Genomic DNA, 57,671 nt, shown 5'->3' on the forward strand with positions numbered 1-57,671 from the left:
GCGGAACAGGTCGCGGACGGTGCGCTCGACGCCGAGGACGCCGCGCATCCGGTTGACCAGGCGGACGCCGAGGAGGGAGTGGCCGCCGAGGGTGAAGAAGTTGTCGTCGATGCCGGCCTCGGGGACGCCGAGGATCTCGGCGAACAAGGCGCACAGGACCTGCTCGCGGGCGTTGCGCGGGGCGCGTCCGGCGGGGTCGGCGGCGGGCCGGTGCGGGGCGGGCAGGGCGGCCCGGTCGGGCTTGCCGTTGACGGTGAGCGGCAGGGCGTCGAGGACGAGGACGGCGGAGGGCACCAGGTGCTCGGGGAGCTGGGCGCGCGCCTCGGCGAGGAGTTCGGCGCCGGTGACCGTGTCGCCCGCGCGGGGGACGGCGTAGCCGACGAGGGTCTTGTCGCCGGGCCGGTCCTCGCGGACGACGGCGAGGGCCTGGCCGACCGCCGGGTGGGCGGCCAGCACCCGCTCGACCTCGCCGGGCTCGATGCGCACGCCACGGAGCTTGATCTGCCCGTCGGCCCGGCCGAGGAAGCGGAGTTCGCCGGCGGGGGTCCACAGCACGCGGTCGCCGGTGCGGTACATGCGGCTGCCGTCGCCCTCGAAGGGGTCGGGGACGAAGCGCTCGGCGGTGAGGCCGGCGCGGCCCACGTAGCCTCGGGCGACGTGGCCGCCGGAGATGTACAGCTCGCCGGGGACGCCGGGCGGCACGGGCCGCAGCCGCTCGTCGAGGACGTGGCTGCGGGTGTTGTCCATGGGGCGCCCGAGGTGGAGTCCGGTGCCGTCGAGGGCGCGCGGCCGGCCGGGCGTGGTGGTGAACCACTGGTTGTGGGAGGCGAAGGTGGTCTCGGTGGGGCCGTAGGAGTGCACGAGGACGGTGTCGGGGCAGTGCGTGAGGACCCGCTGGACGGCGGCCGGGGAGGCCACGTCTCCGCCGGTCCACACCTCGCGCAGCAGGCGCAGCGTGTCGAGTCCCTCGTCGGCCATGACGTGGAAGAGGCCGACGGTGAAGTAGGCGGTGGTGACGGCGTGGCGGCGGACCGCGCGGGCGGTCTCGTCGAGGTCGGTGCCGTCACCGGCGAGCAGGACGAGGCTGCCGCCGCCGAGGAGCGGGGCCCAGATCTCGAAGACGGAGGCGTCGAAGCCGGTCGCGGAGTGGACGAGCATCCGCCGGTCGGCGCCGAGGGAGAGGTCGCGGTCGGCGGCGAGTTCGACGACGTTGCGGTGGGTGACGCCGACGCCCTTGGGGCGGCCGGTGGAGCCCGAGGTGAACATCACGTACATCAGGTCGTCGTCGGAGGCCCCGGACTCCGGGGCGTCGGGCTCCAGGGCGTCGGCGGCGTCCGCCCCGCCCCGGGTGTCCGCCGTGCCGACCGTGTCCACCGCGTCGACGCGCAGGACGGGCGTGCCCTCCGGCGGGGTGTGGGCGCCGTCGGTGGCGACGAGGCGGGCCCCGGAGTCCTCCAGCATGAGCCGGAGGCGGGCCTCGGGGAGCCGGGGGTCGAGCGGGAGGTAGGCGGCGCCCGCCTTGAGGGCGGCGAGGGCGGTCACGATCAGCGGGACGCCCCGGCCGAGGAGCACGCCGACCGTGTCGCCTCGGCGGACCCCGGCGGCGCGCAGCCGGGCGGCGAGCTCGTCGGCGCGGGTGTCGAGGCCGGCGTACGTGACGGTCCCGGCGTCGGTGATCAGGGCGGGCGCGTCGGGGGTGCGGGCGGCGCGGCGGGCGATCAGGCCGTGGACGGTGCCGCGTTCGGGCAGGACGGTGGCGGTGTCGTTGTAGTCGGCGACGAGCCGGAACCGGTCGGCGTCGGTCAGCAGGGGCAGTTCCCCGATCCGTACGCCGGGGTCGGCGGCCGCCGCGCGCAGGGTGCGCTCCAGGTGGGCGGCGAGGAGGGCGGCGGTGGCGGGGTCGAACAGGTCGGTGGCGTACTCGAGGCCGCCGGCGAGTCCGGCGGGCCGGCCCGCGCCGTCGCGCCGCTCGTCGAGGGCGAAGGTGAGGTCGAACTTGGTGCTGACGGTGGTGAGCAGCCCGGCCCCGGCCCCGGTCTCGCGGAAGAGGCGGGCGGCGGCGTCGGCGCCGGGCACGCCGCGGGTGTAGTCGTGGTGGAGCTGGACGACGATCTGGGCGAGCGGGTGGTGGGCGGTGGTGCGGACCGGGTTGAGGTCCTCGACGACCCGGTCGAAGGGGAGTTCCTGGTGGGCGTAGGCGGCCAGGTCGGTGCGCCGGACGCGGTCGAGGAGCTCGGTGAAGGCGGGGTCGCCGGAGGTGTCGGTGCGCAGCACGAGGGTGTTGACGAAGAACCCGACGAGTCCGCCGAGGAGTTCGTCGTCGCGGCCCGCCGTCATGGTGGCCAGCGGCAGGTCGGTGCCGGCGCCGTGCCGGGTGAGGACGGCGGCGAGGGCGGCCTGGAGGACCATGAAGAGGGTGGCGCCGCTGTCGCGGGCGAGGCGCTCCAGGGCCTCGTGAGTGGCGGCGTCGACGGTGACGGGGGCGCGGTCGCCTCGGTGGCTCGCCTCGGCGGGCCGGGGGCGGGCGGCGGCCAGTTCGAGGGCGGCGGGCGCTCCGGCGAGGGCGGTGCGCCAGTGGGCGCGGTGGGCCTCGGCGTCGGGACCGTCGAGGAGCTCGTGCTGCCAGAGGGTGTAGTCGGCGTACTGGACGGGCAGCGGCTCCCAGCCGGGGGCGCGGCCTTCGGCGCGGGCCGTGTAGGCGGCGGCGAGGTCGGCGAGCAGCGGCCCGGTGGACCAGCCGTCGGCGGCGATGTGGTGGACGAGCAGCACCAGCACCTGCCCGGGCCCGTCGGCGGAGGCCGACGCGGGCGTGATCAGGGCGGCCCGCAGCGGGGTCTCCTCGGCGAGGTCGAAGACGTGCCCGGCGGCCTCGGCGACGGCGTCGGCGAGCCGGACGGCGGGGACGGTGCGCAGGTCGAGCGGGGGCCGGACGCCGGTGCGGATGTCCTGGTGCGGTTCGCCGTCGACGGCCCGGTAGCGGGTGCGGAGCACCTCGTGCCGGTCGGACACGTCGGCGAGGGCGTCGGCGAGGGCGGCGGGGTCGAGGGGCGCGGCGGGGTGCAGGACGAGCGGGATGTTGTAGGAGGCGCTGGGGCCTTCGAGGGTGTCGATGAACCAGAGCCTGCGCTGCGCGTACGAGAGGGGGACGCGCTCGGGCCGGTCGGCGCGCGGCGCGGGCCGGGGCCGGGCGGGGGCGACCGGGGAGCCGGCGCCGTCGCCGGCGGCCGGCTCGCCCGCCGCGGCGATGCGGCGGGCCAGGGCGTCGGGGGTGGGGGCGAGCAGCAGGTCGCGGACCTGGATGTCGACGCCGAGTCGGGCGCGGATCCGGTTGGCGAGGCGGACGCCGCTCATGGAGTGCCCGCCGATGGTGAAGAAGCCCTCGGCCGGGCCGACCTGGTCGAGGCCGAGGACCTCGGCGAACATCGCGCACAGGGTGGCGACGAGCTCCGCGTCGGCTTCCGGGCCGGTCCCGCCCTCGGGGCCCGCGCCGTCGGCCGCCCCGGACGCCTCGGCGGCGGCCAGCCGGGCGCGCCGCTCGTCGAGGGCGCGGCGGGCGTCGGCGGGGACGAGGTCCTCGTCCCGTACCGGGGTCGCGGGGTCGGCGGCGGCGGTGCGCAGGGCGGTTTCGAGGGCGGTGAGCAGGAGCCGGGGCACTCGCTCGTCGGCGAAGACGTCCCGGGCGTACTCCAGGCCGAGGCTCAGCCCGGCGGGCTCCCCGGCGGCGTCGCGGGTGTCGACGCAGGCGGCGGTGAGGTCGAACTTGGTGGTGGCGGGGCCGTCCTGGTCGGCGAAGCGGCCGGTGAGCGGGCCGAACGGGAAGGCGCCCTGGCCGGGTCCGGCGGCGTTGAGGGTGAGCATCACCTGGAACAGCGGGTGGACGCCGGGGTGCCGGGGCGGGTTGAGGTGCTCGACGAGCAGGTCGAAGGGGATCCGCTGGTGGGCGAAGGCCCCCAGGTCGGTGTCGCGGACGCGGTCGAGGAGGGTGCCGAAGCCGGGGTCGCCGGAGGTGTCGGTGGGGAGCACGAGGGTGTTGACGAAGAAGCCGACGAGCTCGTCGAGGGCCTCGTCGTCGCGGCCGGCGACGGGGGTGCCGAGGGCGGTGGCCTCTCCGGCGCCCGAGGCGCGCAGGGCGAGCCCGAGGGCTGCCTGGACGACCATGAGGAGGCTGGCGTCGTGCTCTTCGGCGAGCCGGACCAGGCGGGTGTGGACGTCCGCGTCGAGGGCGGTCTCCAGCAGCGCCCCGGCGTGGTCGCGGGCGGCGGGCCGGGGCCGGTCGAGCGGCAGGTCGGTGACGGCGGGCAGCCCGTCGAGGGCGGCGTGCCAGTGGGCGAGGCCGCGGGCGAGGACGGAGTCCGGGTCGGCGGTGTCGCCGAGGACGTCGTGCTGCCAGAGGGTGTAGTCGGCGTACTGGACGGGCAGCGGCTCCCAGTCGGGCGCGCGGCCCGCCACACGGGCCGCGTAGGCGCGGGCCAGGTCGGTCAGCAGGGGCGTGAGGGACCAGCCGTCACCGGCGACGTGGTGGAGCAGCACGCCGAGGGTGACCCCGGCGGTGCCGTCGTCCGGGGTGAACAGGGCCACCCGGAGCGGCAGTTCGCGGGAGAGGTCGAAGGTCTCGGCGGTGAACCGGGCGATCAGCGCGGGCAGTTCGGCGGCCGGGGCCTCGACGGTGCGCAGGCGCACGGCGGAGGGGGCCAGGACGTGCTGGTAGGGCTCGTCGTCGGGCGCGAGGAAGACGGTACGCAGGACCTCGTGGCGTTCGGCGAGGTCGGCGACGGCGGCGGTGAGCGCGGCCCGGTCGGGGGCGGTGTCCAGGTGCAGCACGATCGGCATGTTGTAGGCGCCGGACGGCCCGTCGAGCTGGTCCAGCAGCCACAGTCGCCGCTGGGCGTGCGAGAGCACGATCCGGTCCTCGGGGGGCAGCGGCTCCTCGTGGACGACGGGCAGCCGGGGGTCGGTGGTCCGCAGCACCTTGCGGTTGATCTTGCCGGAGCTGGTGCGGGGCAGGGCGACGACCACGGAGACGGTGGGGACGGCGGCTGCGGGCATCCGGTCCCGCACGTGGGCGCGGAGCTCCTCGGCGCCGGTGCCGCCGTCGGTGACGACGAAGGCGACGAGCCGCTTGACACCGTCGGCGTCCTGCTGGGCGACGACGGCGGCCTCGCGGACGGCGGGGTGGCCGGCGAGCACGGAGTCGACGGCGGCGGGGTCGATGCGCTGGCCGCCGATCTTCACCTCGTCGTCGAGGCGCCCGTGGTAGAGGATCTGGCGGTCCTCGGAGAGGGTGACGAGGTCGCCGGTGCGGTAGGCGCGTTCGCCGTCGAGCTCGGTGAAGCGGCGGGCGTTCAGCTCGGGCCGGTGCAGATAGCCGCGGGTGAGGCCGCCGCCGAGCAGCCACAGCTCGCCGCCCACGATCGCGGCGCGCACGCCGGGCAGCGGGCGGCCGATCGGGACCGGTCCCGCGTCGTGGCGGCTGAGGTCGGCGACGGTGGCGACGACGGTCGTCTCGGTCGGGCCGTACGCGTTGAGGAGGCGGACCGTCTCACCGACGAGCCCGCGCCACTGGGCGATCCGCTCGGGCAGGGCGGCCTCGCCGTAGATGATGACGGTCCGCAGGCAGGCGGGGAGCCGGACGGAGCCGGTGGTGAGGACGTAGACCAGCTCGTGCCAGTAGGCGGCGGGCAGGTCGAGCAGGGTGACGCCGTGCCGGGCGCAGCCGGCGAGGAGTTCGGCGACGTCCAGCATGTCGTCGGTGCGCAGCACCAGGGTGCCGCCCGCGCCGAGGGTCGCGAAGACCTCCTGGACGCTGGCGTCGAAGTGCAGCGGGCTGAACTGGAGGACGACGGAGTCGGCGTCGATGCCGTACGCGGGGGTGGCGCCGGCGATGAAGTGGGCGAGGGAGTCGTGGGCGACGACCACGCCGTTGGGCACGCCGGTGGAGCCGGAGGTGTAGATGACGTAGGCGGCGCCCTCGTCGGCGCCGGGCCCGCCGAGGACGAGTTCGCCGTGCCGGGCGACCTCGGCGGGGGCGGGCGCGGCCGCGCCGCAGGCGTCGCCGAGGATGGCCTCGTTGCGGGCGTCGGGCGCCTGGACGTCGAGCGGCAGGTAGGCGGCGCCGGTGGCGAGGACGGCCAGGAGGCCGACGATCGCGTCGATGCCGCGCGGCCGGTGCAGGGCGACGAGCCGGCCGGGGCCCGCGCCGTCGGCGGCGAGCCGGGCGGCCCGCTCGCGGACCGCCGCGCCGAGCTCCGCGTACGTCAGGCTCGCGTCGGCGTGGACGAGGGCGACCGCGTCGGGGCGGGTGCGCTCCTGCCGGGCGATCAGGTCGAGCACGGGCGGGGCGTGGGCGGGAGAGGGTCCGCCGTCGAGCAGGTCTTCCGTTCTGCTGGGGGCCATGCTGACTTCCTCCGGTGACTGGGGCCGAGAGACCGGGGCGAACGGTTCCTCTCGCCTCCGTGCCGTCCACGCTAGGTGCGCGGAAAGGGCTCCCGGGGCAGTAGACGCGGCAGCTCCGGGCGGCAGAAGTGCCGCCCGGAGCTGCCGGTGCGCGGGGGTGGAGCGCGGGGTGATGCGCGGAGGTGGGGCGCGGGGTGATGCGCGGGGGTCGTGCGCGGAGGTCGTGCGCAGGGTCGTGCGCGGGGGTCGTGCGCGGAGGTGGTGCGCAGGGGTCGTGCGCGGAGGTGCGGCGCGGGGTGATGCGCGGAGGGGTCAGCCGCTCTGGCGGGTGCCCGCGCGGGTGCGGCGCTTGAGCGCCGGGGTGGGCGGGACCGGCGGCACGGGGGCGCCGGGGGCCGGCGGGCGCGGGCCGGGGCGGGAGGGCGCGGCGCCGGGTGCGGCACCGGGGGCGTCGGCGAGACGGCGGGCGAGGGAGGCTGCCGTCGGGTTGCGGAAGACGTCCCGGAGGGTGAGGTCGCGCCCGAACTCGGCGCGGATGCGGTTGAGGAGGCGGACCGCGAGGAGCGAGTGCCCGCCGTTCTTGAAGAAGTTGTCGTGGGCGGCGAGCGGGCGCCCGCCGAGCACGTCCCGGAACAGCCCGAGCAGCTTCTCCTCCGCGGCGGACGCGGCGGACCCGCCGGACCCGCCGGGCGTGCCCGCTTCGGCCGGTGCGTCGGGCGCGGGCCCGGCCGCCGGGCGGCCCTGCACGGCGACCCCGGCGGGCGCGAGGTACTCGGGCAGCCGCTCGGCGGCCCAGTCGCGCAGCTCCTCCCCGGTGGCGCGGGCCCCGGCGGCCGGGGTGACGGTGGCGTACAGGCGCCCGTCGCGCACCTCCACGGCGGCGCCGGTCACGTCCGGGTGGCCGCTCAGGACGCCCTCGACCCGGCCGGGTTCGACGGGGTAGCCGGCGACGGTGAGGACGGCGACCGGGCGCAGGGAGCCGTCGGCGGTGGCGTACGCCCGGCGTCCGGTGGCGCGCGGCGTGCCGCCCGGCTCCGTCTCGTACACCTCGCCGGGGACCCGTACCGGCGCCGGGCGGCCGAGCTCGTCGACGACGGTGGCGGTGGCGGAGGCCCCGGTCGTGCCCGTCGCGGTGTCCGTGTACCGCGGTGCGGAGAGGGCGAGTCCGGGGTCGGCGGCGAAGGCGTCGAGGGTCTCGGCCAGGCGCCGGGCCAGCAGCCGGGCGGTGTCCGCGTCGTAGAGGGCGGTGGCGTATTCGAGGGCGCCGACCAGTCCGGCGGGGGTGCCGTCGGGCTCGGCGCGCTCGGTCAGCGCGAAGGTGAGGTCGCTCTTGGCGCCGGTCCCCCGGAAGCCGACCGGCTCGCCGTCCAGGGCCGAGGGGCCTGTGTCCTTCGCGGGGCCGGCGGCACCGGCGGCGGCGTGGACCTGGAGCATGACCTGGACCAGCGGCGCGTGCGCGGCGGACCGCTGCGGGCTCAGGTCCTCGACGAGCCGGTCGAAGGGCAGGTCCTGGTTGCCGTAGGCGGCGAGCCCGGATTCGCGGACGCGGCGGACGAGTTCGGCGAAGGCGGGGTCACCGGAGGTGTCGGTGCGCAGCACGAGGGTGTTGACGAAGAAGCCGACGAGGGGGTGGAGGGCGTCGTCGGCGCGTCCGGCGACGGTGGTGCCGAGGGCGACGTCGGTCCCGGCGCCGTGCCGGGCGAGGAGGGCGGCGAGGGCGGCCTGGACCACCATGAAGAGGGTGGCGCCCTGGGCGCGGGCGACGCGGAGCAGGGCCCGGTGGGTGGCGGCGGAGACCTCGAAGCCGGTGAGGGCGCCCGCGCCGTCGCTCTCCAGCGGGCGGGGCCGGTCGGTGGGCAGGGCGATGAGCGGCGGCAGTCCGGCGAGGGCGGTGCGCCAGTGGGCGAGCTGGGCCCCGGCGAGGCCGTCGGGGCCGTCGAGGAGTTCGCGCTGCCAGAGGGTGTAGTCGGTGTACTGGACGGGCAGCGGCTCCCACTCCGGCGCCCGGCCCCCGGCGCGGGCCGTGTAGGCGGTGCCGAGGTCGGCGAGCAGGTGGGGGGTGGACCAGCCGTCGCCGGCGATGTGGTGGGTCAGCAGCACCAGGGTCTGCCGCCCGCCGGAGCCGGAGCCGCGTTCGGCACCGGAATCCGCACCGGAATCCGCACCGGAATCGGCCTCCGCGTCGGTGATGAGCGTGGCACGGAAGGGCAGTTCGGCGGCGAGGTCGAAGACGTACCCGACGGCCGTGTCCACGGCGGTCCGGACCTCCGCGTCCCCGGTGGCGCCGATCCGGTCGAGGGCGGGGCGGGCGTCGGCGAGCACCAGCTGGTACGGCTCGCCGTCGGCGACCCGGTAGACGGTGCGGAGCACCTCGTGGCGGGCGGCGACGTCGGCGAGGGCGGCGGCGAGGTGCGCGGGGTCTACGGGGCGGGCGAGCCGGGTGACGACGGGGATGTTGTAGGTGGCGGAGGGGCCTTCGAGCCGGTTGACGAACCAGAGGCGGCGCTGGGCGTACGAGAGCGGGATCCGGGCCGGGCGCAGGGCCGCCGGTACGGGCCGGAGCGCGGGCCTGGCGGGGCCGCCGCCGTGTTCGTCGAGGCGGCGCAGGAGCTGCCCGGGGCTGGGGGCGAGGAACACGTCCTTGATGGCGGCCTGGAGGCCGAGGGCGGCGCGGATCCGGTTGGTGAGCTTGCCCGCGAGCAGCGAATGGCCGCCCAGCTTGAAGAAGTTGTCCCCCTCCTGGACCTCGTCCCGGCCCAGGACCTCGGCGAACAGGCCGCGCAGGATCTCCTCCCGGGGGTCGGCGGTCCGGGGGCCCTTCGCCCGCTCGCCGGCCGGGGGCGCGGCCGAGGCGGCGGCGCGGGCGAGCTCCTCGTGGCGGGCGTCGAGGGCGCGGCGCTCCTCGTCGGTGGCCCAGGCGACGGCGCTGAGCGGGGTGGCGCCGTCCTCGGCGGCCAGGGCGGCCAGGGCGCGGCGGAAGAGGCCGAGGAGGAGCCGGGCGGTGGTCTCGTCGTAGAGGTCGGTGGCGTAGCAGACGCCGATGAGCAGGGGTCCGGCCTCGCCGTCGGCGTCCTGGGTGCCGCCGCAGTGGAAGGCGAGGTCGAACTTGGCGCTGCCGAGGTCGGCGCCGTCGAGCGTGCCGGTGACGCCGCCGAGGGCGACGGCGCTGTCGTCCTCGCCGGTCTGGGCGCTGACCATCACCTGGAAGAAGGGGTGGCGGCCGAGGGAGCGTTCGGGGTTGAGGTCCTCGACGAGCAGGTCGAAGGGCAGGTCGTCGTGGGCGAAGGCGGCGAGGTCGGCGTCCCTGACCCGGCGCACCAGCTCGGCGAGGGTCGGGTCGCCGGAGAGGTCGGTGCGCAGGGCGAGGGTGTTGACGAAGAAGCCGACGAGGTCGTGCAGGGCCTCTTCGGCGCGTCCGGCGACGGGGGTGCCGAGGACGATGTCGGCGCCGGCTCCGGCGGCGCGCAGGGCGAGCGCGAGGGCGGCCCGCACCACCATGAAGAACGTGGCGCGCTGCTCCTTCGCGACTCCGGCGAGCGCCCGGTGGGCGGCGGCGTCGAGTTCGTCGGTGACCACGGCACCCCGGCCGCTCGGCTCGGTCGGCCGGGGCCGGTCGGCGGGCAGCCGGGTCTCGCCGGGGATCCCGTCGAGCGCGGCGCGCCAGTGGGCCGACTGGGCTTCCCGTACGCCCTGTTCGCCGTCGAGGAGTTCGCGCTGCCAGAGGGTGTAGTCGGTGTACTGCACGGGCAGCGGCTCCCACTCCGGCGCCCGGCCCCCGGCGCGGGCCGTGTAGGCGGCGTCGAGGTCGGCGAGGAGGGCGGCGACGGACCAGCCGTCGGTGGCGACGTGGTGGACGGAGAGCACCAGGACGGACCCCTCGTCCCGGGCGGGCTCGAAGAGCCGGGCGCGCAGGGGAAGTTCCCGGGTGATGTCGATCGGCAGCCGGGCGAACGCGGTCACCGACGCGTCCACCTCCCCGGCCGCCACCGGCACGACCTCCACCGGCACCGGGACGGCGGCCCGCACCTCCTGGTACGGCTCCCCGTCCACCGCCGGATACACCGTCCGCAGCACCTCGTGCCGCTCCACCACGTCCGTCAGCGCCGCCTCCAGCACCGCCACCGCCGGACGCCCGGCCAGCCGCAGCACCACCGGCGCGTTGTACGCCGCCGAGGAACCCTCCAGACGGTTCAGGAACCACAGCCGACGCTGGGCGTACGAGAGCGGGATCCGGTCCGGGCGCGCGTCCGCCGGTACGGGCCGGAGCGCGGGCCGCGCCGGCGCCCCGCCCTGCGCGTCGAGGCGCCGCAGGAGCTGCCCGGGGCTGGGCGCCAGGAACACGTCCTTGATGGCCGCCTGGAGGCCGAGCGCGCCTCGGATCCGGTTGGTGAGCTTGCCCGCGAGCAGCGAATGGCCGCCCAGCTTGAAGAAGTTGTCCCCCTCCTGGACCTCGTCCCGGCCCAGGATCTCCGCGAACAGGCCGCGCAGGATCTCCTCGCGGGGGTCGGCGGTCCGGGCGCCGTGGCCCTTCGCCCGGCCGCCGTCGCCCCTCGGGCGGGCCTCTTCGGCCGCCCTGGCCTCGGCCGCGGTGGCGGCCTCGGCCAGGGACCGGTGGCGCCGGTCGAGTCCGGCGCGCTCCTCGTCCGTCGGCAGGGTGATGCCGCTGAGACGCGTGTGCCCGGGCCGCTCGGCGAGCGCGGTGAGCGCGCGCCCGAACAGGCCGAGGAGGAGGCGAGCGGTGCTCTCGTCGTACCGCTCGGTGGCGTACTGGAGCAGGAGCGTGAGGCCGCCGGGGTCCCCGGTGGCGTCGCCGCGCTCCATGCAGTGGAAGCCGAGGTCGAACTTGGCGGTGGCCAGGTCCGTCTCCGCGAGGGTGGCGGGGATGCCGCCGAGGGCGAGGTCGCGCTCCTGCCGGTTCTGGGCGCTGACCATGACCTGGAAGAAGGGGTGGCGGCCGAGGGAGCGCTCCGGGTTGAGGTCCTCGACCAGCAGGTCAAAGGGCAGGTCCTCGTGGGCGAAGGCGGCGAGGTCGGTGTCCCGGACCCGGCCGAGGAGCTCGCCGAGCGTGGGGTCGCCGGAGAGGTCGGCACGCAGGGCGAGGGTGTTGACGAAGAAGCCGACCAGGTCGTGCAGGTCCTCCTCGGGGCGGCCCGCGACGGGGGTGCCGAGGACGAGGTCGGCGCCGGCTCCGGCGGCGCGCAGGGCGAGCGCGAGGGCGGCCCGCACCACCATGAAGAAGCTGGCCCGGTGCTCCTTCGCCACCTCGGTCAGGGCCCGGTGGACCCGGGCGTCGAGCTCGGCCGTCACCACGGCGCCGGCGTGAGTGGGTTCGGCGGTGCGGGGGCGGTCGGCGGGCAGCCGGGTCTCGTCGGGGATGCCGGCGAGCGCGGTGCGCCAGTGGGCGAGCTGCTCGTGGGCGGTGCTCTCGGGGTCGGCCGGGTCGCCGAGCATGTCGTGCTGCCACAGGGCGTAGTCGGCGTACTGGACGGGCAGCGGCGCGAACTCCGGCGCCCGGCCCCCGGCGCGGGCCGTGTAGGCGGCGTCGAGGTCGCGGAGCAGGCAGCCGACGGACCAGCCGTCGGTGGCGATGTGGTGGACCGACAGGACCAGGACCGCCCCCTCCCCCTCGGTCTCCTCGAAGAGGCGTACGCGCAGCGGCGGTTCACCGGTGATGTCGATCGGCAGCCGGGCGAAGGCGGTCACCGACGCGTCCACCTCCCCGGCCGCCACCGGCACGACCTCCACCGGCACCGGGACGGCGGCCCGCACCTCCTGGTACGGCTCCCCGTCCACCGCCGGATACACCGTCCGCAGCACCTCGTGCCGCTCCACCACGTCCGTCAGCGCCGCCTCCAGCACCGCCACCGCCGGACGCCCGGCCAGCCGCAGCACCACCGGCGCGTTGTACGCCGCCGAGGAACCCTCCAGGCGGTTCAGGAACCACAGCCGACGCTGCGCATAGGACAGGGGGATCACGGTGCTGCTCCTCGTGGGTGGCGGAACGGGTGGGGATGGGCGGGGCGTGCGGCGGTCAGGCGTCCCGCGCGGCCGTCAGTTCCTCGATGCGGGCGGCCAGGTCCCGCAGCCGCGGGTTGGCGTAGACGGCCTTGACGGGCAGGGCGACGGAGAGTTCGGCGCGGACCCGGGAGACCAGCTTGATGGCGAGCAGGGAGTGGCCGCCCAGCTTGAAGAAGTTGTCCTCGGGGCCGATCGAGGCGGCGCCGAGCACCTCCTTCCACACCCGTCCGATGAGCTCCTCGGCGCGCCCCTCCAGGCCGCTGTCGGCGGTGTCCCCGGCCGGGACGGCGGCGGTCTCGACGCGGGACGGGAGGGCGGCGCGGTCGAGCTTGCCGCTGGGGGTGGTGGCGAAGCGCTCGACCGGGACGAAGGCGGCCGGGAGCATGTACGCGGGGAGGGTGGCCGCGAGGCCGGCGCGGAGGGCCTCGGGGTCGCCGCCCCGGTGGTAGGCGAGCAGGGCGGGGCTGCCCGAGGCGTCCTCGCCGAGGATGACGGCGGCCTCGGCGACGCCGTCCTGGCGCCCAAGGGCCGCCTCGATCTCGGGGAGTTCGATGCGGTGGCCGCGCAGCTTGATCTGGCCGTCGACGCGGCCGAGGTAGACCAGGCGGCCGTCGGCGAGGAGGCGGCAGCGGTCGCCGGTGCGGTACATGCGGTCGCCGTGGGCCGCGTCGGCGGAGGGGTCGGCGAGGAAGCGTTCGGCGGTGAGGCCGGGCCGGTTGCGGTAGCCGCGGGCGACGCGGGCTCCGGCCAGGTACAGCTCACCGGTCCCGCCGGGGGCGACCGGGTTCAGGTGCTCGTCGAGGAGGCGCATCCGCAGGCCGGGCAGGACGCTGCCGATGTGCGGCTCGCCGGGCCGGTCGATCCAGCCGGCGGTGGCGTCGACGGTGGTCTCGGTCGGACCGTAGACGTTGAGGGCGCGCAGCAGTCCGGCGGTGTGGGCGGCGGCCAGCCGGTCCCAGAGCGCGGGGCCGATGGCCTCGCCGCCGACGAGCAGGGTCAGCGGGCGGGGGCCGCCGTCGGGGGTGAGCAGGTCGAGCAGCGGGTCGGCGTGGGAGGGGGTGATGTCGAGGTCGGTGAGGCCCTGGGCGTCGATGAAGGCGGCGAGGAGGGCGGGGTCGCGGCGGGTCTCCTCGTCGATCATGACGAGGGTGTCGCCCCGGCAGAGCCGTACCCACTGCTGGACGGAGGCGTCGAAGGACGGGGAGGCGTTCCAGCCGACGCGGCGGGCCTCGCCGCCGGCGGCGCCGACGCCCTCCAGCTCGGCGAGGAGCAGCGAGGCGGCGGCGCGGCCGATCTCGACGCCCTTGGGGCGGCCGGTGGAACCGGAGGTGTAGATGACGTAGGCGAGGCTGTCGGCGGTCACGGGCGCGGGGCGGTAGGGGGTCGCGGCGCCGGGCGCGGCGGTCAGTTCGGCGACGGTGACGGAGCGGGCGCCCGGGGCGGGCGACGCGCCCGGCGTGTCGAGGACGACGAGGTCGGCGCCGGAGTCCTCCAGGAGGTAGCGGCGGCGGTCGGCCGGGAGCGCGGGGTCCACGGGCAGGTAGGCGGCGCCCGCGGTGAGGGTGCCGATGATGGCGGTGACGAGCGCGGCGCCGCGCGGCAGGCAGAGGGCGACGACGCTCTCGGGGCCGGTGCCGAGGGCGGTGAGGCGGGCGGCGAAGGCGGCGGCGTCGGCGCGCAGTTCGTCGAAGCTGAGGTCGCGGTCGGCGGCGACGACGGCGGTACGGGCGCCGGGGGCGGTCGCGAGGCGGGCCAGCAGGTCGGCGTGGCCGGTGCCGGCGGCGCAGTCGGCGCAGGTGTCGGCGTGGGCCCCGGTGGGGGCGGTGCGGGTGGCGGGCTCGGGGAGGACGGCGGTCATGGCGGGGCTCACATTCCGTACGGGGTGGCGGAGGGGGCGACGGTCGGGGCGCAGTCGGCCAGCGGGACGGGCTCGCCCATGGCGACGAGGATCTTGCGGGCGCCGGTGTAGGCCTCGCGGCCGTGCGCGCAGAGGATGTTGTCGACGAGCATCAGGTCGCCGTCCTGCCAGGTCTCGCGGACGGTGACGGCCTGGTAGGCGTCGATGATGGCGTCGACCTCGGCGTCGGTGAGGGCGGTGCCGTCGCCGAGGCGGGTGTCGAAGGGCAGGCCGTCGGCGCCGAAGGTCTCGGTGAGGACCTCGCGGACGTCCTCGTCGAGGCCCCGGGCGTTCCAGAAGGCGAAGTGGTTGAACCAGACGCGCTCGCCGGTGGCCGGGTGGGTGATGATCGCGGAGCGGAGCTGTCGGGTGCGCAGGGTGTCCTCGTCGAGCCATTCGTAGCCGATGGCGTGCTCGTCGCAGTACGCCTCGGCGCCGGCCGGGTCCTCCGAGGAGAAGGCCTTGCGCCAGGGCATCCCGGCGAGGTCGGAGTAGTTGCGGACGAGGAGCCAGCCCGCCTCGGCGAAGCGGGCGACGAGCTCGTCCGGGAGCAGGGCGAGGGCGCGGCGCATGTCGCCGACGGTGGTGGCGCCGCCGGTCTCGGGGGCGGTGACGCAGCCGAAGAGGAGCACGCCCGGGAAGTCGAGGGTGTAGCTGTTCTCGTTGTGCAGGCGGATCGGCTGGATGGCCGGGAGGTCGGTGGAGGAGAACACGCCCTCGCCGAAGTCGGTGCGCGGGGTCGCCTTCTCCTTGTAGCCGGCGCGGGTGGCGATGAGCGCGTCGCGGGCCTCGGCGAAGGCGGCGGCGTCGGTGACGGGCAGGCCGCGGAGCATGACGGCGCCGGAGCGGTGCAGTTCGGCCTGGATGTCGGCGCGGCGGGCGGTGAGCCAGGCGGCGGCCTCGGCCATGGTCGCGTGGCGGGGCACCTGCACGAGGGCGGGCTTGCCGGGCTCGCGGACGACGGTGATGGCGTCCTCGGTGGTGGCCGGGTTCGGGGCGAAGGTGGTCATGGCGGGTTCCTCTGCGGGTGCGGGGTACGGGCGGGGGCGCGCGGGTCCGCTGGGAGGCGGGGCGCGGGGGGGGCGGGTCTGCCGCCGGGTGCGGGGCCCGCCGCTGCCGGGGCGGGTTCCCCGCCGGGTCAGGCGGCGGTGACGGGCGCGCCCTGGAGGGCGGTCAGGACCGGGTTGAGGCGGGCGAAGAAGCCGGGCAGGTCCTGCTGGAAGTAGAAGTGGTCGCCGGGCAGCACCACCGGGGCGAGCTCCTCGCCGGCGACGAGCCCCCAGCCGTCGAGCAGGCCGACGGGCACGATCGGGTCTGCGTCGCCGCCGAAGACGGCCACCGGGCAGTCGAGCCGCACGTCGGGGGCGGTGCACTGGTAGGCGTCGTCGATGGCGAAGTCGGCGCGGATGGACGGCAGGACGATCTCGCGGAGCTCCGGGTCGTCGAGGATGCCGTCGTCGGTGCCGCCGCGCTCCTTGATGGAGGCGACCAGCTCGTCGTCGTCGAGTCGCTCGGGGTGGACGGGCGCCTGGTTGGGCAGGACGGGCGCCCGGCAGGCGGAGGCGACGAGCCCGAGCGGGGTGCGGCCGGCGGCCTGGAGGGCCCTGACCACCTCGAAGGCGACGAGGGAGCCCATGCTGTGGCCGAGGACGACCAGCGGTCCGGCGTCGGCGGGCAGGGCGTCCACGACGGGCAGAGCCAGATCGTCGACGGAGCCGGGCAGGTCCTCGCAGTAGCGGGCGCCTCGGCCCGGGTACTGGCCGATGAGCAGCCGCACGTCGGCCGGGAGGTGCTCGCGCCAGACGCTGTAGGCGTGGGCGTTGCCGCCGGCGTGCGGCAGGACCAGCAGGGACAGCCGGTGCGGGGCGGCGCCGGGCAGGTCCCAGACGACGTCCTCGGGCGCGGGGGTGAAGGCGGGGGCGGTGTGGGTGCTCATGAGCTGATCCGTTCCGTTGCGGTACGGCGGCGGAGGGCGGGGCGCGCCTTCCGGGCCGGAGCGGTCTTGAGGGAGTCGATGTGCGCGGCGAGCCGGGCCGGGGTGGGGTGCTGGAAGACGTCGCGGATGGTGAGCCGCACGTCGAGGGTCCCGGCGATGTGGTTGGTGAGGCGGGCTCCGAGGAGGGAGTGGCCGCCGTGATGGAAGAAGTCGTCGTCGATCGTGAGGTCGGCGGGGGTGTCGAGGGTCCGGGCGAAGAGACCGAGGACGGTCGCCTCCAGCTCCGTACGGGGCGCGCGGCCCTTGCTGGAGAGCGCGGCGGGGGCGGGCAGGGCCCGCTTGTCGATCTTCCCGTTCGGGGTGAGCGGCAGCCGCTCCAGGACGGTGACGTGGCTCGGGACCAGGTGCTCGGGCAGCCGCTCGGCCACATGCCGGCGGATGTCCTCGGGCGCCGGGGGCGCGTCGCCTTCGACCACGAGGTAGGCGGCCAGGCGCTCCTGATGCACCGTCACGACCGCCTGGGTGATGCGGGGGTGGGTGAGCAGCGCGGCCTCGGTCTCGCCCGGCTCGACCCGGAAGCCCCGGATCTTCACCTGGTCGTCGGCCCGCCCCTCGTACACCAGCCGGCCCTCGCGGTCGAAGCGCGCCAGGTCACCGGTGCGGTACAGCCGGCCACCGGCGACGGCGCCGAACGGGTCCGGGACGAAACGGGTCGCGGTCAGATCGGGACGGCCCAGATAGCCGTGGGCGAGGCCGTCGCCGCTGAGGTACAGCTCGCCCGTGACGCCGGGCGGGCAGAGGTTGAGGTAGGGGTCCAGGACATACGCGCCCTTGTTGACCAGGGGCGTCCCCACCGGGACGACGGTGTCCTCGGCGTCGTCCTCCGTGCCGAACGGGTGGGTCGTGGTGAAGCCCATCGACTCGGCGGGCCCGTAGCCGTTGGCGATCTCGATGCCGGGCTTGAGCGCCTGGAGCTTGCGCACGTGCGCCGGGGAGGCGGCCTCACCACCGGTGAAGGCGACCGTGACCGTGTCGAAGGCCCCGGGGTGCTCGTCGACGAGGAAGTTGAAGAGGCTGGCGGAGAGCTGGAGCATCGTGACGCCGTGCTTGCGCGACAGCTCCTCGATGAGGACCGGCTCGGGCCGCTGCCCCGGCTGGAGGACACACGTCCCGCCATGCAGCAGCGCACCCCAGAACTCCAGGCTGAACGCGTCCCACGACACCGGCGAGCACTGGAGGAACACCTCCCCCTCACCGAACCGCCCGTACGACTGCCCACTCACCGTCGACACCAGGTTCCGGTGCGAGGACAGGATCCCCTTCGGCCGGCCCGTCGAGCCGGACGTGAACATCACACAGGCGACGTCCTCGCCGGTCGGGGCCGTGCCCAGGTTCTCGCCCGAGCGGTCGGTGAGCTCGCCGGGTGCCCGGACGACGGTCCTCCAGGGCCCGTCGATCCGGCCGGAGGCGGCGTGGTCGGCGTCGGTGACGAGCAGGCCGATGCCCGCGTCGAGGGCGGCTGCGCGGAGCCGCTCGTCGGGGAACTCCGGATCGAGCAGCGTGTATCCGGCGCCCGTCTTGGTGACGGCGAGGACGGCGATCGCGAAGTCGGCGCCCCGGTCGAGCAGCACGCCCGCCATGTCACCGCGTCCCAGGCCCTGTTCACCCAGGTGCCGGGCCAGCCGGTTGGCGGAGGTGTTCAGCTCGGCGTACGAGAGCGTCCGGTCACCGTCCACCAGAGCCGTACGCTCCGGTACCCGGGCCGCCTGCTCCTCGAACCGCCCGACCAGCGAACCCTCCCCCGCACCGGGGGCCTTCGTCCCGGACCAGGCGCCGGTCAGCAGCTCCCGCTCCTCGCCCGACAGGACCTCCAGGGCCGAGAGGGGGAGCGCGGGGTCGGTCAGGGCGTGGCGCAGGACCTGGCCGAGGACCGAGGTGATGCGCAGGACCGTCTCCTCGTCGAAGAGGTCGGCGGCGAAGAGGACGGTGGCGCGCAGGCCGTGGGCGTCCTCGGAGCGCAGGAAGAACTCCAGGTCGAACTTGGCGGAGCCGTTGCCGATCTTCTCCATGGGCGCCGGGGCGAGTCCGGAGAGCGCGAGCGGGGCGGCCGCCCCGGCTCCGTCCTCCAGGGTCAGGCAGATCTGGAAGAGCGGGTGGCGGGACAGCGTCCGGGTCGGGTTGAGCGACTCCAGGACCAGGTCGAACGGCGCCTCCTGATGCGCGAAGGCATCCAGGTCGGCCGCACGGACCCGGGCCAGGAGCTCCCGGAACGCCGGATCGCCCGAACTGTCGGTCCGCAGAACCAGCGTGTTCACGAAGAACCCGACCAGCTCCGCCAACGCCTCGTCGTTACGGCCCGCGACCGGCGAACCGACCGCCAGGTCCGACCCCGCACCGAGCCTCGACAGGGCCGCGACCAGCGCCGCGTGCACCACCATGAACGGCGTGCACCCCTCCGCCCGCGCGAGTTGCCGCACCCGCTGGAAGAGGTCGGCACCGAGGTCGAGCGTGACCTCGCCGCCCCGGTGCGAGGCGCGGACCGGCCGGGGGCGGTCGAGCGTGAGCCCGTGCCCCTCGGGGAGGCCGTCCAAGCGCGAGCGCCAGAAGGAGAGTTCGGTGCCGAGGAGGCTGTCGGTCCGGTCGGCCGGGCCGAGGACCCGGCGCTGCCAGACCGCGTAGTCCGCGTACCGGACGGCGAGCGGTTCGAGCTCCGAAGACCTCCCGCCCGCCGCGCGGGCCGCGTAGGCGCGCTCCAGGTCGGCGAAGAAGATCCCGTTCGAGACCCCGTCGGTCGCGATGTGGTGCTGGACCAGGGCCAGCACCGTGCCGCCGCCGTCGAGCGCGAAGGCCGTGGCGCGGAGCGGGAGTTCGGTGGCGAGGTCGAAGACGTGTCCGGCCGCTTCGGCGAGCCCCGCGTCCAGGCCGGCGGCGTCCACGTGCCAACGCTCGACCGCGAGCCGCGCCCGCTCCGGGTCCAGGACCCGCTGGTACGGCTCGCCGTCGACCGCCTCGAACAGGGTCCGCAGCGGCGCGTGCCGGGCGACGACGTCGTTGAGCGCGTCCTCCAGCACCTCCAGGTCCGGGCCGGGCCCGTCGAAGCGGACGACGGTCGGCACGTTGTACGCGGCGCTCCCCCCGTCCAACTGCCCCAGCAGCCACAGCCGCTTCTGCGCGTAGGAGGCGGGGACCAGCTCGCCGTCGCCCTCGCCCGGCACCGGCGCCGGGAGCACGCCCGGACCGGACGTCCCTTCGCCGCGCTCGATGAGCAGCTCCGCGATCAGCTCGGCGAGCCCGGCGGCCGTCGGGCGGCCGAACACGTCCCGGATCGTGAGGCGCACGCCGAGGGCGTCCGCGACCCGGTTGGTGAGCCGGGCGGCGAGCAGCGAGTGCCCGCCCAGGGAGAAGAAGCTGTCGTCGATGGTGGGAGTGGCGGGGGTGTCGAGGGTCCGGGCGAAGAGGCCGAGGACGGTCGCTTCGAGCTCCGTACGGGGCGCGCGGCCCTTGCTGGAGAGCGCGGCGGGGGCGGGCAGGGCCCGCTTGTCGATCTTCCCGTTCGGGGTGAGCGGCAGCCGCTCCAGGACGGTGACGTGGCTCGGGACCAGGTGCTCGGGCAGCCGCTCGGCCACATGCCGGCGGATGTCCTCGGGCGCGACGGCGTCGGCTCCCGCTGCCTCTTCGGTCACCAGGTAGGCGGCGAGCCGCTCCTGATGAACCGTCACCACGGCCTGGGTGACCTGCGGGTGGGTCAGGAGGGCGGCCTCGGTCTCGCCGGGCTCGACCCGGAAGCCCCGGATCTTGATCTGGTCGTCGGCCCGCCCCTCGTACACCAGCCGCCCCTCGCGGTCGAAGCGCGCCAGGTCACCGGTGCGGTACAGCCGGCCACCGGCGACGGCGCCGAACGGGTCCGGGACGAAACGGGTCGCGGTCAGATCGGGACGGCCCAAGTAGCCGTGGGCCAGGCCGTCACCCGTCAGGTAGAGCTCGCCGGTGACGCCGGGCGGGCACAGCCCGAGGTACGGGTCCAGGACATAGGCGCCCTTGTTCACGAGCGGCGTCCCCACCGGGACCACCGCGTCCTCGGCGTCGTCCTCCGTGCCGAACGGGTGGGTCGTGGTGAAGCCCATGGACTCCGCCGGCCCGTACCCGTTGACGACCTCGATGCCGGGCTTGAGCGCCTGGAGCTTGCGCACGTGCGCCGGGGAGGCGGCCTCACCACCGGTGAAGGCGACCGTGACCGTGTCGAAGGCCCCGGGGTGCTCGTCGACAAGGAAGTTGAAGAGACTGGCCGAGAGCTGGAGCATCGTCACCGCGTGCTTGCGCGACAGCTCCTCGATGAGCACCGGCTCCGGCCGCTGCCCCGGCTGGAGGACACACGTCCCGCCATGCAGCAGCGCACCCCAGAACTCCAGGCTGAACGCGTCCCACGACACCGGCGAGCACTGGAGGAACACCTCCCCCTCACCGAACCGCCCGTACGACTGGCCACTCACCGTCGACACGAGGTTCCGGTGCGAGGACAGGATCCCCTTCGGCCGGCCCGTCGAGCCGGACGTGAACATCACACAGGCGACGTCGTCGGGGCCGATCGGCACGTCCAGGTCGGCCTCGGCGGTGCCGGGGCCCGGGCGGTGTCCCGCGTGGACGACGGTCCAGGGGCCCTCGGCGCGGGCGGCCAGGTCCGGGGTGGTGACGAGGTGGCCGATGCCCGCGTCGGCGGCGGCCGAGCGGAGCCGCTCGTCGGGGAAGTCCGGGTCGAGCAGGACGTGTCCGGCGCCGGTCTTGAGGACGGCGATCAGGGCGGTGGCGAAGGGGACGCCGCGCTCCAGGAGCACCCCGGCGAGGGCGCCCCGGCCGAGCCCCCGGTCGCGGAGCGCGCGGGCGAGGTGGTTGGCGGAGGCGTTCAGCTCCGCGTACGTGACCGGGCCGTCGGCGTCCACGAGGGCGGGGCGGTCGGGGTGGAGCCGTACCCGCTCCTCGAAGCGGGCGACGAGCGTGGTCTCCACCGGCGCCCCGACGGGGCCGGCCCAGGCGCCGGTGAGCAGGGCGCGCTCGTCGGCGTCGAGGAGGGCGAGCCCGGCCACGGTGGCGGTCCCCCTGGTCTCCTCGTCGGTCGCGAGATAGCGGGTGAGGAAGGCGGCGAAGCGGTCCTGGTGGCCGGCGATCAGCTCGGGGTCCACGTCCTGGACCGGGGTGTCGAAGTCGATGCGGAGGCCGTGGGCGGGGCCGAGGTCGAAGACGGCGACGCTGAGGTCGTCGACGGGGCCGTTGCTGATGTTGTGGTTGACGGTGGGGTGCCCGCCGACGGTCAGCTCGGTCTGGAAGCCCATGATGTTGAGGACGGGGGTGGCGAGGCGGCGGCTGCCGTCGATGACGCCCGCCTCGCGGCCGAGGTCCTCGTAGCGGGTGCGCTGGTGCCGCAGGCCGTGCTTGACCTCGGCGGACACCGACCGCACCAGGTCGGCGACGCGGTCCTCGGGGCGGACCCGCAGGCGCAGCGGCACGATGTTCGACATCATGCCGGGGGTGCTGCGGGCGGCGCGGGTGGTGCGGCCGGTGACGGGCAGGGCGATCATCAGTTCCTGGCGGCCGGTGACGCGCTGGACGTACGCGGCGAAGAGCGCGACGAGCAGCACGGACCAGGAGACCCGGGCGGTGCGGGCGGCGGCGCGGAGCCGGTCGGCGTCGTCGGGGGCGACGGGGACGCTGCGCCGGGCGAAGGGCAGCCCGCCGTGGGCGCCCTCGGCCCGGCCCCGGCCGCGTACGAGGCCGGCGGGCGCGTCGGGGGCGTCGGCGAGGTGGGCGCGCCAGGCGGCCCGGTCGGCGGCGGCCTCCTCGGAATCGCGGTAGGCCGCGTCCTCGGCGAGGAGTTCGGGGAGCGTGCCGAAGGGGTTCTCGCCCCAGGGCTCGCCCGCCGCGCCCCGCTCGTACAGCTCGACGAGCCGGGCGAGCGCCATCCCGGCGCCGGCGCCGTCGACGACCACGTGGTGGAAGCCGTAGAAGTAGAAGAAGCGGTCCTCCGCCAGCTTGACGAGGGCGAAGCGGACCGGGGACTCGCCGGTGAGGTCGAAGGGCGTGCTGATCAGGCCGTCGAGCAGCTCCCAGGCGGCGCTCCACGGGTCCTGGGCGCCGCTGAGGTCGGTGTAGGCGAGCGTGCGGGTCCCGGCGTCGGCGTCGAGGAGCTGCCAGACCTGCTCGCCGTCGTCCTCGAAGCCCCTGATCCGCAGGAAGTCGGCCTCGTCGACCAGGCGGCGCCAGGCGGCGCCCATCAGCTCGGGGTCGACCGGGCCCTGGATCTCGCGGCACTCGCCGACGTTGTACGTGATGCCGGTGGGGTCGAGGAGGTGGGCCGTCCAGATGTCCCGCTGGGCGACCGAGAGCGGCAACCGGACGGCGGCCGGTGCGGTGGCGACGGGCTTGTCGAACGGCATGGGGGCTCCTGGTGGTGACCGGGGTCGGTGGCCGGTGCGTCGGCCGGGGCGAGCGGGCTGAACGGGCTGGGCGGGCTGAGCGGCGGGCCACGGGTGCGCGGTGCGGTGGTGCGGTGTCGTACGCCGTGGTGCGGTGGTGCGGTGTCGTACGCCGTGGTGCGGTGGTGCGGTGTGGTAGGCCGTGGTGCGGTGCCTCGGCCGGCCGCCGCGTTCGGCGGCCGGGCAGTGGCCATACAACCCGTGTGCGGGCCCGGTGAGCGGCAGTTGATCCGGCGGTACGGCAGCGGATCGGCGGCGCTGCGGCAGTCAGGCGGCAGGGGCGGGGGCAGCGGCGGCGGCAGGGACCGCGGCAGCGGCGACGGGGGGCTCCGCCGCCGGGGGCAGGGCGGCGCGGACGGCGCACAGGACCCGGAAGCCGGAGCGGCCGTGGTCGGTGCTGGAGCGGATGAAGCCGCCGATGAGCAGGGCGCGGACCATGCGGCCCGCGTCGACCAGCGGCCTGCCGGTGGTCCTGACGACGTCGTCGAGCCCGAAGTCGGGCGCGGTGGCGGCGTCCTGGGCGGCGCAGAGCGCGGCGAGGAGGTGCCGCTGCTCGGGCGGGAGGACGGCGAGGGCGCGGGCGACACGGTCGGTGAGGCCGGTGCCGCCGTGCCCGTCGGCGAGGTGGTCGAGGACGGCGGCGGGGTCGGTCTCGACGATGCCGCGCAGGGTGGGCAGGTCGCAGACGCCGAGCCAGGACGCGGCGGCGGCCATCGCGAGGGGGTGTCCGTCGAGGCGGTGGGCGATCCAGGCGGTGTGGGCCAGGGTCTGCTCGTCGGGGAGGAGTTCGGGGCGCATGCGGCGGAGCCGGCCGAGGAGGAACCGCACGGCGGGCGCGTCGGCCCCGGCGCCGGGGGTGGCGGGGCCGGCCGGGAGGGGGGCCTCCAGGGGGGCGAGGAGGAACAGGCGCTCGCCGGGGACGGACCAGGGGGTGTCGGCGGTCAGGAGGAGGCGCAGGCCCGGGAGTTCGCGGCGGAGCCGGGTGAGGCGGGCGAAGTCGAGGCGGGTGGTGTCGACGCCGTCGAGCACGAGCAGCGCCTCCCGGTCGCCGAGCGCGGCGGCGAGCGCGGCGGGCGGCAGCTCGCCGGGTCCCGGGGCGGAGCCCTGGAGCGCGGGTGAGGAGGAGGGGGCGGAGGCCGGAGGGTAGGCCGGAAGGAAGGCGGGGGTGGGGACGGCGCCCCCGGGTCTGTGCCCGTCGCGGGGGCCGTGCCCGGGGCCGTGCCCGTACGGGTAGTCGGCGGCGCCCGTGCCGTACGCGGCGGGGGCGGAGGCCGTTCCGTACGGGACGGCGGGGGCGCTCGTTCCGTACGGGACGGCGGCCACGGCCGTGCCATACGGGTCGTCGGCGGCGCCCGTGCCGTACGGCGCCTGCGTACCCGCCCCCAGGAGATAGCCGGCGCAGTCGGCGACGAGGGCGGCGGACGGGTCCTCGTCCGCGGCGGGCAGGCAGTCGGCCGCGGAGCCGTGAGCGGTGTGCCACAGGACGGGGAGGCCGTCGGCGTGCAGCCGGGCGGCGGTCTCCAGGGCGAGGCGGGTCTTGCCGACGCCGCTGAGGCCCACGACGGTCACGAGCCGCTCGGCACCGGAGCGCAGCTCCTCGGCGAGGATCGCGGCCTCGGCCTCGCGCCCGATCAGCGGGTGCAGCGGGACGGGCGGGGCACAGCGTTCCGCGAGGAGGTGCCGGCCGCCGCCGTGGTGGTGGCCCCGGGTGACGGACTCCTCCAGGGCGGTGCGGGCCCGCGGGCCGAGGCGGAGGGCGTCGGCTATCAGCCGGACGGTGTCGGCGCGGGGCCGCAGGGCCTTCCCCTTCTCCAGGTCGCGGATGGCGCGGACGCTGATGGTGGAGAGGTCGGCGAGTTCACGCTGGGTCAGGCCGATGCGGAGGCGGTGTCCGCGGATGAGGGTGCCCAGAGCGGCGGTGGCCGTGGGCACACCCTCGGGGGAGTGACCGGTCGTCATGGAGAGCTCCCGCTGGTCAGGTCGGGGCGAGCACCGGAGAACCGCCTGGTCGGGGCGGCTTCCGGGGGGTCTCGCCGGCTGCTGGGAACCATCCTCCGAATCCGCCTATCCGGAGGGCATCCCGCCGCTAACCGGCATCGGGGGCGGACCGGGCACCGGGATGGTCCGCGTGATAGCGCGGCGGGGTCCGCGATAGCGGTCCTGGGGCCGTGATAGGCGGGGTGGTGCGGTGATAGCGGGGTGATAAGGCTGCGGGCGGTGCGGTGAATCCGCTCGTTCCTAAGTTGGTGGTCAGAAGGAAACGCCAGCCAGAAACACGAACGAGACGGAGAATCCGATGTCGAAGACCACCACCGCCGCCCGTACCGCCCTCCGCGCCGCCGTCACCTCCGCGCTGATCGTCCTGGTGACGGGCGCCGGTCTCGGGGTCAGCTGGGCCGACGAGCCGGTCCCGGCCACGGGCACCCCGGGCACCGCCGCCACCTCGAACGCCGTCCCCCCCACCTGCGTCCCGGCCGGCACCCCGGTCACCGCCAACCCCGGCAACCTCCCCACCTGCACGGACAACAACCCCTGGGACTGACGTCCCTGGGCTGACGCCCTCGGGCACTGACGACTCCCCTGAGCCCCTGGGTCTCCTGGGTCTCTTGAGCCCCTGAGCCCCTGAGTCCCCCCAGCACCCCCGGCGCGGCCGTCAGCAGGCGCCGAGGAGCCGCTCCGCCTCGGTGAGTTCCCGGGCCATCCGACGGTCCCGGAAGACCTCGACGGCCGGAGTGAGCAGTTCCCGCGAGCGCCCCGGCTCCTCCGTCAGGAGCCGTGCGAGGTCCAGGCGTGCGAGTGCGCCCCCGCTAAAATCCATGATCTGCTCCCGCGCCGAGACGGCGCGGTCGAAGAAGTCCCGGGCCCGGTCCGGCCGCCCCATGACCGTGAAGGCGTGGCCGAGGTCCCGCAGCAGGTGCCCTTCCCCGATGACGTCGCCGGAGTCCCGGCAGAGTTCCAGCACCTCGGTGAAGGTGAGCACCGCGAGATCGCTCCGGCCCTGTTCGAGGAGGAGCTGGCCGACCCGCCGCAGGGTCCGCGCCCGGCCGCCGGTGTAGCCGATGCCCTCGTAGATGTCGAGCGCTTCGTCGAGCTGCCGCTGGGCGGTGTCGATCTCGCCCTGCCGCATCCGGACGTGGGCGCTCTGGGTGAGGACGATCGCGCGGCCGACGACGTCGCCGGCGCGGTCGAAGTCGGCGAGGGAACGCCCGTACAGTTCCAGCGCCGTGGTGTCGTCGCCGCCGCTGCGCGCGATGAGCGCCATGTCGCGGCGGCACAGCGCCTCGCCCATCGGTTCGTCGAGGGCCTGGAAGACGTCGAGCGCCGACGTGAGGGACTGGCGGGCGGTGTCGTACTGGTTGCGGCTCATGTAGAGCGAGCCGAGGGAGGCGCGGATCGCCGCGGTGCCGCGCAGGTTGCCCGCCTTGCGGACGGCGGCGAGCGCGATGGTGTGGGTCCGCTCCCAGAGGTCGTAGTGGCCGCGCACCTCGAAGAGGGTGACCAGTGACGTGGCCAGGTCCCAGCTGAGGTCGTGCAGTCCCTCTTCGGCGGCGTGCTCGACCATGCCGCACAGCGCGCCCTGTTCGGCGTCGAGCCAGGCGAGCGGGTCGGCGAGGGCCTCGTCGGTGTAGGCGGCGGGGGGCTCCCAGCGGGCCGCGTCGCCGTGCAGGACGGTGAAGTCTCCCCCGTACACCTTGCGGTGGGCCTGCTGGGCGAGGTGCATCCAGCCGCCCGCCATGCGGGCGAAGGCGGCCTTGCGCTCCTCGGGCGGGTGCCGGTCGGCGAGCTGCTCGCGGGCGTAGACGCGGATGATCTCGTGGAAGCGGTAGCGGAAGCCGCCGGACTCCATGCCGGCGACGTCGAGCATCTGTACGTCGACGAGGGGTTCGAGGAGGTCCGAGGGGAAGGGCCTGCGGTCGTCCAGGAGGGCGCCGGCCAGCCAGCTCGGGAGGGTCGGCGCCTGCGCCATGCTGAGCAGCCGGAGCAGGCTCCGGTCGCCGGGCGCCAGCCCCTCGTAGGTGAGGGAGAGACTGGCGCGCATGGTCATCTCACCGTGTGCGAGTTCGTCAAGTCGGTGCCGTTCGTTGGCCAGCCGGTGGACCATGGACGCGAGGGTCCAGTGCGGGCGGGCGGCGAGCCGGGCGGCGACGATGCGCAGGGCGAGCGGGAGGCGGCCGACGGTGCGGACGAGCGCCTCGGCGGCGACGGCCTCACCTGCGACGCGTTCCTGGCCGATGATCCGGGCGAGGAGTTCGAGGGCGCGGTCCTCGTCGAGGACGTCGAGTTCGACGCGGTGGGCGCCGGGCAGCGCGGTGAGGCGGGCGCGGCTGGTGACGAGGACGGCGCAGCCCCGGCTGCCGGGGAGCAGCGGGAGGACCTGGCCCTCCCCGGCGGCGTCGTCGAGGACGACGAGGACGCGCCGGGAGGCGAGCCGGGTGCGGTACATCTCGGCGCGCTCGTCGAGCGACTCGGGGATGAGCTGGCCGGGGATGCCGAGGGCGCGCAGAAAGCGGCCGAGGACCTCGACGGGGGTGGCGGGGGCGCCGGTGGTGCCGCGCAGGTCGCAGTAGAGCTGTCCGTCGGGGAAGCCGGTCTCGGCGAGGGCGTGGGCGACGTGGACGGCGAGGGTGGACTTGCCGGTGCCGGGCTTGCCGGTGATGGCGGCGAGCGGGACGGTGCCGCGTCCGTCGCCGCCGGCCAGTGCCCGCTCCAGGGCGGTGAGGCGCTGTCCGTCGGCGACGAAGTCGGCGATGTCGGCGGGGAGCTGGTGCGGGACGGTCTCCTGGCGAACCGTTTCAGCAGCGGGTGCGGCGGGCGTCTCGGGGGACATCGCGGGCTGCTCGGGGCGTCCGGCGGGGGCCTGGTCCTCGGGTCTGCGCCCGGTTCTCTCCCCCGGTCTCTCCGGCGGTCTTGCCGCGCGTGCGGGCGCCGACGCGGGCCCGTTCGGCGGCGGCAGTTCGCCCGCGAGGATGGCGGCTTCGAGGTCCCGCAGCTCGCGGCTCGGTTCGAGGCCGAGCTCCTCGGCGAGATAGCGGCGCGCGGTGCGGAAGGCTTCGAGGGCCTCCGCCTGGCGGCCGGACCAGTACAGGGCCTGGATGAGCTGTCCGTGCAGCTTCTCCCGGAGCGGGTGCTCATGGGTGAGCCGCTGGAGCTCGCCGACCAGCCGGTCGTGCCTGCCGAGTTCGAGCTCGATGCGGATGCGCAGCTCGACGGCGGCCAGGCGCTCCTCGTTGAGCTGGCGGGCCTTGTTGGCGAGCGGGCCGCTGTCGAGCCCGGTGAGGCAGTCGCCCTGCCAGAGGGTGACGGCGGACCGGAGCAGGCCGACGGCACGCTCGGCGTCCCCGCCCTCACGGCCCTCGCGCAGCGCGCGGGCGCGCTGGACCAGGCTGGTGAAGAGCGCGGCGTCGACGTTGCCCTCGCCGGTGTGCAGGACGTAGCCGGGGGGCCGGGTCACCAGGGTGACCTCGCCCTCGGCCCCGGCGAGCAGCTTGCGCAGCCTGGACACGCAGATCTGCACCTGGGTGCGGGCGGTCTCCGGGGGGTTGTCCTCCCAGATGAGGTCCACGAGGTGGCTCGTGCTGACGACCCGGTTGCTCTCCAGGAGCAGCGCGGCCAGGATCACCTCCTGCCGGCCCGGCGGGACGCGCAGCGGCCCCTCGGTCCCCTGGACCTGGAGCGGTCCGAGCACCCGGAAGGTCAGGTGCGGCCCGCCCTCGACGTCCTCGTCCGTTAACCCGTCGGCGGCAGCAGCCACTGATCCCCCCACCCCACCTACCAAGCAACGAAGAGTCGACACGCCGGGACCAGACCGGGCCACGCCGGGATGTCAGGCTCAAGTGAGGACAGTCTCCACATCTCTTCGCGTCGTGTCCATGCCGTGAAGATCCTCGTCGGGATCCCTTTGGACATGTTGTCGGCACCACCGTCGGCATCACGGTCGGCACAAGGTCGGCGTCACAGTCGGTACCACTGCCGGTGTCCCTGCCGGTGTCCTTGCGGGTGTCCCTGCGACCTCCGCGTCGGGGATAGGACGGCGATAACGCGGAGTTGGGGAGGGCCCGCAGAATCCTGGAGCGAGATGCGAAGGGGGTTGGCACCGTTGAACAGCCATGACGACACGGGGACCGTGTGGGCCGACGGGACGGGCGCGGTGGATCTGGTGACCGCGGCGGGGATCGACCATGTGCGCCTGGTCTACGACTACCTGGACGCGGGCGATCTGGACGGCTGCGCGTCCCTGCTGGACGACGCCGTGGTGTTCGAGCTGCCGGGGCTGCCGCCGGCCCGGGGGCGCAACGCGGCCGTGCGGGCCCACGTGGGGCACGTGCGGGCGACGGCCCGGCACGAGGTGGAGCGGCTGGTGGCGCGCGACCGTACGGTGATCGCGACGGGCCGCCGGGTGACGGCGCCGAACGGGGCGAACGGGACGGACAGGCCAGACCGGATGGACAAGTCAGACGGGATGGACGGGCCAGACAGGGCGGATAGAACGGACAGGACGGACAGGACGGACAGGACGGACCATCGGTTCGTGGACGTGTTCACGATCGCGCCGGACGGGATGGTGCGCGCCTGCGTGCGCTATTACCACGCGGTTCCCTGACCTCTCGGGAGGGGCGCGGCGGGGGGCGGTGGCGGGAGTGGCGGGCGGGGGTCGCGGGGGCCCGGCCGGAACGCGGGATTTTCCTTCCGGTTGACGCCCGTTCATATCCGACAAGCGGTCAGTGCGGGCGATTCCAGGGCCCGATGGCAACGTTTCGGTCACTCCGGATACCGTTCTACGTACCAATCCGATCACCCTGGTTCCTAAACGATCAAGAACGCCTCTATAGTGCGGTCGTTCCCGCACCTCCCCTGCCTGCTCTCGAGAGTCCGGTTGATGTCGGCGTCACCCACCCCGTTCCGCCCTGCCCTGATCGCCTCGCTGCTGACCGCGGCAGCGGGCGGCGCGCTCACCGTCGCCGCGGTCACCGCGGCCCCGGCCGACGTGCGTTCCCCCATCGCCTGGTTCGCCGCCTGCGGCGTCCTGCTCCTCTCCGCCGCCGCGTGCGCCGTCACCTGGTACGCGCGCGCCCTGCGGATCCAGACCAAGCGCGCCGAACGGCTGGCCGCGCAGGTCTCCTCCCAGGACGCCTACGCCTCCCACCGCCAGGCCGCCGCCGAGCGCGAGGCCGAGGCGCTGAAGGAGCGTCACGAAGCCAGTGCCGCGGCCGAGACCGCCGCGCACACCGCCCGCGCCGAGGCCCTCGTGGCCCGGCACCGCGCCGAGGCCGAGGAGCTCGCGCGGGGCCACCGCGCCGAGGCCGAACGCCTCGCCGCCGAACACGCCGCCGGTGCGGCGCGCCTGGAGGAGCGGGTCCGCCGCGCCGAGTCGGCGCGCTCCGCCGCCCTGGCCGCCGCCGCCAACGCGGCCGGCCGGATGCAGGCCCTGGCCACGAGCATGATGGCCGACCTGCGCGAGATGGAGCACCGGCACGCCGACGAGGACGTCCTCGCCGACCTGCTGCACCTCGACCACCGCACCGCCCAGGCGGGCCGGCTCGCCGACTCGGTCGCCGTCCTCACCGGCGCCCGCTCCGGCCGCCGCTGGGCCCGCCCGATCGTCATGGAGTCGATCCTGCGCGGCGCCATGGGCCGCATCGCCGGCTACCAGCGGGTCAGGCTGCACTCCAAGAGCGGGGCCGCCGTCGCCGGGCACGCCGCCGAGGGCGTCATGCACGCGCTCGCGGAGATCCTCGACAACGCCGCCAACTTCTCGCCGCCCAGCGCCGAGGTCCACGTGTACGTGGAGGAGGTCCCCGCCGGTGTCGTCATCACCGTCGAGGACAGCGGCCTGACCATGGGCGACGTCCAGCTCCGGCGCGCCGAGGCCGCCGTCGACGCCACCTCGCGGGACCTCGCCGGCCTCTCCGGCACCCGGCTCGGCCTGCACGTCGTCGGCCGGCTGGCCCGCAAGCACAACCTGTCGGTCTCCTTCCGGCCCTCCGCGCGCGGCGGCACCGGCGTCGTCCTGATGCTGCCCCAGGAGATCATCAGCCAGGGCCCCGAGGCCCCCGTCGCGCCCGCCCGGATGCCCGGCGTCCCGGCCCCGCGCACCGGCGGCGCCACCACCGGGGCCGCGACCCCGGCCGCCGCCCCCACCGCGGCCGCCGCGAGCGCGCCCGCCGCCGAGCCCGAGGCCGACCACGCCTCCCCGGCCGACGGTGCCACCGGCCCCGGCGGCCCCGAGGGTCCCGACGGCCTCGTGCTGCCCCGGCGCAGCCGCGGCAAGACCCTCGCCGCGCACCAGGAGGCCACCCGCCCCGCCGCCCGGCCCGCACCCCGCGCCGCCGACGCGGCCACCGCCTCGACCCGCTTCGGCGGCTTCCACCGGGCCGTGCGCGGCGCGGAGGCCCCCCGCGACGAGGCCGCGGCCCCCGAGGGCGCCGCCCCCGCACCCGTAAGCGACGGCTCCGCGCCCGACGAGGCGGTCGCCCCCGCCACGCCGCCGTCCTCGAACCACCCCCTTCCGGAAGGCGATCCGCGATGACCGGCACCACCACCGACGAGAAGCTGAGCTGGCTCCTGGAGGGGCTCCTCGAGCGGACCCCGGGCACCCGGCACGCCCTCGTGCTCTCCCGCGACGGCCTCAAGCTCTGCCGCACCACCGGGCTCTCCGTCGACCAGGCCGACCAGCTCGCCGCGATCTCCGCGGGCATCCAGAGCCTGTCGCACGGCGCCTCCGTCGAGTTCGGCGACGGCACCGGCGGAGTGCGCTCCGCGATGGCCGAGTTCTACGGCGGCATCCTCTTCATCGTCGAGGCCGGCGAGGGCGCCCACCTCGCGCTCGTCGCCGACGAGGAGGCCGACGCCGGGCTCGTCGGACACAACATGACCGAGCTGGTCGAGCAGCTCGGCGAGCACCTCGTCGCGAGGCCCCGGGGATGAGCCGCGTCAGGCCGGGTCGGGACGACTCTCCCGACCGGCTCTACACCCTCACCGGCGGACGCAGCAGCTCCGGTTCCACCGCCTTCGACGTGGTCACCCTCATCGTCGCCGAGTGCGACCCGGTGCCCGGCATGCAGTCGGAGCACGCGGCGATCCTGCGCCTGTGCCGCTTCCCCACCGCCGTGGTGGAGGTCGCGGCCGGGCTCGGACTGCCCGTGTCGATCACCCGCATCCTGCTGGCGGACCTGCACGACACCGGCCGGATCAGCGCGCGGCACCCCCGCACCTCCACGTACCGCCTTCCCGATCACGACATCCTGGAGCAGGTGCTCGTTGGACTCCGTAACCTCTGAACCGCAGCCGGCCGCTCCCGCCACCCGGGCCCTCGACAGCACCGCCGACAACGGGCTGAAGATCGTCGTCGTCGGCGGCTTCGGGGTCGGCAAGACCACCCTGGTCCGCTCGGTCAGCGAGATCCGTCCGCTGAACACCGAGGAGACGATGTCGCAGGCGGGCGAGGAGATCGACGACACCGACGGGGTGGCGGCGAAGACCGCCACGACGGTGGCCTTCGACTTCGGCCGGATCAGCCTCGACACGCGCAACGTGCTCTACCTGTTCGGCGCCCCCGGCCAGGAGCGGTTCTGGTTCCTGTGGGACCGGCTGTTCTCCGGGACGCTCGGCGCGGTCGTGCTCGTCGACACCCGGCGCATCGCCGACTCCTGGTACGCGGTGGACCGGCTGGAGCACCACGGCACGCCCTTCGTCGTGGCCTGCAACGACTTCGGCGGCACCCCGCACTCCCCCGCCGACATCCGGGCCGCCCTGGACCTGGCCGAGGAGGTGCCGCTGGTCTTCTGCGACGCCCGCTCACGCGAGTCGAGCAAGCAGGTCCTGATCGCCCTCGTCGAGCACCTGAAGGCGATCACCGAGCCCAGCGGGCGCCCGAACGCCGCGCACCCGCAGCCCCACCCCGAACCGATACCGGAGCCCGCCCCGTGACCCCCACCGAGCCCGCGCCCGTCCCGCTGAGCGGACCGCGGTTCCACACCGACCCGACCGAGCTGTACCGCCGGATCCGCCGCGAGCACGGCGCGGTCGCCCCGGTCCTGCTCGACGGCGACGTGCCCGCCTGGCTGGTGCTCGGCTACCGCGAACTCCACCAGGTCACCAGCGACCCGGCGCTGTTCTCCCGCGACTCCGACCTGTGGAACCAGTGGGACGCGATCCCCGCCGACTGGCCGCTGCTGCCGATGATCGGGCGCAAGCAGCCGTCGATCCTCTACACCGTCGGCGAGCGGCACCGCGAGCGGGCCGGGGTCATCTCCGCCGCCCTGGAGGCCGTGGACCCCTTCGAACTGAAGCGGCGGGCCGAGTACTTCGCCGACGAGCTGATCGACGGGCTCTGCGGCAAGGGCTCCTGCGACATCATCGCCGAGTACGCGACGCTGCTGCCGGTCCGCGTCCTCGCCAGCATCTACGGCTTCGCCGACGAGCAGGGCCCCGGTCTTGTCACCGCCATGAACGACATGATCAACGGGCGGGAGAACGCGCTGGCCGGGCAGCAGCACCTCGCCGGCTCCATGGCCGCGCTGCTGGCGGCCAAGCTGGCCGAGCCCGGCGACGACGTCGCCTCCCGGATGCTCGGCAACACACTCGGCTTCACCGTCGAGGAGGTCGCCCAGGACCTCATGGTGATGCTCGCCGCGGGCCACCAGCCGACCGCCGACTGGATCGGCAACTCGCTGCGCCTGATGCTCACCGACGACCGCTTCGCCGCCTCCCTCTCCGGCGGCCGGCACAGCGTCGGCGAGGCCATGAACGAGGTGCTGTGGGAGGACACCCCGACCCAGAACGTGGCCGGGCGCTGGGCCTCCCGCGACACCCACCTCGGCGGGCGCATGATCGGCCGGGGCGACCTGGTGCTCCTCGGGCTCGCCGCCGCCAACGCCGACCCGCACGTACGGGCCGACGCCGGGGCCGCCCTCACCGGCGGCAACAACGCCCACCTCTCCTTCGGCCACGGCGAGCACCGCTGCCCCTTCCCCGCGCAGGAGGTCGCCGAGACCATCGCGCGGACCGGCATCGAGGTACTCCTCGACCGGCTCCCGGACGTGGACCTGGCGGCGCCCGAGGACAGCCTGACCCGCCGTCCGTCCCCGTGGCTGCGGGGACTGACCGCGCTCCCCGTCACGTACACCCCGACCCCCGCCCTTGGAGGCCACGCATGAGCTGCCCCTTCGACCACACCGCCGGTTCGGGTGCCGAGCCGATCGTCCTCGACCCCTTCGTCGGCGACCTCGACGGCGAGGGCGCCCGGCTGCGCGCCGCCGGTCCGCTGGCCCGGGTCGTGCTGCCCGGCGGCGTCCCCGTCTACGCGGTGACCCGGCACGCCGAGGCCCGCGCGCTGCTCACCGACGCGCGCCTGGTCAAGGACATCGGCGTCTGGGGCGCCTGGCAGCGGGGCGAGATCCCGCTGGACTGGCCGCTGATCGGCCTGGCCAACCCCGGCAAGTCGATGCTGACCGTGGACGGCGAGGAGCACCGGCGGCTGCGCACCCTGGTCGCCCAGGCGCTCACCGCCCGCCGGGTGGAGCGGCTGCGGGCCGGGATCGAGGGCCTGACGACGGGTCTGCTCGACCGGCTCGCGGAGCGCCCGGACGGGGAGACCGTCGACCTGAAGGCCGAGTTCGCCTACCCGCTGCCGATGAACGTGATCAGCGAGCTGATGGGCGTGGACGCGGCGGACCACCCGCGGCTGAAGGCGCTGTTCGACAAGTTCTTCTCGACGCAGACGCCGCCGGAGGAGGTCCCGCAGATGATGGCGGACCTCGGCGCGCTGTTCGCCGGGATCGTGGCGGCGAAGAAGGAGACGCCGGGCGACGACCTGACGAGCGCGCTGATCGAGGCCTCCGAGGACGGCGACCGGCTGACCACGGAGGAGATCACCAACACCCTCCAGCTGATGGTGGCGGCCGGCCACGAGACGACGATCAGCCTGATCGTGAACGCCGTGGTGGCGCTGGAGACCCACCCGGAGCAGCGGGAGCTCGTCCTCAAGGGCGAGGTGCCGTGGGAGAACGTGATCGAGGAGACGCTGCGCTGGTCGACGCCGACCTCGCACGTGCTGATCCGGTTCGCCGCCGAGGACATCGAGGTCGGCGGCCAGGTGCTGCCGAAGGGCGAGGGGCTCGTGGTGTCCTTCGGCGCGATCGGCCGCGACGAGGCCCAGCACGGCGAGAGCGCCGGCGCCTTCGACGTGACCCGCACCCCGAACCGGCACATCTCCTTCGGGCACGGCCCGCACGTCTGCCCGGGTGCGGCGCTGTCGCGCCTGGAGGCCGGGGTGGCGCTGCCGGCGCTGTACGCGCGCTTCCCCGGGCTGCGGCTCGCGGTGCCGCGCGAGGAGCTGCGCAACAAGCCGGTCCTGACCCAGAACGACCTGTACGACCTGCCGGTCCACCTGGCCTGACGGGCCGGCAGGGACACGGCATCCGGACACGGCGTCCGGACGGCCCGCGGACACGGCGTCGGACACGGCGGTACGAAGACGGCCCGCGCCCCGGGGAGGGGGCGCGGGCCGTCCGCGTGGGCGCCTCGGCTCCGGCTCAGCCGGCGGCGAGCAGGTTCAGCGTGTCGATCACGCGGTTGGAGAAGCCCCACTCGTTGTCGTACCAGGCGACGACCTTGACGTGCCGTCCGTCGACGCGGGTGAGGGCCGAGTCGAAGATCGAGGAGGCGGGGTTGCCGGTGATGTCGGAGGAGACCAGCGGGTCGTCCGAGTACTCCAGGACGCCGGCCAGCGGGCCCTCGGCGGCGGTGCGGTAGGCCGCCAGGACGTCCTCGCGGGTCACCTCGCGGGCGACGGTCGTGTTGAGCTCGACGATCGAGCCGACCGGGACCGGGACGCGGATCGAGTCGCCGGACAGCTTGCCGTCGAGGTTCGGCAGCACCAGGCCGATCGCCTTGGCGGCGCCGGTCGTGGTGGGCACGATGTTGACGCCGGCGGCGCGGGCGCGGCGGGCGTCGCGGTGCGGCCCGTCCTGGAGGTTCTGCTCCTGGGTGTAGGCGTGCACGGTCGTCATGAAGCCGTGCTCGATGCCCGCGAGTTCGTCGAGGACGGCGGCGAGCGGCGCGAGCGCGTTGGTGGTGCAGGAGGCGTTGGAGACGATCGTGTGCACGTCCGGGTCGTAGGCGTCGTTGTTGACGCCGAAGGCCAGGGTGACGTCGGCGCCGTCCGAGGGGGCGCTGACGAGGACCTTGCGGGCGCCCGCGTCGAGGTGCGCGCGGGCCGCCTTGGCCGAGGTGAAGCGGCCGGTGGCCTCCAGGACGATGTCCACGCCGAGTTCGGCCCACGGCAGGTCGGCCGGCTCGCGCTCGGCGAGCACCTTGATCCGGCGGCCGTCCACGACGAGGACGTCGCCGTCGACGCTCACCGGGCGGCCGAGGCGGCCGGCCGTGCTGTCGAAGGCGAGCAGCCGGGCGAGCGTGGCGGGCTCGGTGAGGTCGTTGACCGCGACGACCTCCAGGGTGCTGTCGCGCTCCAGCAGGGCACGCAGCACGTTGCGTCCGATGCGGCCGAATCCGTTGATGGCGATGCGAGTCATGAGTGGTGTCCCTTCCCTCTTGCCTCCAGGCTCGCGCGCTGGAGGCGTCCATGACAGTGGCGGGATCGCCATGGTTCGCAAGGATCTCGCCACCCCGTGCGCGGACGCCGGAGACGGCTCATTCCCCCCGGGTGAAGGTCCGCCGGTACTCGGCCGGGGAGGTGCCGAGGATCTGCTGGAAGTGCAGCCGGAGGTTGGCGCCGGTGCCGAGGCCGACGTCGGCGGCGATCTGCTCGACGCCGCGCTGGGAGCGTTCGAGGAGCTCGCGGGCGAGGTCCACGCGGGCCCGCATGACCCACTGCATCGGGGTGTAGCCGGTCTCCTCGACGAAGCGCCGGGAGAAGGTGCGCGGCGAGACGCCGGCCTGCCGGGCCAGGGCGTCCAGGGTGAGGGGCTCGCCGAGCCGGTGCAGGGCCCACTCGCGGGTGGTGGCGAAGCGCTCGCCGAGCGGTTCGGGGACGCTGCGGGGGACGTACTGGGCCTGGCCGCCGCTGCGGTAGGGCGCGGCGACCAGCCGCCGGGCCGCGTGGTTGGAGGCGGCGACGCCGAGGTCGCCGCGCAGGATGTGCAGGCACAGGTCGATGCCGGAGGCGGCCCCGGCGGAGGTGAGCAGGGTGCCCTCGTCGACGAAGAGGACGTTCTCGTCGACGAGGACGAGCGGGTGGCGTTCCTTGAGGGCCCGGGCGTAGTGCCAGTGCGTGGTGGCCCGGCGCCCGTCGAGCAGCCCGGTGGCGGCGAGCGCGAAGGCGCCGGTCGAGATGGCGGCGAGCCGCGCGCCCCGGTCGTGGGCGGCGACCAGCGCCGCGACGACCGCCGGCGGCGGGTCGTCGCGGTCGGGGGAGCGGTAGCCGGGGACGAAGACGATGTCGGCCCAGGCGAGCGCGTCGAGCCCGTGGGCGACGTGGTAGGCGAGCCCGTCGCCCCCGGTCACCAGCCCCGGCGCGGCCCCGCAGACCCGCACCTCGTACGGCATGCTCGCCCGGGTCGTGAAGACCTGCGCCGGGATGCCGACGTCCAGCGGCTTCGCCCCGTCGAGCACGAGGACGGCGACACGGTGCAGACGCGAGGAGGACACCCCCCGAGCCTACGCGGCCGGCCCCGGCACCCGGCCGGCCGGACGGCCCGCGGCTCAGCGCACCCGCCCCCGCGCCTTCAGCTGTGTCGGCGGGACGTCCGGGGCGTCGAGGCGGTCGCCGTCGTAGCCCTTGACCTCGCCGAAGCGGGTGGTCGTCATCCAGTCCTCGCGGGCCTGGCGGATCTCCTCGTCGGTGCGGCCGACGAAGTTCCACCACATCACGATCTCCTCCTCGAACGGCTCGCCGCCCAGGAGCATCAGCCCCGCGTCGGACGCGGCCCGCAGCGGGAGTTCGCTGCGTCCGCAGCCGAGGTAGAGCATCGAGCCGGGGAGAACGGGGACCCCGTCGACGTGGGCCTCGCCGGACATCGCGAGGACCGCGTACTCGAAGTCCGGCTCCAGCGGCAGGCGGACCTCGGCACCGGCGGTCAGGGCGAGGTCGGCACCCGTGATCGGGGTGTACGCGGTGCCCGGGGAGACCGCCCCGGCGAGCTCGCCCAGGATCACCGTGGCGGTCAGGCCCGGGGCGGTGACGTGCGGGAGGTCGGCGTGGTGCTGGAAGTGCGGCTCGACGTGGCGGTGGGCGTCGGGGAGGGCGACCCACAGCTGCGCGCCGTGCAGATAGCGGGCGTGTGGGCGGGGGCTCTCCTCGGAGTGGGAGATCGCCCGGCCGGAGGTCATCAGGCCCAGTTCGCGCGGGCCGATGGCCTGGAGGCTGCCGGTGGAGTCGCGGTGCAGCACCTCGCCCTCGTGGAGCCAGCTGACGGTCTGCAGGCCCATGTGCGGATGGGGCGGCACCTGCATCCCGGGTTCGGCGGCGATGTCGTCGGGGCCGTAGTGGTCGACGAAGGCCCAGGCGCCGACCATGCGGCGGCCGAGGTTGGGGAGCAGGCGGCGCACCTCGGTCGATTCGCCGAGCTGGACGTGGCGGGGGCTGAGGAGTTCCCGTACCGGTTCGGCGACGACGAAGCCGCGTCCGCCGCAGACCTGGACGGCGGCCTGGCGATCAAGATTGCTCATGGCGTTCAACCTATTCCTGTCGGGGGTCCGGAGGTCCCCGGTAGGGCGTGGACCCGCGCCGTGAATATCCGTGGAATGTTCAACCACAGGGCGGTGTTGGACGGGCATCAGCATTTCCGCCCACCGGAGAGAGAGCCAGAGCAGTGAGCGAGGAGACGTACTTCGAGTTCGGGACCGCCGGCGAACGGTGGGACCGTGCCCAGCTGTTCTTCGAGGCGAAGGAGTACCCGACGGCCGTCCGCATCCTGCGCGGTCTGGTCGCCGAGCACCCGGACCAGACGGCCCAGCGCCTGCTCCTCGCCCGCGCCTACTACCACTCCGCCCAGCTGTCCCGCGCCGAGGAGGAGCTGCGGGTGGTCCTGGAGCGCGACCCGGTCGAGCACTACGCCCGGCTGATGCTCGGCCGCACCCTGGAGCGGCAGGGCAGGGCGGCGGAGGCCGCCCCGCACCTGCGGCTCGCCGCGGCGATGGCGGGTGAGCCGCCGGAGTGAGCGGGGCCCGGCGCGCGCCGGGCTCATGGCCGGAAGCGGAGGTCGGCGGTGCCCCCCAGCAGGGGGGCGTCGTTGGCCTCCGTCCATTCCCGGTGGCCCAGCAGGTCCTGGAGGCAGGTGTCGTTCGCCGTGGCGATGGTCGTGCCCGGCCGCACCGCCGAGGGGTAGCCGCGGGTGAGCGCCGTGTTGCCGTGCACGGTCCGGCGCACGGCGGCCAGCACCACCTCCACCCGGGGCGCGTCGGGGAAGGTCGCCTGGAGGACGAAGACGCCGCCGCCCTTGGCGAAGCGGGGGCGGGCGAGCGGGACGCGGTGCTCGTCGTAGCCGCAGCCGTTGCCGCTGATCTCGCTGGTCGCGTCGGCGCGGACGGCCACCTCGGTGACGCCGAAGACCTCCCGCAGGATCGCCGTCCACATGTCGGGCACGCCGCCCATGTTCCCCTCGGTGTCGGCGTAGTGGACGATCCCGCCGCCCGGCCGGTCGGAGGTGAGGTTGCCGGTGACCCGGGTGCCGGTGAGGATCAGGTCGGCGTTGCGGGCGGAGATCCCGCCGCCGCCCGGCTTCGCCCGGCGCGGCTCGCCCGGCCGGGGCGGCGCTTCGAGGCCCCGGGAGACGTTGTCCTTGATCAGGCACCGCTCGAAGGCGCCGGCCGAGCCCATGGTGATCCGGACGCCGCCGCCCATGCTGCCCGCCCGGTTGCCGCTGACCTCGGTGGACAGCAGCCGGACCGGGGAGAGCACCGAGGCGTAGAGCCCGCCGCCGTCGTCGGCCGCCGTGTTTCCCGTGACCCGGCACTCGCGCAGGGTCACGGCCTCGCGCCGGGCGTCCGCGATCTCCCGCTCGTTCCACGCCGACCAGCGGTCCAGGCGCAGGGCCGAGGCGGCGATGGCGTAGAAGGCGAGCTGTACGGCCTGGTCGGGCCGGCCGCTGACCAGGTCGGCGAGGATGCGCGGGGTCTTGGCGAGGACCGGGTTCGGTTCGAGGGGGTTCAGGAGCCAGCGCAGGTAGCGGTAGAGCTCGCCGGGGGTGAGGCCGACGACGGTGCCGGGGCTGAGCACGGCGGTGCGGGCGGCGGTGGCCCGGGAGGCGAGGAACGTGATCAGGTCGAGCTCGCTGAGGTCGCGGGTGAGCCGGCCCGGGACGGACACCTCGCAGCCGACGCCGCCGCCGTCGAGCCTGCCCCGGCGGCCGGAGGCGTTGCGGTCGATCCAGCAGCCCTCCAGGGTGGGCCAGCCGTAGCCGACGACGGCGAGGCCGCCGCCGCGGCCCTCGGCCGTGTTGCCCCGGATCAGGCAGTGGCGCAGGGTGGGGCCCGCCCAGACGGTGGCGACCCCGCCGCCGAAGGACTGCCCGGCGAGCCACATGGCGACGGTGCCGGGCGGCACCAGGGCGTCGAAGCGCCGGGACGCCTCGGCGAGCAGCTTGGCCCGGTCGATCCGGGGCAGCGGGGGGATCCCGCCGACCAGCCTCAGCATCCCGTTGACCAGGTCGACCGTGTGGTTGACGGCGCCGACCGCCCCGGCGGGCAGGATGTCGCCGAGCAGGTCGAGCACGGCCGCGCGCAGCGCCGTCCGGTCGCTCTCCGGCCAGGCCCGGAAGGGCGCCGTCTCGGTGCGGTTGCCGCTGATGACGCAGCGCTCGACGAGGACGTCGTCGGCGTCGATGACGGCGATCCCGCCACCCGCGCCGAGCCCCGGGTCGCTCGCGGTGTGCGTGGCGTGGCCGCCGGTGATCCGCAGCCCTCGGACGGTGACCGGGCCGAAGCCGCGCCGCCCGGCGGGGGTGGGCGGTCCGATCCGCAGCACCCGGTGCCGGTCGCCGCCGTGCAGGGCGGGCAGCACGCGCGGGTCGAAGCCGGGGGCGGCGGGGTCGGCGCCGGGGTGCTTGAGGAGGTGGGCGCTGGTGAGGGTGACGGGCCGGTCGAGGACCAGCTCGGCCTCGCGGTAGACGGCGTTGTCGAGGATGACGACCGTGTCGCCGGGGGCGGCGGCGCGCAGCGCGTCGGCGACGGTCCTGGCCGGCTTCGCCTCGCTGTCGAAGCGGCCGGAGCGCACGCCCTTGGTCGCGTGCACATAGCGGGTGGCGGGCATGGCGGGGCCGGGCCTAGAGCTGCTGGCCGGTCTTGGGGTCGTACGCGACCTCCACGGCGACGACCTGGTCGGTGGGCAGGACCTCGATCCACTGGTCGAAGACCTGGTAGGGCTCGGCGGGCCGGAAGCCGCCCGCGAGCGGGTCGAAGCCGGTCTCGAAGACCTGCTCGCCGGCGAGGGTGCGGGCGACGCTGGTGTTGGCCTCGGCGAGCTCGGCGGCGAGCAGGTCGAGCACCTCGCCGATGGTCTTGTCCCGGTACGCGTCGGGGTCGCCGTCCTGCCAGGCGTAGGGGCGTCCCAGCGCCGCCTCGCCCTCGACACCCGCCTTGGCGAGCCAGCCGAGCGCCTCCGGCTCGTGTCCCGGGCGGATGGGCAGGACGGCCTTGACCCAGGCGGAGTTGAGGAACTCGTTGCGCCGCTCGTCGCCGTCGGTCTGGACGAGCCAGCCGAGCGAGCTGCCCATCGGCGCGGGCTGCGAGTCGGCGGTGATCAGGTAGTCGACCCGCCACTCCCGCTCCGGTGTGGGGCCCTTGGCGTCCGGGGCGTTGTGGGAGCTGGTGCGGGAGTAGGCGGTGGGGACGGTCTCCCCGGCGAGCGGGTCGCCGTCGGCGCCCTCCCAGCGGGCGGGCGGCACCGGATAGCGGCCGAGCGAGTCGGGCCCGGCGGGGTCGGCGGTGTCGCCGGGCCGCCAGAACTCGGGCGAGACGAAGTAGAGCATCTCGTCGACGTCGAAGATCTGCCGGATCAGCTCGGCCTCCAGGTGCGCGTCCCTCGGGTCGAACAGGCGGAGCTGTGCGAGGAGATGGGCGAAGACGGAGTGCCGCTCCTCCTTGCGCAGGTCCTCGGCGGGGCGCGGCCGGACCTTGCTGAGCAGGCCGGTCCGGTCCCGTACGGCGGCGGCGTAGGCCTTGCGCTGGAGGGCGGCGACGTCCTTCTCGTACTGGGCGAGCGCCGCCTCGTAGGCGACCTGGGCCGGGTTCACCGGCGGCGGCTCCCAGCGGAGCTGGAGGGTGAAGGTGATGGTGGAGGTGCCGCCGAAGTGCACGTGGTCCGCGCGGACCTGGAACCGGCCGGTGTCGGGGCGCTGGATGACGTACCGGACGAGGAACTTGGCGTCGGTGCCGTGCCCGTTCTTCGCGGAGACGAACTGCACGTAGTCCGGGTTGGTGCTGAGGGTGTAGCCGGGCGCGGGCGGGAGGGCGCCGTAGTCGAAGTCGGCGACGATGTACTCGTCCTCCTCGCCGCGCCACAGGCGGTCGAAGCCGTCCTGGCGGCTCCAGTCGGCGTCGTTGTGCGGGGCGTTGGTGCTGTCCGGGTGCTCCTGGATGGGGAAGGTGCCGGTGAAGGTGGTGAGGACCGGGGTGAGCGGCTCGGGCGGCTCGGGCTTGCGCAGCGAGGTGAGGTCGGGGGCGGGCACGACGTCGACGAACTCGCCGAGGCCGAGCACCCGGCCCGGCGCGTTCACGAAGACCTGCCAGCTCATGCGGGTGCCGATGTGCTGCACCTGGACGCCCACCTTGCGCATCTTGCGGCGCAGTTCGTAGTTGGCGAGCCGGTCGGTGGTGTTCTGCACGACGTAGCGGCGGCTGGAGGTGTCGGTGGTCTCCGTCACCGTCTTGAAGGTGGTGGTGAAGTTGCGCCGGATCTCGCTGCTGACCTTGGAGCTCTGGGTCCGGGTGTGCTTGTGGGTGAGCTCGGAGGACTTCTGGGTGGTCGCCTTGGTGGCGTAGCTGGCGCTGGCGTCGGCGTGGTAGACCCCGGCGAAGGAGCCGCCGGCGGAGACGGTCGCGCCGAGGGAGGTGTCGTTGGCGTTGGACTCCTTGACGGCGTCGGCCACGTCGCTCTGGTCGGTGAGGCTCTCCTCGGACCTGCGGGTGGTCTCCTCCGACTGGCTCGCGGTCCGCTCGACGAGGGTGCGGCGGGTGGTGGTCTCCACGAGCTCCACCATGCCGCCGGGGCTGAGCCACAGGTGCCCGGCGGGCGCGCCGAGGAAGGTGTCGAACTCGAAGAAGTACTGCCGGAAGAGGTTGACGAGGCCGACCGGCGACAGGATGCCCTCGGTCGGCGGGTCCTGGCCGACGAAGGCGGCGAGCGCGGCGAGCCCGGGGCCCTCCAGGGCGCGGGCGGCGGGCCCGGCGAAGGCCGAGGGGCCGGGGCGCGGGGCGAGCCGCGCGGCGAGCCGGCCGGCGCCGGAGTGGCCGAGCCAGCCGGGCAGCGGCTGGTAGACGCCGAAGAGCTCGCTGGCGTACGGGAGGGTGCCCGCGAACTCCATGACGGGCCGGCCGGTGCGCACCGGCCCCGGCACGGGCGCGGTCAGCACCCGGACCGGTCCGGTGGGGCCGCCCGAGGTGGTGGCGAAGGGGGTCACGGTCCACGGCTGGCCGGTGCTCCGGGTGACGAGCAGCAGGTCGCGGTCGGACTCGGTGGGCGGGGCGACGAAGGAGAGGACCAGCGGGCCGGTGGCCGGCACCGTGCGGCCCGCGTACTGCCGCCCGGAGCCGGGGTCCGGCTCGACGAAGGCCCCGTCGAGGGCGGGCACCCCGGGGAAGAGCGCCGGGTCGCGCAGGTCCACGTCGGACGGGAGGGCGAGGGCGATCCGCTGCCCGGGGCGGAGCTCGGCCGGTCCGGAGGGCTGCACCCGGTAGGACCAGATCTGGTACCAGGAGCCCGCGGTGGGGAGCGGGGTCCGGCCGGCGAAGGTGACGACGATCGACATACGGGTGCCTCCCGGGAGGGTCACGGCGGCCCGGCGGGACGCGGGGGCGCCGCGTGATCAGGGTGGGACGGCGGGCCGGGTGCTGTCACCGGCGTGGCGCCGATACGCCAGGGGGCGCGCGGAAGCACGCCGGGGTACCCATGCGGGGTATGGGCTCCGGATTCGGTATCGTCGGGACCGGAGGTGGAAGACGTGCACGTGGGACGGGCTGTTCGCGGCGCCGCACGAGCGGGAGGCGCCCTGGCGCACCTGCTGCTCGTCGTCGTGCTCGCGCTCGGCGTCTTCGTGATGCACTCGGTCGGCCACCCGGAGGGCGCCTCCGGTCCGGCCGCCCAGGCCGAGGGCCACGGCGCCGGGGCGGGCGCTCCGGCGCGCGCGGTGGCCCCGCCGGACCTGACGCGGGTGACCGGCCCCTCGGACCCGGCCGGTGCGTCGGCCGTCAGCCCCATGACGGGCGCGACGGGCGCGACGGGCGCGACCGGCTCGACGGGCACGGCCGGCGCGAGCGGAGTGACGGACGTCGCCCCGGCGCACGGCGGGCGCACCGCCGTCCCGGGCGGCGCGGCGGGCGACGGCGCCCACGGGTCCACCCACGACTCGGGTACCGGGATGGACATGACCACGCTTTGTGTGGCGGTCCTCGGCGCCTGGCTGCTCGCCGTCCTGCTCCGGGCCGCCCTCGGCCGCCGTCCGGACGGGGCCGTCCCGCTCCCCGCGCGGCTGCTCCCCTCCCTCGGGCCGAACGCGCCGCCGCGGCCCCCGGACCTCGCCCAGCTGTCGGTCCTGCGGACCTAGGCCGTACCGCCCCCGCCACCGCGGGCGCCTCGCCGCGCCCGTGTCCGGCCACACGCGTACGTCCCTTTCCCGCACGAACGACAGCATCCGAGGTGTGTTCACCATGCGTGCCCTCACGACCCGTACCACCACCCGCACCACCGCCCGCAAGCTCGCCCTGACCGGCGCCGTCGCCGCGACCGGGCTCCTGCTCGCCGCCTGCTCGGGCTCCGGCGACTCCATGGACGGCATGGACCACGGCGCGAAGAGCTCCGCCTCCGCGTCCGCCTCCGCGACGGGCGCCGGCTCCGGCTCCGGCTCCGCGGCGCCCGGCACTCCCGGCGCCTTCAACGACGCGGACGTGATGTTCGCGCAGATGATGATCCCCCACCACGAGCAGGCCCTGGAGATGGCGGGGCTCGCCGCCGGGCGGGCCGAGGACGCCGAGGTCAAGAAGCTCGTCGGCGAGATCGAGAAGGCCCAGGACCCGGAGATCCGGAAGATGCGGGCCTGGCTCAGGACCTGGGGCAAGCCCGAGTCGATGGGCGGCGGCCACGGCATGGCCGGGATGATGTCCGAGAAGGACATGGCCGGCCTCACCGCCCTGAAGGGCAGGGCCTTCGACCGCAGGTTCGCCGAGCTGATGATCGCCCACCACGAGGGCGCGGTCGAGATGGCCAGGACCGAGCAGCGGGACGGCGCGGACCCGGCGGCCAAGCGGGTGGCCGACGACGTGGTCCGGACCCAGGCCGCCGAGATCGCCCAGCTGAAGAAGATCCTCGCCCGCCTCTGACCGGCCCCGGCCGGTCCCGCCGGCCTCCGCCACGCCCCGGGCGGCCCCGCACCCTCGTGCGGGGCCGCCCCCTCCCCGTACCCCTGGGACCACAGACACATGAAGAAGCACCGCGCCGCCCTCGCCGCCGCGCTCACCGCGACCCTCGCCCTCGCCCTGACCGCCTGCGGCTCCGGCGACGCCACCGGACCGGCCGGGAGCTCCGGCGCCCCGGCGGCGCTCAGCCACATCCACGGCGTCGGCTCCTCGGCCGGGAAGCTGTACGTCGCCACCCACGAGGGCGTCTACACCCCCGCCGCCGACGGCTCCCCCGCCCTGGTCGGCGAGCGCAGGGACGATTTCATGGGGTTCACCGTGACCCCCGAGGGCGCCTTCCTCGCCAGCGGCCACCCCGCCCCCGGCACCGGCGGCCCCTCGAACCTGGGCCTCATCGCCTCCACGGACAAGGGCGCCTCCTGGACCACCCGGTCGCTCGGCGGGGAGGTGGACTTCCACTCCCTGGACACCGCCCCCGACGGGACCGTGTACGGCTACGACAGCACCAACGGGCGGCTGCGGGTCAGCCCTGACGGGGTGGCCTGGCAGGAGCGGGCGGAACTGAAGGCGCTCGACATCGCCGTCGCGCCCGGCACCCCGGGCACGGTGCTGGCCACCACCGAGGAGGGCGTGGTCCGCAGCACCGACGACGGGCGCACCTTCGGGGAGCCGCTGTCGAAGCAGCTCGTCGCGTACGTGTCCTGGGGCGCCCCGGACGCCCTGTTCGGCATCGACCCGTCCGGAGTGCTGCTGCGCGGCTCGGACACGGGCGGGACCTGGAGCCGGGTCTCCGTGCTGCCCGGCGGCGCCCCGCAGGCGCTGACCGCGGTGGACGCGCGCCGGATCCTCGTCGCCACCCAGGACGGGGTGTACGAGTCGGCGGACGGCGGGCGGACCTTCACCCGGCGGATGGCCGTCACCTCGGGCGGCGACGGCCACTGAGGGGCGCCGCAGCCCGGGGCCCGGCCGCTCGCCGGGGCCCGGGCTGCGGGCTCACCCTCCGGGGGCTCAGGCCTCCAGGGCGGCGCGCCAGACCGGGCTGTCGCAGTAGTGGTTGTCGTAGCGCTCGGCGGACGCGGCGATCTCCGCGGGGTCGGCCTCGCCGCGCATGACCCGGCCCAGCAGGCGCAGGTAGTCGAAGCGGCCCATGCCCGGGGTGAAGACGAACAGCACGTCCGCCTCGCAGCCGGGCGCGGCGGCGAAGGCGTGCGGGGTGTGCGGCGGGACGGCGAGGAAGTCGCCCGCGCCGAGGACCTTGATCTCCTCGCCGACCAGGACCCGCAGCGAGCCGCTGAGGACGAAGAACAGCTCGGTCGCCTTGGTGTGGAAGTGCGCGGGGGCGCCCACGGCTCCCTCGGCGAAGGTGGAGCGGTAGCTGGTGAAGCCGTCGGCCGTCTGGTGCGAGTCGGCGAGCAGGGTCATGACACTGCTGGGGTCGGCGCAGGTCTCGGCCTCGGCGTGGCGGGTGAGCAGCGGCGGGAAGGGGGCCGCGGCGGGCGTGCCGGGCTGGGGGCCGCTCTGGGGGCTGGACTGCGGGCTGGTCTGGGCGGTCATGCCGCCGAGCCTACGATCATGAAATCCGAGCGCACCAGTCCGTTTGCGCCCCGGCTCGCGCGCCCCGTGAAAAACTCCGGGAGTTTTCCGCCGACGGTGTCGAGAACGCGCGTCCGGCTCCGTCCCCGGGGTGCGAGCGGCCAGGATGGGCCGCCGGAGCACCGAGGAGAGACATCATGGCCAAGTACCTGCTGCTGAAGCACTACCGGGGCGCCCCCGCCGCCGTCAACGACGTCCCGATGGACCGGTGGACGCCGGAGGAGGTCTCGGCGCACATCCGGTACATGCGGGACTTCGCGGAGCGGCTGGAGAAGACCGGAGAGTTCGTCGACGGCCAGGCGCTCGCCCCGGAGGGCGCCTGGGTCCGCTACGACGGCGAGGGGCGGCCGCCGGTGACCGACGGGCCGTTCGCGGAGACGAAGGACCTGATCGCCGGCTGGATGATCATCGACGTGGACGGCTACGAGCGGGCCGTGGAGCTGGCCGGGGAGCTCTCGGCCGCGCCCGGTGCGGGCGGCGAGCCGATCCACGAGTGGCTGGAGGTGCGCCCGTTCCTGGCCGAGCCGCCCACCGTCACCGAGTGAGCCGGGCCGTGGACGCGACGCTGCTCAGGAGCCTCGCCCCCGGTGTGATCGGGGTCCTCGTCCGCCGCGGGGCCGACTTCGCTGCGGCCGAGGACGCCGTGCAGGAGGCCCTGGTCGAGGCGTTCGAGGCGTTCGGGCCGGGGGCGCAGGCGTCGCCTCGGGACCCGAAGGGCTGGCTGGTCACGGTGGCCTGGCGCAAGTTCCTCGACGCGGCGCGCGCCGACACCGCGCGCCGCCGGCGGGAGGACCGGGTGGCGGAGGAGCCGCCGCCCGGCCCGGCCCCGGAGGTGGACGACACCCTGCGGCTGTACTTCCTGTGCGCGCACCCGGCGCTGAGCCCGGCGTCGGCGGTGGCGCTGACGCTGCGGGCGGTGGGCGGGCTGACCACCCGCCAGATCGCGGCGGCGTATCTGGTGCCGGAGGCGACGATGGCGCAGCGGATCAGCCGGGCCAAGCGCACGGTGTCCGGGGTGCGCCTGGACCGGCCCGGCGACGTGGGCACGGTGCTGCGGGTGCTGTACCTGGTGTTCAACGAGGGCTATTCGGGCGAGGTGGACCTGGCCGCCGAGGCGATCCGGCTGACCCGCGAGCTCGCGGCCCGGGTCGAGCACCCCGAGGTGGCGGGGCTGCTGGCGCTGATGCTGCTGCACCACGCGCGGCGGGCGGCCCGGACCGCGCCGGACGGCGGCCTGGTGCCGCTGGCCGAGCAGGACCGGGGGCGCTGGGACACGGCGCTGATCGCCGAGGGGGTGGCGGTGCTCCAGGCGGCGCTGGCCCGGGACCGGCTGGGCGAGTTCCAGGCGCAGGCGGCGATCGCGGCGCTGCACGCGGACGCGCCGACGGCCGGGGAGACCGACTGGGTGCAGATCGTCGAGTGGTACGACGAGCTGGCGCGGCTGAACGACAGCCCTGTGGTGCTGCTGAACCGGGCGGTCGCGGTGGGCGAGGCGGACAACCCGCGCGCCGGCCTGGCCGCCCTGGCGCCGCTGGACCCCGCGCTCCCCCGGTACGCGGCGGTGGCCGCGTACCTGCGCGAGCGCGACGGCGACCCGGCCGGGGCCGCGCGCCTGTACGCGGAGGCCGCCCTGAGGGCGCCGAACCTGGCCGAGCGCGCCCACCTGACCCGGCAGGCGGCCCGCCTGAACACCCTCCTGCGGGGGGCCGCCCCGGACACCCCCTAGGGACTGTCGTCACACTCCCGTCTGCCTCGCGGGCGACGACGGGACTTCGACGACAGGCCCTAGTCCCGCGCGGTGTGCACCACCTCGCCGCCCACGACGACCGTCTCCGCGACCGTGCCGGGGATGGCGTCGGGGGCCACGCGGAGGATGTCGCGGGACAGCACGACGAAGTCGGCGAGCTTGCCCACGGTGAGGGAGCCCCGCTCGTGCTCCAGGAAGTTGGCGCGGGCCGAGCCCATGGTGTAGCCCTCGACGGCGGTCGCCACGTCGAGGGTCTCGCCCTCCGTCCAGGCGGGGCCGCCGCCGGGCGGCCGGCGGGTGACGGCGGCGTGGATGCCGATCATCGGGTCCATCTCGGCCACGTTCCAGTCGCTGGACAGGGCGAGCAGGGCGCCCGCGGCGTGCAGGCTGCGGAGCGGCCAGGCCTTGTGCCAGCGCTCGGGCCCGATGTTCTCGGCCCAGTCCTGGCCGGGGCCCGCGATGTCGGGGGCGGCGTGCCGGGGCTGCATGCAGGCGGTGACGCCGAGGGCGGCGAAGCGCGGGGTGTCGGCGGGGTCGAGGCACTCGACGTGGACGATCTGGTGGCGGGCGTCGCGCGGGCCGTTGACGGCGCGGGCCCGCTCGACGGCGTCGAGCACGGTGCGGATGCCCCGGTCGCCGGTGGCGTGCACGAAGCACTGGAAGCCGCGCGCGTCGAGCCGGGTGAGGAGCCCGGCGAACTCCTCGGGCGGGTAGAAGGTGTCGCCCCGGTGGTGGCCGCAGCCCGCGTACGGTTCGAGGAGGGCGGCGGTGCGGGGCTCGACGACGTCGTCGATGTAGAGCTTCAGCGGCCCGACGCGCAGCCGGTCGTCCGCGAACTCCTGCGCGGCGGCGGCGAATTCGTCGAGCTCGGCCTCGGTGGTGCCGCGCGGGTGGAAGAGCGCGGCGACGATCCGGGAGCGCAGCCGGCCCTCGGCGCGGGCGCGCTGGAAGAGGGCGAGGTCGTCGAGCGAGTTCTGCGGTTCGACGACGGTGGTGATGCCGTAGCGGATCGCGTCGTCCAGGCTCTTGGCGAGCCGCCCGTACTGCCGGTCGGGCGAGGCCCACGGGACGCCGAGCTCGCGCAGCGCGCGGTGCCCCGCGCGGGAGAGCCCCTTGACGGCGAAGTCCTTGACGAAGCCGGTGGGTTCGCCGGTGGCGGGGTCGGTGACGGCGGTGCCGAAGGGCAGGTCGGTGCGGTCGGCGCGGACCCCGAGGCGGCGCAGGGCGGCGGTGTTGAGCCAGGCGGTGTGGACGTCGTAGCTGAGGACGAGCGCGGGGGTGTCGCCGGTCGCCGGGTCGAGGTCGGCGGCGGTGGGCATCCGGCCGTCGGGGATCACGGAGTAGTCGAAGGCCTCTGCCTCGATCCAGGGCGCGTCCGGGTGGGCGGCGTGCCAGGCGCGGATGCGGGCGTGCACGGCGTCGAGGTCACGGGCGCCGGCGAGTTGCACGCAGGCGTCGTCGGAGCCGAGCCGCACGTGGTTGTGGGCGTCCACGAAGCCGGGCAGCACCAGTCGGCCCCCCGCGTCGAGGACGCGGGTGCCGGGGCCCGCCCAGGCCCGGGCGTCTGTGTCGGCGCCGATCCAGACGATCCGGCCGTCCCGGACGGCGAGGGCCTCGGCCTCCGGCAGCGCCGGGTCGACGGTGTGGACGCGGCCCCGGGTGAGGACGAGGTCGGCGGGGGCGGGGTGGTTCATCGCGGGTCTTCTTCTCTGGAGGAGGGGCGGTCAGGCGGAGGCGGGGCGCACCGTGCGGCGGGCCAGGAGGACGTAGACGAGGGCGGAGACGGCCGCGCCGAGGAGGGTGAGGTCGGCGCCGCCCAGCGGAGCGACGAGGGGGCCGGTCCACAGCTCGGAGTCGCAGGTCAGGGCGGAGAAGAGCATTCCGGCGAGGAGGGCCGCGAGTCCGGCGGGGTGCCAGCCGGAGCGGTAGCGGTAGGGGCCGTCCCCGGTGCGGTGCAGGGCCCCGGCGTCGTAGGTGCAGCGGCGCAGCACCATGTCGGCGAGGAAGACGCCGCCCCAGGGCGCGAAGACGATGATCAGGAGGGAGAGGAAGGAGAGCAGGGAGGTGGTGAAGTCGACGAGGAAGAGCGCACCGAGGGAGCCGGCCGCGGTGACACCCGCGCTGACGAGGATGGCCCCGGCCCGGCTCCAGGGGATGCCGAGGACCTGGAGGTTCAGGCTGGAGGAGTAGAGGGTGATGATCGAGTTGGTGACGGAGCCGCCGAGGACCAGGGCGAGGAAGACCGGCCGGAACCAGCCGGGCAGCAGCCCTTCCGCACCGGCGACCGCGTCGGTCATGTCGGCCTGGGTCGCGGCGGCGGCGCCCGCGACGCCGAGGGCGACGGAGGAGAGGAGCCCGCCGAGGCCGCCGCTCCAGGTGAGTGCCCTGAGGCTGGTGGTGCGGGGCAGGTAGCGGGTGTAGTCGGCGGGCATCGGGACGTACGAGAAGGGGCCCGCGAACATGACGACGAGGGCGAGGCTCCAGCTCGCGGCGCCGGGTCCGGTGGCCGGGGCGGCGGTGTCGGCGCCGGGCAGCACGAGGGCGATGAGGACGGCGAAGCCGGCGGCGAGGACGTAGGCCATCCGGCGTTCGGCCCACTGGACGGTGGCGTGGCCCCACAGGGCGACGACGAAGGTCAGGGCGAGGGTGACGGCGAGCGCGAAGGCGCGCGGGAGCGGCCCGCCGGTCCAGCCGAGGTCGGCGAGGAAGGCTTCGAGGGCGAGGGTGCCGACGACGGTGTTGACGATCGTGTAGCCGATGCTGACGACCCAGTTGAGCAGTCCGGCGGGCCAGTTGCCCCGGACGCCGAAGGCGGCGCGGGAGACGACGAGGGTGGCGGTGCCGGTGCGGACGCCGCTGAGTCCGGCGGCGCTGATGGCGAAGAAGGAGAGGCCGCCGAGCACGATCACGGCGGTGGCCTGCCAGAAGGAGAGGCCGAAGGTGACGGCGAGGGCGCCGTTGATGACGTAGGTGAAGGTGAGGTTCGAGCCGAACCAGAGCCAGAAGAGGTCCTTCGCCCCGCCGTGCCGTTCGCTGTCGGGGATGGGGTCGATGCCGTGTCCTTCGACCTGGAAGACCTCGTCCCGGCCCGCTCTCGCGGGCGTCGTGTCGTGTCCGGGCACGCTGCGCTCCTGTCGTGGACTCACGCTCGAAAACCTTGAATGTCGTTCTAACTCTTTGAACGGCATTCAAGATGTGGGATGGAATCCGGCCACGTCAAGACCTCGGCGGAAAACCGTTAGGGTCGATCCGACCGCGCCGGACACGGCACGGGACGGCGAGGACCAGGGAAACGGGGCGGCGAGCGGTGGCGGGTGCGGCGCGGACGGGACGGCGGCGGGACGGCAGCGTCACGCGGGAGCGGATGCTGGAGGAGGCCATGGCCGCCATCGCCGAGGACGGGCTCGCGACGCTCACCATGTCCGCGCTCGCCGAGCGCCTGGGAACCAGCGGCGGCCACATCCTGTACCACTTCGGCAGCAAGGACCTGCTGCTGCTCGCCGCGCTGCGCTGGAGCGAGGCGGCGCTGGCGGAGGAGCGGCGCGCGCTGCTCGGCCGCCGGCTCGCCGCGCCTCGGCGGCTCGACCTGTTCCTCGACCTCTACCTGCCGCGCGGGCCGCGCGACCCGCGCTGGACGCTGTGGATCGAGCTATGGGCCCGCATCCCGGCCAACCCCGAGCTGCGCGAGGCGCAGCGCGAGCTCGACGCGAGCTGGCAGGAGGACCTGGAGGCGCTGCTCGCGAAGGGGGTCGAGCGCGGCCACTTCGCCCCGCTGGACGCACCTGCCCGCGCCTCCGAACTCCTCGCCCTGCTCGACGGGTTGAGCACCCGGGTGGTCCTCGGCCAGGAGTCGGGCCGGGACCCCAGGACCGCGCTCGACACGGCCCGCTCCGCGGCCGCGCTCCTCATCCCCCGGTCGTAAGAACTCAGTTCACCGGAGGCGGCGCCCACGGCTCGGGCGGCACGGGACTGAACGGCCAGTCGGGCGCGTCGGGGTGACGGGCCGTCTGCTCGGCGTACCAGAGGATCTGTTCGGTGTGCAGGGCCGGCCGGGACAGCCGCGCCAGGGACGGGTGGCGGGCCGCGATCTCCTCGGCCAGGTCCAGCGCCGCCGCCGCGTCCGAGGCCGGATCGCCGGGGTCCGGATGCGGTACGCCGTACCAGGCGGCGACGGCCCGCAGCGAGCGTCCGCCGGGCCGGCGGCGGTCGACGTGGCGGTCGAGCACGAGCGGGTCGCACACCGGCGCCACCCCGCCCGGCAGCCGCGCGGCCAGGGGCGCGAGGCCGTGCCGCAGCAGCTCGGCGTGGAGCGTCCCCAGCACGTACGGCGCGAACCACACCACCAGCGGCTCCCCGGCCGCGAGGTGCCCGGCGACCAGCCCGGCGAGCTCCTCCAGCGCCCGCGCGGGCGGCGCGGCGCCGGGGTCCGCCGGGACGCCGGCCGCCGCGCCCGGCCCCGTACCGCTCGCGCCCCCGGCCGGACCCCAGCCGCCCTCCGGCGCGGGGCCGAGGTCCAGGGTCCAGTCCCGGGCCGTGCCGTCCGCGCCCCGCAGGGAGGCGGAGCGCACGCGGTCGACGGCCGGGCGGTGGCCGGTGGTGCCGATGTCCAGGGCGAGCAGCGGGCGGCGGTGCCACCCCGGGTGCCCGCCGCGCGGCGGCGGGCCGGGGGCCGGGGCGTGGGCCGGGTGGTAGACCCGCCAGCCCCGGCCCTCGTGCCGCAGCACCCCGGCGCCCGCCGGGACCGGTCCGCCGCAGCGGGCGCAGGAGCCGTCGTAGTCGTTGACGTGCTCCCCGCCGCCGCTCACGCTCACGTCGGGTCCGCCCCGTCCCGGTACGCCTCCAGGAGCCTCAGCCAGACCTCGCTGAGGGTCGGGTAGGCGGGGACGGCGTGCCACAGGCGCGCCAGCGGGACCTCGCCGGTGACGGCGACGGTCACCGCGTGGAGGAGCTCGCCGACGCCCTGGCCGACGAAGGAGGCGCCGAGCACGGTGCCCCGGTCCTCGTCGACGACGAGCCGCGCCCGCCCCTGGTAGCCCTCGGCGTACAGGCCCGCCCCGGCGACCGCGCGCATGTCCACGTCCACCGCGCGGGCCCGCCGCCCGGCGGCCTCCGCCTCGGCGAGGCTCAGGCCGACGGCGGCCGCCTCGGGGTCGGTGAACACCACCTGGGGCACGGCCGCGTGGTCGGCGGTGGCGGCGTACGGGCCCCAGCCGCCGGGTTCGGCGGCGTCCCCGGCCGCCCGGGCGGCGATCGCGGCGCCCGCGATCCGCGCCTGGTACTTGCCCTGGTGGGTCAGCAGGGCCCGGTGGTTGACGTCCCCCACGGCGTACAGCCAGTCGTGGCCGGTCACCCGCAGGCTGTCGTCGACGGGCAGCCAGCCGCCGGGCTCCAGGCCGACCGTCTCCAGGCCGATGTCCTCGGTCCGAGGGCGCCGCCCGGTCGCGAACAGCACCTCGTCGCCCTCGACCCGGTCGCCGCCCTCCAGGACGACGGTGACGGGCCCGGTGTGCCCGTCCCGGACGACCGCGGCGACGTCGGCGCCCGTGCGCACGTCGGCGCCGCGCTCCACCAGGGCGGCGAGGACGTGCTCGCCCACGAACGGCTCCATCCGGGGCAGCACGCCCCCGCCGCGCACCAGCAGCGTCACCTTGGCGCCCAGTGCCTGCCAGGCGGTCGCCATCTCGACGCCGACCACGCCGCCGCCGACGACCACGAGCCGGCCGGGCACCCGGGCCGCGCTCGTCGCCTCGCGGCTGGTCCAGGCCCCGGCCCCGTGGAGTCCGGGCAGGTCGGGCAGGACCGCGCGGCTGCCGGTGCAGACGGCGACGGCGTGCCGCGCGGTCAGCACCCGGCGGTCGCCCTCGGGGCCCGCCACCTCGACCCGGCGCGGCCCGAGGAGCCGCCCGTGGCCCCGGAAGAGCCGGGCGCCGGTGGACTCCACCCACGCCACCTGCCCGTCGTCCTTCCAGTCCCCGACGACCGCGTCCCGGTGGGCCAGGACCTCCCGCGCGTCGAGCGGCCCCTGGACCTGGCCGCGCAGTCCGGGCACCGCGCGGGCCTCGGAGCGGGCGATGGCCGGGCGCAGCAGGGCCTTGCTGGGCATGCAGGCCCAGTACGAGCACTCCCCGCCGACCAGTTCGGCCTCCACGACCGCGGCGCTCAGCCCGGCGGCGCGCACCCGGTCGACCACGTTCTCCCCGACCGGGCCCGCGCCCAGGACCACCACGTCGTACGCGTACTCGTTCTCGTGCTCCGGCACTCGTGTCATGACTGACAGTCTGCCGGGCGGTGGCGCGGAATAGCGCGGCTCGATACGCCGTTGTGCGGTGCGGGTCCCGAGGGGACCGTGAGGAAGGCGCGCCAAGGACGCCGGCCACGGAGAGGTAGGAAGCATGAGCACTGTCGAGCTCACCAAGGACAACTTCGACCAGATCGTGAGCGAGAACGAGTTCGTTCTCATCGACTTCTGGGCTTCCTGGTGCGTCCCCTGCCGTCAGTTCGGCCCCGTCTTCGAGGCGGCGTCCGAGCGGCACGAGGACCTGGTCTTCGCGAAGGTCGACACCGAGGCGCAGCAGGAGCTCGCGGCGGCGTTCGAGATCCGTTCGATCCCGACCCTGATGATCGTCCGCGACAAGGTCGCGGTCTTCGCGCAGCCGGGCGCGCTGCCGGAGGCGGCCCTGGAGGACGTGATCGGCCAGGCGCGCGGCCTGGACATGGACGAGGTCCGCAAGTCGATCGCGGAGCAGCAGGCCCAGGGCGGCCAGGAGCAGTGACCCGCTCGGGGTGAGGTGACCCGCTCGGGGAGAGGGGTGGTCCGGCGTCGCCGGGCCACCCCTTCCGCGCGTCCGGGGCGGGTGTGCCCCGTCAGTGCCCTGTCAGCGCCCCGTCAGCGCTCCAGGACCAGCGCCAGGCCCTGGCCGACGCCGATGCAGAGGGCGGCCAGGCCGGTGCCGGAGCCGGCGGCGGCGAGCTGGTGGGCGACGGCGCCCGCGAGCCGGGCGCCGGAGGCACCGAGCGGGTGGCCGAGGGCGATGGCGCCGCCGCGCGGGTTCACCACGGCGGGGTCCAGTTCCGGCCATTCGGCGAGGCAGCCGAGGGCCTGCGCGGCGAAGGCCTCGTTCAGCTCGAAGGCGGTGAGGTCCCCGAAGCCCCGGCCCGCCTTCTCCAGGGCCCGGCGCACGGCCTCCACCGGGCCGAGCCCGAAGAGCTGCGGCTCGACGCCGGTGACGGCGGAGGCGCGGATCCGGGCCAGCGGCTCGCGGCCGGTGGCCCGCAGGCCCGCCTCGTCGACGATCAGCAGGGCGGCGGCGCCGTCGTTGAGCGGGGAGGCGTTGCCCGCGGTGACGGTGCCGCCGTCGGGGCGGAAGGCGGGCTTGAGCCTGGCGAGGGCCTCGGCGGAGGCGTTCTCGCGGACGCACTCGTCCCGGGCGAGCTCGGCGCCGGGGTACGGGACGACCTCGCCGTCGTAGAGCCCCTCGGCCCAGGCGGCGGCGGCCTTGCGGTGGCTGGCGAGCGCGAAGGCGTCCTGGGCCTCGCGGCCGAGGGCGTGCTTGTCGGCGACGAGTTCGGCGCCCTCGCCGAGGGAGACGGTCCACTCGGCGGGCATCCTCGGGTTGGTCATGCGCCAGCCGAGGGTGGTGGAGTGCAGCTGCTGGTGCCCGGCCGGGAAGGCGCGCTCCGGCTTCTGGAGCACCCAGGGGGCGCGGGACATGGACTCGACGCCACCCGCGACGACGACCGAGGCGTCGCCGAGGGCGACCGCGCGGGCGGCCTGGATGACGGCCTCCATCCCGGAGCCGCACAGGCGGTTGACGGTGACGCCGGGCACGGAGGTGGGCAGTCCGGCGAGCAGGACGGCCATCCGGGCCACGTCGCGGTTGTCCTCGCCCGCGCCGTTGGCGTCGCCGAAGTACACGTCGTCGATCCTGGCCGGGTCGAGCTCCGGGGTGCGGTCCACGAGCGCCCTGACGACGTGGGCCGCGAGGTCGTCCGGGCGGACGGCGGAGAGGGCACCGCCGAACTTGCCGATCGGGGTGCGGACGGCGTCGACGAGGTAGACGTCGCGGATGCTCATCGGTTTCTCTCCCACGGGACCACGGGTACGGGCGGCGGCGCGCGGGGAACGACAAGGGGACGGGGGCGGCTCGCCCGCCCGCCGTTCGCCTGGTGAAGAAATCTTCATCCCCGCGGGCCCGAGTCTCCGCCCGCGCACGCGTCCTGTCAACGTCCCCCGGGGCCCGCGCGGACCCCCCTCAGGCCGTCCCGGGCCCCCTGATCAGCGCCGTCAGGCCGTAGTCCAGCTCCCTGCCGTCCACCAGCAGGGCCTCCACCGTGCGCGTCTCCGGGTCGACGTCGGCGACCAGTCCGTGCCCCTCGTAGATCGGGTAGCCGGACTCGCCGGTGCGGCCGGTCGCCTCCACGACCGCCGAGCGGACGGCGCTGTCGGCCACGGAGGCGCCGCCCCGGTCCTCCACGTGCGCGGGCACCAGCAGGATCTCGAACCGCTTCGGTTGAGTGCTCATGCCCCGACGCTAAGCCGCCGGGCCCTCCGCCGCCGCCGGGGCGGGCCGCGCCGCCGACACCGGCCGAAGGGACGGCCCTCCGCGGTCAGCTCGACTCGCGCCGCACCACCCGGGCGTCCAGCAGCTCCTGCCGGACGGGCGCCGAGTCCGGGTCGCGGACCACCCGGTCGACGAGTTCGGCGAGCTCGCGGCCCTTGACCATGTCGAGGTGGACGGTGCTCAGCCGGGGCCTCAGCAGCCGGCCGAGGACCAGGTCGTCCGAACCGACCACGGCGGTCTCCCCCGGCACGCCGATCCCGGCGTCCTGGAGCGCCCGCATCAGGAGCATCGCGTACTCGTCGTTGTACGCGAACACCCCGTCCAGGCCCAGCTCGCGCCAGCGTGCCGCGAGGGCGCCGGCGGGCTCCTCCTCGTACCGCAGCGGCAGCGGCACGACCTCCGCGCCCGCCGCCCCGGCGACGGCCCGGAGGCCCTCCAGGCGCGGCACCGAGAACATCTCCAGGCCCGGCTCCTCGGGCATCACGACCCCGATCGCCCGGCAGCCGCGCTCGACCAGATGGGCTCCGGCCGC

At 75.4% G+C, this 57,671-nt stretch carries 37 protein-coding genes (1 of these 37 running past the window's edge); 16 read left to right on the forward strand and 21 right to left on the reverse strand.

Annotated features, from left to right (window positions below; translation table 11 throughout):
* From ACZ6J5_RS10005 to ACZ6J5_RS10035, 7 genes are all read right to left on the reverse strand, one after another.
* The coding region (locus tag ACZ6J5_RS10005) for an amino acid adenylation domain-containing protein (protein ID WP_469389655.1) at positions 1-6,393 on the reverse strand (6,393 nt) is incomplete at its 3' end.
* 312 nt (positions 6,394-6,705) lie between these two features.
* A complete protein-coding gene (locus ACZ6J5_RS10010) occupies positions 6,706-12,369 on the reverse strand; it encodes a condensation domain-containing protein (protein ID WP_469389657.1) in 5,664 nt (1,887 codons plus the stop codon).
* Between the two features lie 55 nt (positions 12,370-12,424).
* Complete coding sequence (locus ACZ6J5_RS10015; protein WP_469389659.1) at positions 12,425-14,269, reverse strand: non-ribosomal peptide synthetase; 1,845 nt, start codon at positions 14,267-14,269, stop codon at positions 12,425-12,427.
* A gap of 8 nt (positions 14,270-14,277) precedes the next feature.
* Complete coding sequence (locus ACZ6J5_RS10020; RefSeq protein ID WP_469389661.1) at positions 14,278-15,318, reverse strand: TauD/TfdA family dioxygenase; 1,041 nt, start codon at positions 15,316-15,318, stop codon at positions 14,278-14,280.
* Positions 15,319-15,446: 128 nt separating this feature from the next.
* Positions 15,447-16,244: a thioesterase II family protein gene (locus ACZ6J5_RS10025; RefSeq protein WP_469389663.1), complete on the reverse strand. Its 798-nt coding sequence runs from the start codon at positions 16,242-16,244 to the stop codon at positions 15,447-15,449.
* Positions 16,241-22,672: an amino acid adenylation domain-containing protein gene (locus ACZ6J5_RS10030; RefSeq protein WP_469389665.1), complete on the reverse strand. Its 6,432-nt coding sequence runs from the start codon at positions 22,670-22,672 to the stop codon at positions 16,241-16,243. The genes ACZ6J5_RS10025 and ACZ6J5_RS10030 overlap by 4 nt, the downstream gene beginning before the upstream one ends.
* 306 nt (positions 22,673-22,978) lie before the next feature.
* On the reverse strand, positions 22,979-24,670 hold the full coding sequence (locus tag ACZ6J5_RS10035; protein WP_469389667.1) for a helix-turn-helix domain-containing protein: 1,692 nt from the start codon (positions 24,668-24,670) through the stop codon (positions 22,979-22,981).
* A 337-nt stretch (positions 24,671-25,007) separates the two neighbouring features.
* Between ACZ6J5_RS10035 and ACZ6J5_RS10040 the strand changes: the two genes are divergently transcribed.
* Positions 25,008-25,253, forward strand: a complete 246-nt coding sequence (locus ACZ6J5_RS10040; protein ID WP_469389669.1) for a hypothetical protein — start codon at positions 25,008-25,010, stop codon at positions 25,251-25,253.
* Positions 25,254-25,364: 111 nt separating this feature from the next.
* Here the strand turns inward: ACZ6J5_RS10040 and ACZ6J5_RS10045 are convergent, their stop codons facing one another.
* Positions 25,365-28,397: an AfsR/SARP family transcriptional regulator gene (locus ACZ6J5_RS10045; protein ID WP_469390504.1), complete on the reverse strand. Its 3,033-nt coding sequence runs from the start codon at positions 28,395-28,397 to the stop codon at positions 25,365-25,367.
* 411 nt (positions 28,398-28,808) lie between these two features.
* On the opposite strand from ACZ6J5_RS10045, the gene ACZ6J5_RS10050 reads away from it, so the two are divergent.
* The 7 genes from ACZ6J5_RS10050 to ACZ6J5_RS10080 all read left to right on the forward strand — a co-directional run bounded on the left by ACZ6J5_RS10050 (position 28,809) and on the right by ACZ6J5_RS10080 (position 35,108).
* The gene (locus ACZ6J5_RS10050) at positions 28,809-29,312 is read left to right on the forward strand and encodes a nuclear transport factor 2 family protein (RefSeq protein ID WP_469389671.1); all 504 of its coding nucleotides are present in this window, start codon (positions 28,809-28,811) and stop codon (positions 29,310-29,312) included.
* Between the two features lie 276 nt (positions 29,313-29,588).
* Positions 29,589-31,238: a sensor histidine kinase gene (locus ACZ6J5_RS10055; protein WP_469389673.1), complete on the forward strand. Its 1,650-nt coding sequence runs from the start codon at positions 29,589-29,591 to the stop codon at positions 31,236-31,238.
* The gene (locus ACZ6J5_RS10060; RefSeq protein ID WP_376443967.1) at positions 31,235-31,636 is read left to right on the forward strand and encodes a roadblock/LC7 domain-containing protein; all 402 of its coding nucleotides are present in this window, start codon (positions 31,235-31,237) and stop codon (positions 31,634-31,636) included. Before ACZ6J5_RS10055 ends, ACZ6J5_RS10060 begins: the two co-directional genes overlap by 4 nt.
* Complete coding sequence (locus ACZ6J5_RS10065) at positions 31,633-31,989, forward strand: DUF742 domain-containing protein (RefSeq protein WP_362474014.1); 357 nt, start codon at positions 31,633-31,635, stop codon at positions 31,987-31,989. The genes ACZ6J5_RS10060 and ACZ6J5_RS10065 overlap by 4 nt, the downstream gene beginning before the upstream one ends.
* A complete protein-coding gene (locus ACZ6J5_RS10070; RefSeq protein WP_469389675.1) occupies positions 31,970-32,638 on the forward strand; it encodes a GTP-binding protein in 669 nt (222 codons plus the stop codon). Before ACZ6J5_RS10065 ends, ACZ6J5_RS10070 begins: the two co-directional genes overlap by 20 nt.
* Positions 32,635-33,867, forward strand: a complete 1,233-nt coding sequence (locus tag ACZ6J5_RS10075) for a cytochrome P450 (RefSeq protein WP_469389677.1) — start codon at positions 32,635-32,637, stop codon at positions 33,865-33,867. The genes ACZ6J5_RS10070 and ACZ6J5_RS10075 overlap by 4 nt, the downstream gene beginning before the upstream one ends.
* The gene (locus ACZ6J5_RS10080; protein WP_469389678.1) at positions 33,864-35,108 is read left to right on the forward strand and encodes a cytochrome P450 family protein; all 1,245 of its coding nucleotides are present in this window, start codon (positions 33,864-33,866) and stop codon (positions 35,106-35,108) included. Before ACZ6J5_RS10075 ends, ACZ6J5_RS10080 begins: the two co-directional genes overlap by 4 nt.
* A 136-nt stretch (positions 35,109-35,244) precedes the next feature.
* Here the strand turns inward: ACZ6J5_RS10080 and gap are convergent, their stop codons facing one another.
* The 3 genes from gap to ACZ6J5_RS10095 all read right to left on the reverse strand — a co-directional run bounded on the left by gap (position 35,245) and on the right by ACZ6J5_RS10095 (position 38,338).
* Entirely contained in the window at positions 35,245-36,243 is a 999-nt protein-coding gene (gene gap, locus ACZ6J5_RS10085; RefSeq protein WP_469389680.1) for a type I glyceraldehyde-3-phosphate dehydrogenase, read from the reverse strand.
* 118 nt (positions 36,244-36,361) lie between these two features.
* A complete protein-coding gene (locus ACZ6J5_RS10090) occupies positions 36,362-37,318 on the reverse strand; it encodes a GlxA family transcriptional regulator (protein ID WP_469389683.1) in 957 nt (318 codons plus the stop codon).
* A gap of 54 nt (positions 37,319-37,372) precedes the next feature.
* Positions 37,373-38,338, reverse strand: coding sequence for a pirin family protein (locus ACZ6J5_RS10095; protein ID WP_469389684.1), 966 nt, complete (start codon positions 38,336-38,338; stop codon positions 37,373-37,375).
* A 143-nt stretch (positions 38,339-38,481) separates the two neighbouring features.
* Here ACZ6J5_RS10095 and ACZ6J5_RS10100 point away from each other — a divergent pair, with 143 nt between their 5' ends.
* Positions 38,482-38,829, forward strand: coding sequence for a tetratricopeptide repeat protein (locus ACZ6J5_RS10100; protein WP_469389686.1), 348 nt, complete (start codon positions 38,482-38,484; stop codon positions 38,827-38,829).
* A 23-nt stretch (positions 38,830-38,852) separates the two neighbouring features.
* On the opposite strand, the gene ACZ6J5_RS10105 is transcribed toward ACZ6J5_RS10100, so the two are convergent.
* Both ACZ6J5_RS10105 and ACZ6J5_RS10110 read right to left on the reverse strand, forming a co-directional pair.
* Positions 38,853-40,919, reverse strand: a complete 2,067-nt coding sequence (locus ACZ6J5_RS10105; protein WP_469389688.1) for a hypothetical protein — start codon at positions 40,917-40,919, stop codon at positions 38,853-38,855.
* Positions 40,920-40,932: 13 nt separating this feature from the next.
* Positions 40,933-43,635 carry a hypothetical protein gene (locus tag ACZ6J5_RS10110; protein ID WP_469389690.1) on the reverse strand — a complete coding sequence of 901 codons (2,703 nt, stop codon included), beginning with the start codon at positions 43,633-43,635 and terminating at the stop codon, positions 40,933-40,935.
* A 192-nt stretch (positions 43,636-43,827) separates the two neighbouring features.
* Between ACZ6J5_RS10110 and ACZ6J5_RS10115 the strand changes: the two genes are divergently transcribed.
* The 3 genes from ACZ6J5_RS10115 to ACZ6J5_RS10125 all read left to right on the forward strand — a co-directional run bounded on the left by ACZ6J5_RS10115 (position 43,828) and on the right by ACZ6J5_RS10125 (position 46,180).
* Positions 43,828-44,430 (forward strand): hypothetical protein, encoded by a 603-nt coding sequence (locus ACZ6J5_RS10115; RefSeq protein WP_469389692.1) that lies wholly within the window; start codon positions 43,828-43,830, stop codon positions 44,428-44,430.
* A gap of 103 nt (positions 44,431-44,533) precedes the next feature.
* Positions 44,534-45,202, forward strand: a complete 669-nt coding sequence (locus ACZ6J5_RS10120; RefSeq protein WP_469389694.1) for a DUF305 domain-containing protein — start codon at positions 44,534-44,536, stop codon at positions 45,200-45,202.
* Between the two features lie 99 nt (positions 45,203-45,301).
* Positions 45,302-46,180, forward strand: coding sequence for a F510_1955 family glycosylhydrolase (locus ACZ6J5_RS10125; protein WP_469389696.1), 879 nt, complete (start codon positions 45,302-45,304; stop codon positions 46,178-46,180).
* A gap of 66 nt (positions 46,181-46,246) precedes the next feature.
* Here ACZ6J5_RS10125 and ACZ6J5_RS10130 read toward each other — a convergent pair whose 3' ends face one another.
* Positions 46,247-46,792 (reverse strand): cupin domain-containing protein, encoded by a 546-nt coding sequence (locus ACZ6J5_RS10130; protein WP_469389697.1) that lies wholly within the window; start codon positions 46,790-46,792, stop codon positions 46,247-46,249.
* Between the two features lie 176 nt (positions 46,793-46,968).
* Here ACZ6J5_RS10130 and ACZ6J5_RS10135 point away from each other — a divergent pair, with 176 nt between their 5' ends.
* The gene (locus tag ACZ6J5_RS10135) at positions 46,969-47,376 is read left to right on the forward strand and encodes a YciI family protein (RefSeq protein ID WP_469389699.1); all 408 of its coding nucleotides are present in this window, start codon (positions 46,969-46,971) and stop codon (positions 47,374-47,376) included.
* An 8-nt stretch (positions 47,377-47,384) separates the two neighbouring features.
* On the forward strand, positions 47,385-48,557 hold the full coding sequence (locus tag ACZ6J5_RS10140) for an RNA polymerase sigma factor (protein WP_469390506.1): 1,173 nt from the start codon (positions 47,385-47,387) through the stop codon (positions 48,555-48,557).
* 59 nt (positions 48,558-48,616) lie between these two features.
* On the opposite strand, the gene ACZ6J5_RS10145 is transcribed toward ACZ6J5_RS10140, so the two are convergent.
* Both ACZ6J5_RS10145 and ACZ6J5_RS10150 read right to left on the reverse strand, forming a co-directional pair.
* Positions 48,617-50,272 (reverse strand): amidohydrolase, encoded by a 1,656-nt coding sequence (locus tag ACZ6J5_RS10145; RefSeq protein ID WP_469389701.1) that lies wholly within the window; start codon positions 50,270-50,272, stop codon positions 48,617-48,619.
* 30 nt (positions 50,273-50,302) lie between these two features.
* Positions 50,303-51,724 carry a purine-cytosine permease family protein gene (locus ACZ6J5_RS10150; protein WP_469389703.1) on the reverse strand — a complete coding sequence of 474 codons (1,422 nt, stop codon included), beginning with the start codon at positions 51,722-51,724 and terminating at the stop codon, positions 50,303-50,305.
* Positions 51,725-51,942: 218 nt separating this feature from the next.
* Here ACZ6J5_RS10150 and ACZ6J5_RS10155 point away from each other — a divergent pair, with 218 nt between their 5' ends.
* A complete protein-coding gene (locus tag ACZ6J5_RS10155; protein ID WP_469390508.1) occupies positions 51,943-52,500 on the forward strand; it encodes a TetR/AcrR family transcriptional regulator in 558 nt (185 codons plus the stop codon).
* Between the two features lie 4 nt (positions 52,501-52,504).
* On the opposite strand, the gene ACZ6J5_RS10160 is transcribed toward ACZ6J5_RS10155, so the two are convergent.
* Positions 52,505-53,389, reverse strand: coding sequence for a 3'-5' exonuclease family protein (locus ACZ6J5_RS10160; protein ID WP_469389704.1), 885 nt, complete (start codon positions 53,387-53,389; stop codon positions 52,505-52,507).
* On the reverse strand, positions 53,386-54,846 hold the full coding sequence (locus ACZ6J5_RS10165) for a dihydrolipoyl dehydrogenase family protein (protein WP_469389706.1): 1,461 nt from the start codon (positions 54,844-54,846) through the stop codon (positions 53,386-53,388). The genes ACZ6J5_RS10160 and ACZ6J5_RS10165 overlap by 4 nt, the downstream gene beginning before the upstream one ends.
* Before the next feature lie 124 nt (positions 54,847-54,970).
* Between ACZ6J5_RS10165 and trxA the strand changes: the two genes are divergently transcribed.
* Positions 54,971-55,351: a thioredoxin gene (trxA, locus tag ACZ6J5_RS10170; protein WP_469389708.1), complete on the forward strand. Its 381-nt coding sequence runs from the start codon at positions 54,971-54,973 to the stop codon at positions 55,349-55,351.
* 113 nt (positions 55,352-55,464) lie between these two features.
* On the opposite strand, the gene ACZ6J5_RS10175 is transcribed toward trxA, so the two are convergent.
* The 3 genes from ACZ6J5_RS10175 to ACZ6J5_RS10185 all read right to left on the reverse strand — a co-directional run.
* Positions 55,465-56,652, reverse strand: coding sequence for a thiolase family protein (locus tag ACZ6J5_RS10175; protein ID WP_469389711.1), 1,188 nt, complete (start codon positions 56,650-56,652; stop codon positions 55,465-55,467).
* A 178-nt stretch (positions 56,653-56,830) separates the two neighbouring features.
* A complete protein-coding gene (locus ACZ6J5_RS10180; protein WP_469389712.1) occupies positions 56,831-57,100 on the reverse strand; it encodes a hypothetical protein in 270 nt (89 codons plus the stop codon).
* A gap of 85 nt (positions 57,101-57,185) precedes the next feature.
* On the reverse strand, positions 57,186-57,671 hold the 3' portion of the coding sequence (locus tag ACZ6J5_RS10185) for a LacI family DNA-binding transcriptional regulator (protein ID WP_469389714.1). The gene runs 537 nt beyond the window's last position; the window shows 486 of its 1,023 coding nt (coding positions 538-1,023); its start codon lies off the right edge, out of view; the stop codon is at positions 57,186-57,188.

It is taken from the genome of Streptomyces sp. NPDC042100, assembly GCF_055582325.1.

Coding starts and splice junctions, on each gene's coding strand:
- ACZ6J5_RS10015 (WP_469389659.1), bottom strand. CDS start 14,269: ATGACCGCCGTCCTCCCCGAGCCCGCCACCCGCACCGCCCCCACCGGG.
- ACZ6J5_RS10020 (WP_469389661.1), bottom strand. CDS start 15,318: ATGACCACCTTCGCCCCGAACCCGGCCACCACCGAGGACGCCATCACC.
- ACZ6J5_RS10025 (WP_469389663.1), bottom strand. CDS start 16,244: ATGAGCACCCACACCGCCCCCGCCTTCACCCCCGCGCCCGAGGACGTC.
- ACZ6J5_RS10030 (WP_469389665.1), bottom strand. CDS start 22,672: ATGCCGTTCGACAAGCCCGTCGCCACCGCACCGGCCGCCGTCCGGTTG.
- ACZ6J5_RS10035 (WP_469389667.1), bottom strand. CDS start 24,670: ATGACGACCGGTCACTCCCCCGAGGGTGTGCCCACGGCCACCGCCGCT.
- ACZ6J5_RS10040 (WP_469389669.1), top strand. CDS start 25,008: ATGTCGAAGACCACCACCGCCGCCCGTACCGCCCTCCGCGCCGCCGTC.
- ACZ6J5_RS10055 (WP_469389673.1), top strand. CDS start 29,589: ATGTCGGCGTCACCCACCCCGTTCCGCCCTGCCCTGATCGCCTCGCTG.
- ACZ6J5_RS10060 (WP_376443967.1), top strand. CDS start 31,235: ATGACCGGCACCACCACCGACGAGAAGCTGAGCTGGCTCCTGGAGGGG.
- ACZ6J5_RS10065 (WP_362474014.1), top strand. CDS start 31,633: ATGAGCCGCGTCAGGCCGGGTCGGGACGACTCTCCCGACCGGCTCTAC.
- ACZ6J5_RS10080 (WP_469389678.1), top strand. CDS start 33,864: ATGAGCTGCCCCTTCGACCACACCGCCGGTTCGGGTGCCGAGCCGATC.
- gap (WP_469389680.1), bottom strand. CDS start 36,243: ATGACTCGCATCGCCATCAACGGATTCGGCCGCATCGGACGCAACGTG.
- ACZ6J5_RS10095 (WP_469389684.1), bottom strand. CDS start 38,338: ATGAGCAATCTTGATCGCCAGGCCGCCGTCCAGGTCTGCGGCGGACGC.
- ACZ6J5_RS10105 (WP_469389688.1), bottom strand. CDS start 40,919: ATGCCCGCCACCCGCTATGTGCACGCGACCAAGGGCGTGCGCTCCGGC.
- ACZ6J5_RS10110 (WP_469389690.1), bottom strand. CDS start 43,635: ATGTCGATCGTCGTCACCTTCGCCGGCCGGACCCCGCTCCCCACCGCG.
- ACZ6J5_RS10120 (WP_469389694.1), top strand. CDS start 44,534: ATGCGTGCCCTCACGACCCGTACCACCACCCGCACCACCGCCCGCAAG.
- ACZ6J5_RS10125 (WP_469389696.1), top strand. CDS start 45,302: ATGAAGAAGCACCGCGCCGCCCTCGCCGCCGCGCTCACCGCGACCCTC.
- ACZ6J5_RS10130 (WP_469389697.1), bottom strand. CDS start 46,792: ATGACCGCCCAGACCAGCCCGCAGTCCAGCCCCCAGAGCGGCCCCCAG.
- ACZ6J5_RS10135 (WP_469389699.1), top strand. CDS start 46,969: ATGGCCAAGTACCTGCTGCTGAAGCACTACCGGGGCGCCCCCGCCGCC.
- ACZ6J5_RS10145 (WP_469389701.1), bottom strand. CDS start 50,272: ATGAACCACCCCGCCCCCGCCGACCTCGTCCTCACCCGGGGCCGCGTC.
- ACZ6J5_RS10155 (WP_469390508.1), top strand. CDS start 51,943: ATGCTGGAGGAGGCCATGGCCGCCATCGCCGAGGACGGGCTCGCGACG.
- ACZ6J5_RS10165 (WP_469389706.1), bottom strand. CDS start 54,846: ATGACACGAGTGCCGGAGCACGAGAACGAGTACGCGTACGACGTGGTG.
- trxA (WP_469389708.1), top strand. CDS start 54,971: ATGAGCACTGTCGAGCTCACCAAGGACAACTTCGACCAGATCGTGAGC.
- ACZ6J5_RS10175 (WP_469389711.1), bottom strand. CDS start 56,652: ATGAGCATCCGCGACGTCTACCTCGTCGACGCCGTCCGCACCCCGATC.
- ACZ6J5_RS10180 (WP_469389712.1), bottom strand. CDS start 57,100: ATGAGCACTCAACCGAAGCGGTTCGAGATCCTGCTGGTGCCCGCGCAC.